At 71.2% G+C, this 42,337-nt stretch carries 33 protein-coding genes and 1 pseudogene; 25 read left to right on the top strand and 9 right to left on the bottom strand.

Annotated elements, in window-relative coordinates:
* Positions 1-97 precede the first annotated feature (97 nt).
* Positions 98-997 (bottom strand): hypothetical protein, encoded by a 900-nt coding sequence (locus ACFWU3_RS31870; RefSeq protein WP_384444514.1) that lies wholly within the window; start codon positions 995-997, stop codon positions 98-100.
* 336 nt (positions 998-1,333) lie between these two features.
* Here ACFWU3_RS31870 and ACFWU3_RS31865 point away from each other — a divergent pair, with 336 nt between their 5' ends.
* The 7 genes from ACFWU3_RS31865 to ACFWU3_RS31835 all read left to right on the top strand — a co-directional run bounded on the left by ACFWU3_RS31865 (position 1,334) and on the right by ACFWU3_RS31835 (position 11,531).
* A complete protein-coding gene (locus ACFWU3_RS31865) occupies positions 1,334-3,439 on the top strand; it encodes a phosphocholine-specific phospholipase C (RefSeq protein ID WP_384444513.1) in 2,106 nt (701 codons plus the stop codon).
* A 136-nt stretch (positions 3,440-3,575) separates the two neighbouring features.
* Complete coding sequence (locus ACFWU3_RS31860; RefSeq protein WP_384444512.1) at positions 3,576-5,783, top strand: MMPL family transporter; 2,208 nt, start codon at positions 3,576-3,578, stop codon at positions 5,781-5,783.
* An 18-nt stretch (positions 5,784-5,801) separates the two neighbouring features.
* Positions 5,802-6,359: a GNAT family N-acetyltransferase gene (locus tag ACFWU3_RS31855; protein WP_384444511.1), complete on the top strand. Its 558-nt coding sequence runs from the start codon at positions 5,802-5,804 to the stop codon at positions 6,357-6,359.
* A 128-nt stretch (positions 6,360-6,487) separates the two neighbouring features.
* A complete protein-coding gene (locus ACFWU3_RS31850) occupies positions 6,488-7,102 on the top strand; it encodes a hypothetical protein (RefSeq protein ID WP_384444510.1) in 615 nt (204 codons plus the stop codon).
* 99 nt (positions 7,103-7,201) lie between these two features.
* Positions 7,202-8,005: a GNAT family N-acetyltransferase gene (locus ACFWU3_RS31845; RefSeq protein ID WP_384444509.1), complete on the top strand. Its 804-nt coding sequence runs from the start codon at positions 7,202-7,204 to the stop codon at positions 8,003-8,005.
* Positions 8,006-8,202: 197 nt separating this feature from the next.
* Positions 8,203-8,373 carry a hypothetical protein gene (locus tag ACFWU3_RS31840; protein ID WP_384444508.1) on the top strand — a complete coding sequence of 57 codons (171 nt, stop codon included), beginning with the start codon at positions 8,203-8,205 and terminating at the stop codon, positions 8,371-8,373.
* A gap of 95 nt (positions 8,374-8,468) precedes the next feature.
* The gene (locus ACFWU3_RS31835; protein ID WP_384444518.1) at positions 8,469-11,531 is read left to right on the top strand and encodes an AAA family ATPase; all 3,063 of its coding nucleotides are present in this window, start codon (positions 8,469-8,471) and stop codon (positions 11,529-11,531) included.
* A gap of 167 nt (positions 11,532-11,698) precedes the next feature.
* On the opposite strand, the gene ACFWU3_RS31830 is transcribed toward ACFWU3_RS31835, so the two are convergent.
* A complete protein-coding gene (locus ACFWU3_RS31830; RefSeq protein ID WP_384444517.1) occupies positions 11,699-12,847 on the bottom strand; it encodes a PQQ-dependent sugar dehydrogenase in 1,149 nt (382 codons plus the stop codon).
* Between the two features lie 120 nt (positions 12,848-12,967).
* Entirely contained in the window at positions 12,968-13,966 is a 999-nt protein-coding gene (locus ACFWU3_RS31825) for an aldo/keto reductase (RefSeq protein ID WP_384444507.1), read from the bottom strand.
* A gap of 89 nt (positions 13,967-14,055) precedes the next feature.
* Between ACFWU3_RS31825 and ACFWU3_RS31820 the strand changes: the two genes are divergently transcribed.
* The 6 genes from ACFWU3_RS31820 (at position 14,056) to serA (ending at position 23,767) form a co-directional block, all read left to right on the top strand.
* A complete protein-coding gene (locus tag ACFWU3_RS31820; RefSeq protein ID WP_384444506.1) occupies positions 14,056-15,006 on the top strand; it encodes a 2-hydroxyacid dehydrogenase in 951 nt (316 codons plus the stop codon).
* 316 nt (positions 15,007-15,322) lie between these two features.
* Positions 15,323-18,133, top strand: coding sequence for a putative bifunctional diguanylate cyclase/phosphodiesterase (locus tag ACFWU3_RS31815; protein WP_384444505.1), 2,811 nt, complete (start codon positions 15,323-15,325; stop codon positions 18,131-18,133).
* A 219-nt stretch (positions 18,134-18,352) separates the two neighbouring features.
* The gene (locus ACFWU3_RS31810; protein ID WP_384444504.1) at positions 18,353-20,221 is read left to right on the top strand and encodes an acetolactate synthase large subunit; all 1,869 of its coding nucleotides are present in this window, start codon (positions 18,353-18,355) and stop codon (positions 20,219-20,221) included.
* Between the two features lie 35 nt (positions 20,222-20,256).
* Entirely contained in the window at positions 20,257-20,781 is a 525-nt protein-coding gene (gene ilvN, locus ACFWU3_RS31805) for an acetolactate synthase small subunit (protein ID WP_005311534.1), read from the top strand.
* Positions 20,782-20,885: 104 nt separating this feature from the next.
* On the top strand, positions 20,886-21,887 hold the full coding sequence (ilvC, locus tag ACFWU3_RS31800; protein ID WP_313943920.1) for a ketol-acid reductoisomerase: 1,002 nt from the start codon (positions 20,886-20,888) through the stop codon (positions 21,885-21,887).
* Between the two features lie 287 nt (positions 21,888-22,174).
* Positions 22,175-23,767: a phosphoglycerate dehydrogenase gene (gene serA / locus ACFWU3_RS31795; RefSeq protein WP_384444503.1), complete on the top strand. Its 1,593-nt coding sequence runs from the start codon at positions 22,175-22,177 to the stop codon at positions 23,765-23,767.
* Positions 23,768-23,834: 67 nt separating this feature from the next.
* On the opposite strand, the gene ACFWU3_RS31790 is transcribed toward serA, so the two are convergent.
* Positions 23,835-25,421 (bottom strand): MFS transporter, encoded by a 1,587-nt coding sequence (locus ACFWU3_RS31790; protein WP_384444502.1) that lies wholly within the window; start codon positions 25,419-25,421, stop codon positions 23,835-23,837.
* A 96-nt stretch (positions 25,422-25,517) separates the two neighbouring features.
* Here ACFWU3_RS31790 and ACFWU3_RS31785 point away from each other — a divergent pair, with 96 nt between their 5' ends.
* The gene (locus tag ACFWU3_RS31785) at positions 25,518-26,093 is read left to right on the top strand and encodes a TetR/AcrR family transcriptional regulator (RefSeq protein ID WP_384444501.1); all 576 of its coding nucleotides are present in this window, start codon (positions 25,518-25,520) and stop codon (positions 26,091-26,093) included.
* Positions 26,094-26,100: 7 nt separating this feature from the next.
* Here the strand turns inward: ACFWU3_RS31785 and ACFWU3_RS31780 are convergent, their stop codons facing one another.
* A complete protein-coding gene (locus tag ACFWU3_RS31780) occupies positions 26,101-27,312 on the bottom strand; it encodes a PucR family transcriptional regulator (protein WP_384444500.1) in 1,212 nt (403 codons plus the stop codon).
* Positions 27,313-27,491: 179 nt separating this feature from the next.
* Between ACFWU3_RS31780 and ACFWU3_RS31775 the strand changes: the two genes are divergently transcribed.
* Together ACFWU3_RS31775 and pruA are read left to right on the top strand one after the other, a co-directional pair.
* Positions 27,492-28,418, top strand: coding sequence for a proline dehydrogenase family protein (locus tag ACFWU3_RS31775; protein WP_384444516.1), 927 nt, complete (start codon positions 27,492-27,494; stop codon positions 28,416-28,418).
* Positions 28,419-28,458: 40 nt separating this feature from the next.
* The gene (gene pruA, locus ACFWU3_RS31770; RefSeq protein WP_313943914.1) at positions 28,459-30,090 is read left to right on the top strand and encodes an L-glutamate gamma-semialdehyde dehydrogenase; all 1,632 of its coding nucleotides are present in this window, start codon (positions 28,459-28,461) and stop codon (positions 30,088-30,090) included.
* Between the two features lie 179 nt (positions 30,091-30,269).
* On the opposite strand, the gene ACFWU3_RS31765 is transcribed toward pruA, so the two are convergent.
* From ACFWU3_RS31765 to ACFWU3_RS31755, 3 genes are all read right to left on the bottom strand, one after another.
* The gene (locus tag ACFWU3_RS31765; protein ID WP_327679880.1) at positions 30,270-31,115 is read right to left on the bottom strand and encodes a DUF1206 domain-containing protein; all 846 of its coding nucleotides are present in this window, start codon (positions 31,113-31,115) and stop codon (positions 30,270-30,272) included.
* Positions 31,116-31,315: 200 nt separating this feature from the next.
* Positions 31,316-31,669, bottom strand: coding sequence for an ArsR/SmtB family transcription factor (locus tag ACFWU3_RS31760; protein WP_384444499.1), 354 nt, complete (start codon positions 31,667-31,669; stop codon positions 31,316-31,318).
* Positions 31,666-32,121: an SRPBCC family protein gene (locus ACFWU3_RS31755; RefSeq protein WP_384444498.1), complete on the bottom strand. Its 456-nt coding sequence runs from the start codon at positions 32,119-32,121 to the stop codon at positions 31,666-31,668. Before ACFWU3_RS31755 ends, ACFWU3_RS31760 begins: the two co-directional genes overlap by 4 nt.
* Before the next feature lie 502 nt (positions 32,122-32,623).
* On the opposite strand from ACFWU3_RS31755, the gene ACFWU3_RS31750 reads away from it, so the two are divergent.
* The 4 genes from ACFWU3_RS31750 to ACFWU3_RS31735 all read left to right on the top strand — a co-directional run bounded on the left by ACFWU3_RS31750 (position 32,624) and on the right by ACFWU3_RS31735 (position 35,811).
* Complete coding sequence (locus ACFWU3_RS31750; RefSeq protein WP_313943907.1) at positions 32,624-32,752, top strand: hypothetical protein; 129 nt, start codon at positions 32,624-32,626, stop codon at positions 32,750-32,752.
* An 84-nt stretch (positions 32,753-32,836) separates the two neighbouring features.
* Positions 32,837-33,877 (top strand): 3-isopropylmalate dehydrogenase, encoded by a 1,041-nt coding sequence (locus tag ACFWU3_RS31745; RefSeq protein ID WP_384444497.1) that lies wholly within the window; start codon positions 32,837-32,839, stop codon positions 33,875-33,877.
* A 274-nt stretch (positions 33,878-34,151) separates the two neighbouring features.
* Positions 34,152-35,240 carry a branched-chain amino acid aminotransferase gene (locus tag ACFWU3_RS31740; protein WP_384444496.1) on the top strand — a complete coding sequence of 363 codons (1,089 nt, stop codon included), beginning with the start codon at positions 34,152-34,154 and terminating at the stop codon, positions 35,238-35,240.
* A 67-nt stretch (positions 35,241-35,307) separates the two neighbouring features.
* Positions 35,308-35,811, top strand: a complete 504-nt coding sequence (locus ACFWU3_RS31735) for a tetratricopeptide repeat protein (protein WP_384444495.1) — start codon at positions 35,308-35,310, stop codon at positions 35,809-35,811.
* Here ACFWU3_RS31735 and ACFWU3_RS31730 read toward each other — a convergent pair.
* Positions 35,778-37,184, bottom strand: a complete 1,407-nt coding sequence (locus ACFWU3_RS31730) for a cytosine permease (protein ID WP_384444494.1) — start codon at positions 37,182-37,184, stop codon at positions 35,778-35,780. The genes ACFWU3_RS31735 and ACFWU3_RS31730 overlap by 34 nt on opposite strands.
* A 127-nt stretch (positions 37,185-37,311) precedes the next feature.
* Here ACFWU3_RS31730 and ureA point away from each other — a divergent pair, with 127 nt between their 5' ends.
* The 5 genes and pseudogenes from ureA to ACFWU3_RS31705 all read left to right on the top strand — a co-directional run.
* Complete coding sequence (gene ureA, locus ACFWU3_RS31725; RefSeq protein WP_384444493.1) at positions 37,312-38,136, top strand: urease subunit gamma; 825 nt, start codon at positions 37,312-37,314, stop codon at positions 38,134-38,136.
* Positions 38,137-38,141: 5 nt separating this feature from the next.
* Complete coding sequence (locus tag ACFWU3_RS31720; protein ID WP_384444515.1) at positions 38,142-39,824, top strand: urease subunit alpha; 1,683 nt, start codon at positions 38,142-38,144, stop codon at positions 39,822-39,824.
* A gap of 10 nt (positions 39,825-39,834) precedes the next feature.
* On the top strand, positions 39,835-40,893 hold the full coding sequence (locus tag ACFWU3_RS31715; protein WP_384444492.1) for an agmatine/peptidylarginine deiminase: 1,059 nt from the start codon (positions 39,835-39,837) through the stop codon (positions 40,891-40,893).
* Between the two features lie 64 nt (positions 40,894-40,957).
* Positions 40,958-41,569: a TetR/AcrR family transcriptional regulator gene (locus tag ACFWU3_RS31710; RefSeq protein WP_327679858.1), complete on the top strand. Its 612-nt coding sequence runs from the start codon at positions 40,958-40,960 to the stop codon at positions 41,567-41,569.
* A gap of 337 nt (positions 41,570-41,906) precedes the next feature.
* A pseudogene (locus ACFWU3_RS31705) lies at positions 41,907-42,337 on the top strand (citramalate synthase); the annotation flags it as partial.

Raw genomic sequence — 42,337 nt, 5'->3', positions numbered from 1 at the left:
CTCCCGCACGGTCCGAGGCGGGCCGCACCGAACGGTGCGGGCCGCCTCGGCGTATCCGCCGCCGGCGCGGAGCACCGCGGTCGTCAGCTGCCCCGGGTCAGTTGCGTATGCCCAGGCCCGGCAGCAGCAGCTCGCCGCGGTCCTTGCAACTGGCGTCCCGGGCCCGCAGTTCGTTCGGCCGCTGTGTGCCCCGGGCCCGCAGCTCCGCGAGCGCGAGCCGCGCGGCCTCCGCCGCCTCGGGCCGCTCGGGCTGCGGGAACTCCGCCTGCCACCAGCCGCGGTCGCGGGAGTGCCAGCCACGGGAGAACATCAGCCGGGCCCGCTCCGGGCTGTCCTCCCCGTCCCGGTCGTCGACCGAGACATGCAGCCCGTCCGGCAGCGAGTAGGAGATCTGGAGCTGGCGGCCGCGGTCGGCGCCGCTGGTCAGGGAGAACCCCGCCCAGTCACCGCCGACCTGTACGGAGAGCTGCTCGATCCAGGCGGTCAGCAGCAGTCCCAGGGCACTCTCGAAGTGTTCGAGGCTGGAGGCCATCCGCCCGCCGGGCCGCTCCACCGGACGCTCGCCGGGTCCACTGCGGTCCAGCTGCCAGATGTACGGCAGCAGGTCGAAGTCGTGCTGCTCGCCGGCCGACCAGGCGCCGCCCCACTCGAAGGTGCGGCGCTCCTCGCTCTCCAGGTATTCCGTGGGGTGGACCGACAGCTCGGCGTGGTGCCGGGTCGCCGAGAGGAGGACCGTCCTCGCGGCGTCCCGCCAGCGGATGTTGGGTCCGTCGGCCGAGCCGCCGTAGAGCGTGGGCTCCCCGATCCGGGCCACGATCGTGTCGTACACCTCCCGGAACGTCTCCCGCCGCTCCCGCAGCGAGGCGCTCGGGTGGTGGGCGAGCACGGGCACGGGAACGCGGCCGATGTGCCCCGCGGGCGCGTCGTGCAGCGCCAGCGCGAAGTCCGCGGCTTCGCAGGGCGTCAGGATCGGCTGATTGGTCCCCGTGGTCTCCATGCCGTCCATCGTGCCAGTCGCCGCCGACAACACCGGGGGTGCGCGGGGGGATTTACGGTTTCCGGACGGCGCGGATTCGCCCCCGGGACACCGGCCGGACGCAGGCGTACAGGTCACGGCCGTGTCCCGCCCGGCCGGGAAGGGCCGCAGAGCCCGGCGCAGCCGGATCGCGGTCCCGCGTACCTGGCGAGAATTCGTGGTGCCGAGCGGGCGGGCGCGGCCCGTCGGCAGAGGGAGGGCCGGCTCGGGACCGTTCACCACGGCGCCGTCCGCGGGTCTTCCCCAGGTCATCCGACCCGATTACGGTCCCCGCAGCACCGGAATCAGGAGGATCACTTGACCACGGACATGTCACGGCGGCGTCTGCTCGCACTCGGCGGGGGCGCCATCGGCGCCGCGGCGGCCGGGTCGTTGCTGCCTCCGTCCTTGCAGGCGGCGCTGGCCGCCGAGCCCCCCTCCGGCGGGATGCGGGCGATCAGGCATGTCGTCGTGCTGATGCAGGAGAACCGGTCCTTCGACCACTACTTCGGCGCGCTCCGCGGCGTCCGCGGCTTCGGCGACCGCAACGCCGTCGAGCTGCCCACCGGCGGGTCCGTCTTCGAGCAGCCGGGACCGGACGGCAGCGCCGTGCTGCCCTTCCCGGTGCGCGACGCCGCCGAGGCGCAGCAGAAGGACCTCCAGTACATCGGCGCGCTCGACCACTCCTGGAGCGGCGGCGCCAGGGCCTGGGGCGGCGGCTGGATGAACAACTGGGTCTCCGCCAAGTCGGCCGCCACGATGGCCTACTACGACCGGCGCGACATCCCGCTGCACTACGAGCTCGCCGACACCTTCACCATCTGCGACGCCTACCACTCCTCCATCCACACCTCCACGAGCCCCAACCGCAACCACCTGTGGAGCGGGAAGACCGGCTTCGAGGGGGACGGCACGCGGGCCGTCGACAACGACGCCTACGACGAGGGCACCCACCCCGGATACGACTGGGGCACGTACGCCGAACGTCTGGAACGGGCCGGGCGCAGCTGGAAGACGTACACCGAGTGGGAGAACTTCACCGACAACCAGCTGGAGTTCTTCACCACCTTCAAGGCCGTGGCCCGCAAGGCGCTCGCCCGGACCGGCGGCCACACCTTCATGGAGTCGTTCTACGCGGCCGTCCGCGAGACCGAGAACACCGACGACACCGCCGAACGCGAACGGCTGCTGGGCCTGCTGGAGGAAGGCGTCGCCACGCTCTCCCGCACCGAGCGCCGGCTCTTCGAGCGCGGGCTGCGGCGCGTGCCGACGGGCACCCTCGCCGAGGAGTTCGCACGAGACGTCGCCGCGGGCACACTGCCCGAAGTGTCCTACCTCGTCCCCTCCGCGGTCGACTCCGAGCATCCGAGCGTCTCCTCGCCCATCCACAGCGCCACGATCGTCTACAAGATCCTGGACGCCCTCGGCAGGCATCCCGAGGTGTGGCGGCACACCGCCCTGCTCATCAACTACGACGAGAACGACGGCTTCTTCGACCATGTGCCGCCGCCCGTCGCGCCCCCCGAGGTCGCCGAGGAGCAGTGGCAGGGCAAGCCCACCGGCCTCGGCATCCGGGTGCCGATGCTCGTCGTCTCGCCGTGGTCCGTCGGCGGCTACGTCTGCTCCGAGGTCTTCGACCACACCTCCGTGATCCGTTTCCTGGAGGAGTGGACGGGCGTACGGGAGCCCAACATCGGCGCCTGGCGCCGCACGGTCACCGGCGACCTCACCTCCGCGTTCGACTTCCGCCGGGGCAGGCCGCAGCCGGACGTCGAACAGCCCGGGGCCATTCCGGCGTTCAGCGGCCGCTGGCAGCCGAAGCCGCCGCAGGTCCAGCGGATGCCGGAGCAGGAGCCGGGCAGCCGGCCCGCACGGCCGCTGCCCTACCAGCCCGATGCCCACGGCCGGGTCACCGGGAGCTCGTTCACGGTCGCGCTCGGCAACAGCGGCCGGTCGAGCGCGCACTTCGCGCTGTATCCGTACGCCGGCGAGTTCCCCGTCCCGCAGCACAAGGACGTTCGGGGCAGGGCGCACTGGACGGTCCCTCTCGCCGGGGACACCTACCGCTTCACGATCACCGGACCCAACGGCTTCCGCCGTGAGTTCGCCGGCACCGCCAGGGGCTCCGCCGCGCTCACCACACGGGTCGACCACCATGACCGAGACCTCCATCTCGTGCTGCGCAACGAGGGCCTCAGGACCGTCACGTTCACCGTCCGGCCGCTGGCCTATGTCGACGAGGCCGACCTCGACGACTGGACCCGCTCCATCACGGTGAAGCCCGGACGCAGCCGCACCGTCGTCCACTCGGCGGCCGACGCGCACGGCTGGTACGACGTCGAGGTGACGGCCGACCGCGAGCCCGCGTTCCGCCGCCGGTTGACCGGTCATGTCGAGAACGGCCGTGCGAGCGTGTCGGGGTGAGCGCACGCACCTGTGAGTAAGCCCACGAAAGGGGCAAAGGATCACGATCGGCTGTCAGAGTGTTGCCTTGTAGGTCATGAGTTCTTTGCGGGCTGTTCCCGGACAAAGATCCACGAACCATCCGGGGAGCAGTTCGTTGGCAGCCATTGCCCGTTGGTGCGTCACGCACCGGCTCGTCGCCGTGCTCCTGTGGCTGTTCACCCTCGGAGGCGTCGCCGCAGCCGCGGGCTTCGCGGGGTCCGCGTACTCCAACGACTACGACGTCCCCGGCACCGAGTCGGGCCGCGCCACGGCCCTGCTCGACGCCGGCTTCCCCGGCCGGGGCGGCGACTCCGACACCATCGTCTGGCACACCGAGGACGGCAGCGTCCGGGCCGCCGAGGTCCGGCAGCGCATGTCCCGGATGCTCGGTGAGGTCGCCGGACTCGACGGAGTCGCCACCGTCACCGGCCCGTACGGACCCGAGGGCGTCGGGCAGACCAGCGAGGACGGACGCACCGCCTTCGCCACCGTCACCTTCACGCAGAAGGCGGACGACATCCCGCTGCCGCAGATCGAAGCGGTCGTCGCCGCCGCCGAAGCCGCCGAGACGGACACGGTCCGGGTCGCGCTCGGCGGCAGCGCGGTCGTGCTGACGGAGTCGGCGTCCCCGGGGCATGTCGCCGAGGCCGTCGGGGTGGCCGTCGCGGCCGTCGTCCTGTTCCTCGCCTTCGGCTCGTTCGCCGCCTGCCTGCTGCCGATCGCCACCGCGCTGGTCTCCGTCGGCACGGCGTACGCGGGCATCGTCCTGCTCGGGCATGTGATGACGGTCGCCGACTTCGCGCCCATGCTCGGTCTGCTCATCGGGCTGGGCGTCGGCATCGACTACGCGCTGTTCATCGTCACCAGACACCGCACGGGCCTGCGCCGCGGGCTGCCCGTCGCGGAGGCCGCCGGTAACGCCGTCGCCACCACCGGCCGGGCCGTCGTCTTCGCCGGCGCCACCGTCTGCATCGCCCTGCTCGGCATGCTCATCCTGCGGCTCGACTTCCTCAACGGCGTGGCGATCGCCGCATGCCTCACGGTCGTGCTGACCGTCGCCGCCTCGGTGACCCTGCTGCCCGCCCTGCTGTCCTTCATCGGCATGCGCGCGCTCGGCGCAAGCGAGCGGCGCCGACTGGCCAGGCGCGGCCCCCGGCGAGAACGGCCCTCCGGGTTCGCCGCCCGCTGGTCCGCGTTCGTGGAACGCCGGCCCAAGCTGCTGGGAGGCATCGCGGCCGTCGTCATGCTGGTCCTCGCCGTGCCGACGCTCTCGCTCCATCTCGGCACCTCGGACCAGGGCAACAACGCCTCCACCGCGACCACCCGGCAGGCGTACGACCTGCTGGCCGACGGGTTCGGGGCAGGCGTCAACGGACCCCTCACCCTCGTCGCCCGACTCGACAGCGCCGACGACCGGCTCGCGATGAACACCCTGGCCGGCACCCTGCGGGGTACGGAGGGCGTCGCGTCGGCCGGTCCCGTGACGTACAACGGCAGCGGCGACACGGCCCTGCTCCCCGTCGTACCGGAGTCCGCGCCCCAGTCGAAGGCCACCAGCGAACTCGTGGACCGGCTGCGCGACGACGTCCTGCCGGCCGCCACCGAGGGCACGTCGCTGGACGTGTACGTCGGCGGAGTCACCGCGAGCTACGACGACTTCGCCGACATCATCGTCGGCAAACTGCCCCTCTTCGTGGGCGTGGTCATCGCACTCGGCTGTCTGCTTCTGCTGCTGGCGTTCCGCTCGGTCGGCATCCCGCTGAAGGCCGCGGTGATGAACGTGGCAGCCGTCGCCTCGTCCTTCGGCATCGTCGTCGCCGTCTTCCAGTGGGGCTGGGGCAGCGAGCTCCTGGGGCTCGGCCGAGCGGGCCCGATCGAGCCGTTCCTGCCGGTCATCATGGTCTCGGTGCTCTTCGGACTCTCGATGGACTACCAGGTCTTCCTGGTCAGCCGGATGTACGAGGAGTGGCTGGAGACCGGCGACAACTGCCGGGCCGTGCGCGTCGGGCTCGCCGAGACCAGCCGGGTGATCAACTCCGCGGCCGTCATCATGATCTCCGTCTTCCTCGCGTTCGTCCTCAGCGGGGACCGGGTCATCGCGATGTTCGGCATCGCACTCGCGGCGGCCGTCGCCCTGGACGCCTTCGTCCTGCGCACCCTGCTGGTGCCCGCCCTGATGCACCTGCTCGGCGGCGCCAACTGGTGGCTGCCCGGCTGGCTCGACCGCCGGCTGCCGAGGATCAGCATCGAAGCCCCCGACATCCGTTCGCATGCGAGGATCCCAGGGCAGCGCACGAGCCAGGACGGGCAGCTCGTGCCATGACGGGCCGAAGGAGCTCCGATGTTCGCGATACCCCTGGGCGACGAGACGGCGGAGTTGCGCCCCCTGGAGCCGTGGCAGGCCGAGGAGTTCCTCGCGCACATGGACCGCGGGCGTGAGTTCATCGGTGAGTTCATCGCCCTCGCCGACGCGGCGAAGGACCTCGATTCGGCCCGGGCCTTCCTGCACTCCTACGCGGAGAAGCAGGCGGCCGGCGGCGGGCGGATCTACGGCATCTGGATGGACGGGACGCTGGTCGGCGGGGTGCTCTTCCGGGTCTTCGACGCCGCACTGGAGTACTGCGAGGTCGGCTGCTGGCTCGAACCGGCCGCCGTGGGCAAGGGGCTCGTCACCCGTGCGGTCCGGGTACTGATCGACTGGGCCGTGATCGACCGGGGAATCCACCGCGTCGAGTGGATGGCGGCCTCGGGGAACACCGCGAGCCTCAATGTCGCCAAGCGGATCGGGATGACGCGGGAGGGCGTGCTGCGGGACGCGTTCCCCTACCGGGGAGTACGCCACGACATGGAGGTCTGGTCGGTCCTGGCGCCGGAGTGGCGGGAGCTGCGGAACCGCTGAGCGGCCGTGCCGCGTGGGGCGGCCGCGCCGGGCCGAGGGGACTCGCCGTGCTCGTTACCGCGCCGGGCCGAGAGGACTCGCCGTGCTCGTTAAGGGGACTCTCAGACAAGCCGCCTAGCGTGCGCCCCATGAACCCCACCGAAACCGACAAGACCACCGACAAGACGACGCAGCCGGCGGCGGCCGGCACCGGCGCTGTCGACACGAAGGCCGAGGACACGGCCGTCGCGGCCCCCGGGACGTCGGAGAAGACCGCAGGCACGACCGCGGAGACCGTGGGGGACGAGCACGACACCGCGGTCTCCGACGACATCGACGCCGACGACCGGCCGGCTGCGGACGACGACGGACGGACGCCCCGTGCCTCCTCCGGCCTCGCCGCGTCCGCCGGAGCCGTCTTCGCGGCGGGACTGGGCGTCGTCGGCCTCAGCGGCAGCTGGATCGGCCGGGTCGCCGCCGAGCGGCAGACCCTCATCGGCCAGATCAAGACGTCCCAGGGCGGCTCCCCGGCCGACCAGATCTCCGCGATCTACGGCGACGCCTGGCACACCACCGCCCTCAGCAACGGCGTCTTCGCGCTGCTCGCGCTGATCATCGGGCTCGTCGTCCTCACCCGGCCCCGGAAGTCCGGCTGGGTACCCGCCGTCGCCGTGGCCGGAGCGGCACTCGGCGCACTCGGGCTGATCGTGTCCATCGGCATGTACTTCGACATCATCCTGGCTCTGCCCAGCGCCGGGTCCTGAGCACTGGGCACCCGTCCGTGAGCACCGGCACCCGTCCGTGAGCACCGGGCGCCGGTAAATCCGGTGCCCCGAGCCCCTGCCGGGTGTTCCCCTGTGCGGATGGACCATGAGGAAGCACTCCGGCTGTTCGACCGCAGGCTCCGTCGGCGCACCGGCGCCGACGGGCCACAGGCCCGGCTGCGGCGGGCCGGCGACGTGATCCGGGAGAGCGGCTCCGACGACGACTGGCACGGCGTCGTCTGGTCGGGCCTCGACGCCGCCACCGCCGACGCGGCCATCGCCGCACAGATCGCGTACTTCACCGCGCTCGGACGCGACTTCGAGTGGAAGCTGTACGCCTACGACCGACCCGACGACCTGGGCGCACGGCTGCGGGCCGCGGGCTTCACGCCCGAGCCCGAGGAGACGCTGATGGTCGCCGAGACCGCTGCTCTGCCCGCTCCCACCACGCTCCCCGAGGGCATCCGGCTCGTGGAGGTCACCGACCCCGCGGGTGTGGAGCTGATGGCCGAGGTGCACGAGCAGGCTTTCGGCACCAGTGCGGCGAAACTGCGCGACCAGCTCCTCGCCCAGCTCTCGCGGACACCGGACACCGTGCCGATGACCCTGGCCATGGCCGGCGACGTGCCGGTCTGCGCGGCCCGGATGGAACTGCACCCCGGCACCGGGTTCGCGAGCCTGTGGGGCGGCGGCACCCTCGAGGCATGGCGGGGCCGCGGCATCTACCGTGCGCTGGTCGCCCACCGCGCCCGCCTCGCCGCGGCGAAGGGCTACCGCTACCTCCAGGTCGACGCCTCGGACCAGAGCCGCCCGATCCTCGAGCGGCTCGGATTCGCCGTCCTCACCACCACGACGCCCTACCTCTACGAGCAGCGCGTCCGCCCGTCGCGACCGACCGTCTGAGGCCCCTCGCAGCGCACGCTGAGGCGTTACGTGACCGGGCCTTAGGCGGTACTCCGCGGTCGTACGGTCCGTCTAAGGACCCCGCCCCCGCGAAGATGCGGCACTCTCCCGATGTGAGCGACCCCCCTGGGGGACGAGATTGGTGGCACGGCAGAAAGCCGGCAGGACCACCGAGGAATCCGACCAGGGAGTACGAGATGTTCGAGTACGAGATCGCTTCGATCCGCCGGGCCGAGCTGATCCAGGAGGCCGAGACCGAGCGCCTGGTGCGCCAGGTCCGCCGGGCCCGCCGTGCCGCGAGGCGGTCGGCCAAGGACGGGGAGGGGCCGGTGAGCCGGCTCAGCGAACGCTTCGTCCGGGCCGCCTGAACCAGCCGGGCCGTCCGACCGTGACCGTCGTACCGATCAGGGCCGAGGGCAGGACCGCGGGCACCGACCCCGCCGCGTTGTCGGAGCCCTGTGCGATGCTCGGCACCGTGGAGAACATGTCCGTGAGTCCGGTGTTCGTGGGGCGGGCGGGGGAGTTGTCGGTGCTCACCGACGCGCTCGCCCGCGCGGCCGGCGGGGGTGCCTCGGGGAGCCCCGCGGGCGAGCCGCAGGCGCTGCTCGTCGGCGGTGAGGCCGGTGTGGGCAAGACCCGCCTCGTCGAGGAAGCGCTCGCCGAGGCGTGCCGTCGCGACGCTGTCGTGGCGGTCGGGGGATGCGTCGAGATCGGCGCGGACGGACTGCCGTTCGCGCCGTTCTCGACGGCGCTGCGCGCCCTGCACCGACAGCTGCCGGCCGAACTGGCCGCGGCCGCCGCAGGCCAGGAACACGAACTGGCCCGGCTGCTGCCCGAGTTGGGGGAGCGCCACGAGCGGAGCCGGCACGACGAGGAGGGCATGGCGCGCCTCTTCGAGCTGACCGCCCGGCTGCTGGAACGGATCGCCACGGACCGCACGGTGGTGCTGGTGCTGGAGGACATGCACTGGGCCGACGCATCGACCCGACATCTGCTCGCCTACCTCTTCCGCACGCTGCGACGCGGCCGGCTGGTCGTGATCGCGACCTATCGCTCCGACGATGTGCACCGCCGCCATCCGCTGCGGCCCTTCCTCGCCGAGCTCGACCGCATGCGGACCGTGCAGCGCATCGAGCTGACCCGGTTCAACCGCGGTGAGGTGCACCGCCAGCTCGCCGGCATCCTCGCGGCGGAGCCCGAACCGGCCATGGTGGAGCGGGTGTTCGAGCGCTCCGACGGCAACGCGTTCTTCGTCGAGGAACTGGCGCGCAGCATGGCCGACCGCTGCCCGAGTCTGCCCGACTCGCTGCGGGACATCCTGCTGGTGCGCATCGAAGCCCTGCCCGAGGACGCCCAGCGGGTCGCGCGCATCGTCGCCGAGGGCGGCTCGACCGTGGAGTACGGGCTGCTGTTCGCCGTCGCCCGGCTGTCCGAGGACGACCTGATCGAAGCCCTGCGGGCCGCCGTCGGCGCCAACATCCTGCTGGCCACGCCGGACGGCGACGGATACCGCTTCCGGCACTCCCTGGCCCGCGAGGCCGTCAGCGACGACCTGCTGCCCGGCGAGCGCTCCCGGCTCAACCGGCGCTACGCCGAAGCGCTGGAGGCCGACCCCACGCTCGTCCGGGACGAGGAGCGGGTCATGCGGCTGGCCAGCTACTGGTACCACGCGCACGACGCCGCCAAGGCCCTGCCCGCGGTGCTCGCCGCCTCGGTCGAGGCCCGCCGCCGCCACGCCTACTCCGAGCAACTGCGGCTGCTGGAAAGGGCGATGGAGCTGTGGGACAGCGCCCCCGCCGATGTACGGGCCGCGCTGCGGCCCCTGGACTACGCGGAGGCCTACCCTCCGTGCGGCTGCGACCCCCGGACCACACCGCTGCGCTTCCTCGATCTGATGGCGGAGGCCGCGGTCGCGGGGCGCCTGTGCGGCGAGCGGGAGCGGGCCCTGAAGATCACCAAGCGGGGGCAGCGGCTCGCGGAGGCGGACGACGACGCCCTGCGCGGTGCCTGGTTCTCCCTCCAGCGCTCCCTGCTGGTCTCCTCGCTGGGCCGCGGTGACGGCTGGGCCGAACTCGCCGACGCCCAGGAACTGGTGCGCGGACTGCCGCCGTCCCCGGTGCACGCCGAGGTGCTCGCCGAGGCGGCCAGCTGGGGCATGGTGCACGCCCCCGGCCCGGGGAGTCTGGCGACCGCCGAGCGCGCCGTCGAGTACGCCCGCATGGTCGGGGAGGAGGACAACGAACTCCGGGCCCGGCTGACCCACGGCAGCCTGCTGGTGGACGCCGGTCATGTCGACGACGGCCTGGCGGAGATGTACCTCGTCAAGGAGCGTGCCGTGCTCCTCGACCTGCCCTCACTCATCGGCCGCACCCATGTGAACCTCCCGTCCGTGCTGGAGGGCATCGGCCGCTCGGCGGAGGCGGTGGACGTCCTCGCCGAGGGCGTCACGCTCTCGCGCAAGTACGGCCTGTGCGACACCGAGGCCTGGATGCTCGGCAACCTCGCCGAGTCGTACCACTCGCTCGGCCGCTGGGACGAGACGCTGGAGTCGGCGGAACGGGCCCTGCGGATCGGGCTCAGTCCCAAGCCCCGTGGATACGCGGCCACCCGGCTCGCGACCCTGGCGCTGGCCCGCGGCGACACGGCGAGGGCCACGGAGCATCTGGAGGCGGCCCGCGCCCACTTCGGCCCGAACGACCCCATGCCGCAGAGCTCCCTCCCGCTGGACGTGATCGCGCTGGGCATCGCGGCGGCGCAGGGACGGGTCGCGGAGGCGCGGGCGGAGTTCGAGCGGGCGGCCAGGGACGGCTTCCCGCCGGGCACCCAGCGGTACGCGTGGCCGCTGCTGCGCGCCGCGGCCACGCTGGAGGCCGACACCCGTGGCCTCCCCGCGGCGGAACCGGGCCGCGCCGAAGCGCTGGACCGCATCCGCAAGGCAGCGCGCACACTGGTCACCGCGGTCCCCGTCTGGACCGCCCACGAGCGGTGGGTACGGGCCGAACTGCTGCGCGCGGGCGGCCAGGACACGGCCGCCGACTGGGAAGAGGCCGGTGTGGCCTTCGAGGCGGTGGACTTCCCCTACGACCTGGCACGCGTCCGCGTGCGCTGGGCGGAGTCCCTGCTGCTCTCGGACCGTACCCACGCGGCGACGCTGTTGCGCGAGGCGGCCGAGACGGCACGGGGGTTGTGCGCCCGCCCGCTCTCCGAGGACATCGCACTGCTCGCCCAGCGCGCCCGGATCTCGCTGACCGACGCTCCGCCCACCACCCCGGCCGCGACGCCGGCGGCCCCTGGCCCGGTGTTCGGTCTCACCCGCCGCGAGGAGGACGTCCTGCGGCTGGTGGCGGCGGGCCGGAGCAATCGCCAGATCGCGGAGGAGCTCTACATCTCCCCGAAGACGGCGAGCGTGCACGTCTCCAACATCCTGGCCAAACTGGGCGTCTCGGGCCGCGGCGAGGCGGCGGCGACGGCGCACCGCCTGCGCCTGTTCCCTGCGTCGGACGAGGACCAGCCGGCTTCGGCGTGAACGGGGCGTCGGAGCGGGGCCGGGGCTTGGACGGGCGATCAGGCTCGGTCTGAACGGGGGCCGGTTCGAGGCGCCGGGCGGGCGCCCCGCCGGGGGGCCCGCGCCCGGGGCGGGTGGTGGGCACGGGTGGTGGGCACCCGCCCCAGGCGCCAGCCCTTGCGGGGCGCCTACGTGACCTTCAGCTTGAGGATCTTGTCGTCGCCCGCCGCAGGCGTGCCCCTGTTGTCCGTCTCGCTCGTCACCAGCCAGAGTTCGGAGCCGCCCACCGCGAGCACGGTGCGCAGCCGGCCGTGCTCCTCCGCCAGGAACGACTGCGGGTCCGCCGAGGCTTTCGTGCCCGCCAGCGGGATCCGCCAGAGCCGCTCGCCCCGCAGCCCCGCCATCCAGATCGAGCCCTCCGCGTACGCGATACCGCTCGGCGACGCCTCGGAGGTCTTCCATACCGCCACCGGCTGCACGAAGCCGGACCCGCCGCCCTTGCCCTCGACCTCCGGCCAGCCGTAGTTCTTTCCCGGCTCGATCAGATTCAGCTCGTCCCAGGTGTTCTGCCCGAACTCCGATGCCCACAGCCGCTTCTCGGAGTCCCAGGCCAGCCCTTGCACATTGCGGTGCCCCCACGAGTAGACGACCGAGTCGGCGTCGGGATTGCCGTGCACCGGCTGCCCGTCCGGAGTCATCCGCAGGATCTTGCCGCCCAGCGACTTCTTGTCCTGCGCGAGCCCCGTCTCACCCGTCTCGCCCGTGCCCGCGTAGAGCATCTTGTCGGGGCCGAAAGCGATCCGTCCGCCGTTGTGGATGGAGCCCTTGGGGATGTCGCGCAGGACCGTGTCCGGGGCCCCGAGCTGCTGGCCGGGCGGCTTCCGCTCGTCGTACAGCATGCGGGCGATGCGGTTGTCCGACTCGGTGGTGAAGTACGCGTACACCTGGTGGTCGGAGGCGAAGTTCGGGGAGACGGCGAGGCCCAGCAGCCCGCCCTCGCCCTCCGGGGAGACGCCCGGCACCGAGCCGATCTCCGTCTGCTTACCGGTCTCCACGTCGACGCGGGTGACCGTCCCCTCGTCGCGCGAGCCCACCAGCAGGTCGCCGTCCGCCAGCGCGGCCACGCCCCAGGGCGACTTGAGGTTCTCGGTGAGCGTGGACACCACCTTCACGGAGCCCTTCGCCGGAGGCGCGGAAGGACTTGCCGCACCACTGGACGCGGACCCGGTCGGGGCCGGTTTCGCGGTCGACCCCGCCAGGTCGCCCGGGGACGCGCCGCCATCGGACGAGCATCCGGCGGTGAAGACCAGGAGGGCAGCGGCCAGCACGGCCGTCACTGCGGGACGTGGCACAGGACTGATCCTTTCGACGGCTGCGGAAGCTGCCTGACTACCCTTCCTACACCGCCCGGGCCCCGGAGGTTCCCGATCTTCCCGACCGGATCCGAAGAGTTGCCGTCAGTCCCAAGATCCGCGTGCCGGCGGCAGTCCCGCAACCTCCGCCACGTCCCTGGCCGACAGCGCCAGCCGCACCGCGTCCGCGTTCTCCACCGCCCACCGCTCCCGCTTCGCCCCGGGCACGGCCACCACATGCCGGCCCCGGCCCAGCACCCAGGCCAGTGCGACCTGCGCGGGAGTGGTGTCCGGGCCGTGCCGTTCCGCGATCCGCCGCAGGCCCGCGACGACGGCCTGGTTCGCCGCCATCATCTCGGCCGTGAACCGCGGATGGCGTGCCCGTACGTCGTCCGGCTCGAAGCCCTGCCCCGGGGTGAGCGTCCCGCTCAGAAACCCGTTCCCGAGCGGCATGGCCGCCAGGAAACCCACTCCTCGCGCCGTGCACCACGGCAGCAGCCGCTCCAGCGCCTCCGGCGACCACACCGACAGTTCCGCCTGGACGGCGCTGACCGGGAAGACCTGTTGGACGCGTTCCAGCTGGCGGATCGTTCCCTCGTACAGATGCGCGCCGGAGCGCCGCGACGCACGGGCCCCGACCGCGCACAGTCCCAGTGCGCGCACCTTCCCGGCGCCCACCAGTTCCGCCATCGCTCCCCAGGTCTCCTCGACGGGGACCTCGGGGTCGGCGCGGTGCAGTTGGTAGAGGTCGATCACATCGGTCTGGAGCCGGCGCAGCGACGCGTCGCAGGCCCGCTTCACATAGCCCGGGCGGCCGTTGGCGACCACGTGCTGATCACCGACGAGCAGGCCGACCTTGGTCGAGACGAACGCGTCGCGGCGGCGTTCCCTCAGCACCCGGCCGACCAGGAGTTCGTTGGTGAACGGCCCGTACATGTCGGCCGTGTCCAGCAGCGTGCAACCGGCGTCCAGCGCGGCGTGCACCGTCCGCAGTGAGCGGTCGCCGCGCTGCTGGGAGGCGCTGTACGCCCAGCTCATCGGCATACAGCCGAGTCCGACAGCGCCCGTCTCGAGAGCCGCCGCACCGATTGTCCTGCGCTCCAACTGCCCGTATCCCTCCGTCGGCCGACCCCAAACTAACCAATGCACCACGCCGCCCTGCGCGCAGCCTCACGACCATTAGCCTCCTGACCATGACTTCAGACGTGTGGCTCCCCATTCCGGCCGACGAGATCGACGGTCTCCCCGACTCCGCCGCGTCGGGTCTGAACTACCGTTTCTGGGACGGAGGTCCGGACTTCCCCGCCGACCCGGCGGACTGCGTCTTCTACGCGGTCCCCTACATGAAGGGCATGGAGGTCGCGGTGCGTCCGCTGTCCGCCATGACCTCCCTACGGGTCGTGCAGACGCTCTCCGCCGGTATCGACCATGTGGAGCCGGGTGTGGGCTCGCTGCCCCCGGGTGTGCGGCTGTGCAATGCCAAGGGTGTCCACGAGGCCTCGACCGCCGAGCTCACGCTCGCCCTGATCCTCGCCTCCCTGCGAGGCTTCCCCGGTTTCGTCCACGGTCAGGACAAGGAGGAATGGCGGGCGGGCTTCTATCCGGCGCTGGCCGACAAGTCGGTGCTCATCGTCGGGTACGGCTCGATCGGAGCGGCGATCGAGGACCGGCTCGTGCCCTTCGAATGTGCGCGGGTGGCGCGCGTCGCGCGCTCCGCACGCGCTTCGGAGCGCGGCGAGGTGCACGCGCTGAGCGATCTGTCGGCCCTGCTGCCGCAAGCGGACGTGGTCATTCTGTCCACGCCGCTGACCGAACTGACGAAGGGCCTGGTGAACGAGGGCTTCCTCGCGCAGATGGAGGACGGCGCCCTTCTGGTGAATGTCTCGCGCGGCCCGGTCGTCGACACCGAGGCCCTCCTCGCGGAGGTCGGCAGCGGCCGGCTGACGGCCGCCCTGGACGTCACCGACCCGGAGCCGCTGCCTTCGGGGCATCCGCTGTGGCACGCTCCCGGCGTACTCATCAGCCCCCATGTCGGCGGCTCCACTTCGGCGTTCATGCCGCGTGCCAAGCGGCTGCTGGCCGGACAAGTCACCCGATTCGCGGCAGGTGACCCCGTACGCAACGTCGTGCTCACAACTGAATGAACGAACACCCCGCCACATGCGGAAACTCTGTGAAGTCACTCGGTTGCACCGCGTGCCGGTGACACGAGCGACGGTCACGGAGAGTAGAGGGGCTATATCCCAGAGTGACGATCCTGGTGTATCGTCCGGACTCGGGGGCTGTGCCGGGCAAGGGGCGGTGCAGTGACGCGACCTGACTGCCGATCAGACTTCGAGGGGGGCGACGGGCGATGTACGGCCAATGGACGAACGATCCGACGCGGCAGGGCCGCCGACGACCACCCTCGCACCCTCCGCCGGGCGGCGGTGCGACGGCGGCTCCGCGAGGAGTGGCGCGGTGAGCGCGCCGGGAGCGCTCATGGCCCGCCGGGCGGTCCCCGGCAAGGGCTCGGGGCTGGTCCCGCAACTGGTGCTGGCCGGCGTCTGCGCGGGATACGGCGTGGGTGCGGCCTTCGGCTGGGGCTCCCGCGAACTGGCGCTGATCATGGGCGACTTCGGCCTCAGCGCCGCCGCCCTGATCGCCGCGGTCTCCTGCTTCCTCTACGCGCGCAGCGGGCAGAGCCGTTTTCGTCCCGCCTGGGTGCTGTTCGCCGTCTCCTCCGCCATGGCCTCCGCGGGGAACGCCGTGTGGGGCTGGTACGAGGTGGTGCTCGACCGTGAGGTGCCGAGCCCGTCCATCGCCGATCTGTTCTTCCTCTGCTTCGCGCCGCCCGCCATCGTCGGGCTCCTGGTCCTCGCCAAGCGCCCGGTCACCCGGGCCGGCTGGGTCTGCCTCGCCCTCGACGCCTGGCTGATCGGCGGCTCGCTGCTGACCCTCTCCTGGAGCCTCGCGCTCGCCCACTCCACCCATGTCCAGGAGTCGAGCGTGGCGCCCGCCGCGCTCTCCCTGGCGTATCCGCTGCTGGACATCGTGCTGGTCAGCATGGTGCTCGCGCTGCACTTCCGCCGCTCGGCCACCAACCGCTCCGCCGTCAACACCGCCATCGCCGCACTCGCCCTGACCGTCCTGTGCGACGCGCTGTTCACCTCGCCGCTGCTGCGCGAGAGCTACCGCTCGGGCCAGATCCTCGACGCCGGCTGGTTCGCCGGCTCACTGCTGCTGGCGTACGCGCCCTGGGGCGCCCGGCGCACGGTCGATGGGCCCGGAGGGCCACGAGGCCCCCGGCTGCCCAGCCGCCCGGTCGCGGGCTCCCTGGCCGCCCTGACGCCCTACCTCGCCGCCGCGGTCTGCACCCTGGGCATCCTCTACAACGTTGTCGAGGGCCGCCGGGTCGACCGTGTCGTCGTCCTGACCGGCTGCACGGTGGTGCTCGCCCTGGTGGTCCGGCAGGGCATCATGCTCCTCGACAACATCGCGCTCACCCATGAACTGGCGCAGAAGGAGAACCACTTCCGCTCCCTCGTGCAGGGCTCCAGCGACGTCATCATGATCGCGGCCTCCACCGGGATCCTGCGCTATGTGAGCCCGGCCGCGGCGGGTGTCTACGGCCGGGAGGCGGACGAGCTCATCGGTTCGGAGCTGGCCTCGCTCATCCACCCCGAGGACTTCGGACGCGTCGTCCACGAAGTGCGCCGGTTCCTCGCCGCTCCTCCGGCGGAGGAGCCCACCACCCGGATCGAGTGCCGCTTCCGCTCCGGCACCGGCGACTGGCTCAACGTCGAGTCCACGGTCAACCGGCACCAGGGCGGCCTGATCTTCAACAGCCGCGATGTCACCGAACGGGTGAGACTCCAGGCCCAGTTGCAGCACAACGCCGAACACGACCCGCTCACCGACCTGCCGAACCGGGCGCTGTTCACCGAGCGCGTCCGCCAGTCCCTCACCGGCCGGCGGTCCGGGGACCCCGGCACCGCGGTGCTCTTCATCGACCTCGACGGCTTCAAGGGGGTCAACGACCGCCTCGGCCACCAGGCGGGCGACGAGCTGCTGATCCAGGCGGCCCGCCGACTGGCCGAGTCCGTCCGCGCGGGGGACACCGCGGCCCGCCTCGGCGGTGACGAGTTCGCCGCCCTGATCCTCGGCGACGGCACTCGCGACGAATCGGCCCGGGAGTCCCAGGTCCGGGAGATCGCGGACCGGCTGCGGCTCACGCTCTCGCAGCCGTACCGCATCGACGGCAGCGAGGTGCGGGTGGCCGCCTCCATCGGGGTGGCCTTCGCCGAGCCCTCGATCACCCCCACCGACCTGATGCGCAACGCCGACCTCGCCATGTACCGCGCCAAGGCCGGCGGCAAGGACCGCGTCGAGCTGTACGCACCGCAGATGCAGGCCGAGGTCGTCCGTCGCTCCGAACTCGCCGCCCGACTGCGCAGCGCGCTGCACGACGGCGAGTTCGCGCTGCTGCACCAGCCGGTGGTGAGCCTGGCCACCGGCCGGATCGAGACCGTCGCGGCACAGGCCCGCTGGCGTTCCACCCAGGGCATCCTGTTCACGCCCGCGGAGTTCCTGCGCGTCGCCGACGACGGCGACCGCACCGCGGAGCTCGGCCGCTGGCTGCTGGAGGAGGCGGTGGAGCAGGCCGCCGAGCGCAGCAGACTCGGCCACCGGGTGCCGGTCTCCGTCCGTATCTCCGCGCGGGGACTGCTGGACAGATCGATGCCGCTCGGCTCCATCGAGGCGCTGCTGACCCGGCACGGACTGGCGTCCGGTGCGCTGATCATCGAACTGGCGGACAGCGATCCGCGGATCTCGTTCGACGAGCTGGAGCAGCGCCTCGTCTCGCTGCGCCGGCTGGGCGTACGGATCGCCCTCGACGGCTTCGGCAGCGGCTATGCGGCCATCAACGCGCTTCGCAGACTGCCGGTGGACGTCTTGAAGCTGGACAGAGGACTGGTCGAGGGCGTCGTTGAGTCCGCGCGTCTGCACAAGATCACCAGTGGACTGCTGCGCATCGCCTGCGACCTCGGGATGCAGTCCGTGGCGGACGGGGTGGACGTGCCGGAGCAGGTGCTCGCCCTGCGCGCCATGGGGTGTACGCACGGGCAGGGCATGGCTTTCTCCGGCGCGCTGGACGAGTATCGGCTGCGCAGGGCGCTGGTCCGCGAGGAGTTCCCGGTGCCCGGCGGCATCGCTCTGCCGGTGCTGACGGGTGGCGCGTTTCCGGCCCAGAGCGGATCACATGCTGAGACGCGCGTCCCACCCACTTGACACTCCCCCCGCGTCGGGGGGAGGGTCTGTGCCATGCGCACCCGAATTCTCGTACTTGGAAAGCGCGTCGGCTGAGTGGGCCATGACGGCCCGCAGACCCCTCCCGACGCGCTCCCCTCGCTTGCCTCATGGCACGAGGGGTTTTTTGTTGCACCGGCACCACCGTCATACCGCACAAAACGAGCAGTCCTCGCATAAACCCTCAGCTTCGAGAAGAGAATGCCGATGACCGAGCAGGCCACCGGGGCCCACCATCCGCAGCCGCGGGCCCGTACCGGCGGACACCAGACCGCTGCAGTTGAGCACGTCACGGGCGCGCAGTCCCTCATCCGCTCTCTCGAGGAAGTGGGGGCCGACACGGTGTTCGGCATCCCCGGCGGCGCCATCCTCCCCGCGTACGACCCGATGATGGACTCGCAGCGGGTGCGCCACGTCCTGGTCCGCCACGAGCAGGGCGCGGGGCACGCCGCCACCGGATACGCGCAGGCCACCGGCAAGGTCGGCGTCTGCATGGCCACCTCGGGCCCCGGCGCCACCAACCTGGTCACCCCGATCGCCGACGCGCACATGGACTCCGTCCCCATGGTCGCGATCACCGGCCAGGTCGCCTCCAAGGCCATCGGCACGGACGCCTTCCAGGAGGCGGACATCTGCGGCATCACGATGCCGATCACCAAGCACAACTTCCTGGTCACCAACGCCGACGACATCCCGCGCACCATCGCCGAGGCCTTCCACATCGCCTCCACCGGCCGCCCGGGTCCCGTCCTCGTCGACATCGCCAAGGACGCCCTCCAGGCGCGGACCACCTTCACCTGGCCGCCGCAGACCGACCTGCCCGGCTACCGCCCGGTGACCAAGCCGCACGCCAAGCAGATCCGTGAGGCCGCCAAGCTCATCACCCAGGCCAAGCGGCCCGTCCTGTACGTCGGCGGCGGCGTTCTGAAGGCCAACGCCACCGCCGAGCTGAAGGTTCTCGCCGAGCTCACCGGAGCCCCCGTCACCACCACCCTGATGGCGCTGGGCGCGTTCCCCGACAGCCACCCGCTGCACGTGGGAATGCCGGGCATGCACGGAGCGGTCACCGCCGTCACCGCGCTGCAGAAGGCCGACCTGATCGTCGCCCTCGGAGCCCGTTTCGACGACCGTGTCACCGGCAAGCTGGACAGCTTCGCCCCGTTCGCCAAGATCGTTCACGCGGACATCGACCCGGCCGAGATCGGCAAGAACCGCACAGCCGACGTCCCGATCGTCGGCGACGCCCGCGAGGTCATCGCCGACCTGGTGCTGGCCGTCCAGGCCGAGCACAGCGAGGGCCGCACCGGCGACTACAGCGCCTGGTGGAAGGACCTCAGCCGCTGGCGCGACACCTACCCGCTCGGCTACGACCAGCCGGACGACGGCAGTCTGTCCCCGCAGCAGGTCATCCAGCGCGTCGGACAACTCGCGCCCGAGGGCACGATCTTCGCCGCCGGTGTCGGCCAGCACCAGATGTGGGCCGCGCACTTCATCGACTACGAGAAGCCCGCCACCTGGCTCAACTCCGGCGGCGCCGGAACCATGGGGTACGCGGTCCCCGCCGCGATGGGCGCCAAGGCCGGCATGCCGGACCGGGCGGTCTGGGCGATCGACGGCGACGGCTGCTTCCAGATGACCAATCAGGAACTGACCACCTGCGCGCTCAACAACATCCCGATCAAGGTCGCCATCATCAACAACGGCGCCCTGGGGATGGTCCGCCAGTGGCAGACCCTGTTCTACAACCAGCGCTACTCCAACACCGTGCTGCACTCGGGCCCCGAGAACGGCATCGCCGTCGCGGGCCAGTCCAGCGGCGGCACCCGCGTCCCGGACTTCGTCAAGCTGTCCGAGGCCATGGGCTGTCACGCGATCCGCTGCGAGTCCCCCGACGATCTGGACAAGGTCATCGCCGAGGCGAACGCGATCAACGACCGCCCCGTCGTGATCGACTTCATCGTCCACGAGGACGCCATGGTGTGGCCGATGGTCGCCGCCGGCACCTCCAACGACGAGGTCATGGCCGCCCGCGGGGTCCGCCCCGACTTCGGCGACAACGAAGACGACTGAGCGCGCCCAGAGAACGAGTAGAGAGAAACCGACCCATGTCCAAGCACACGCTCTCCGTTCTGGTCGAGAACACGCCCGGCATCCTCGCCCGGATCGCCGCCCTGTTCTCCCGTCGCGGCTTCAACATCGACTCGCTCGCCGTGGGCGTCACCGAGCACCCCGACATCTCCCGCATCACCATCGTGGTCAATGTCGAGGACCTGCCGCTGGAGCAGGTGACCAAGCAGCTCAACAAGCTGGTCAACGTTCTGAAGATCGTCGAGCTCGAACCGGGCGGTGCGATCCAGCGCGAACTCGTGCTGGTGAAGGTCCGCGCCGACAACGAGACGCGCTCGCAGATCGTCGAGATCGTCCAGCTGTTCCGTGCCAAGACCGTGGACGTCTCACCCGAGGCGGTCACCATCGAGGCCACCGGTTCGAGTGACAAGCTCGAGGCGATGCTGAAGATGCTGGAGCAGTTCGGCATCAAGGAGCTCGTCCAGTCCGGCACGATCGCCATAGGGCGCGGTGCCCGGTCCATCACCGACCGGTCCCTGCGTGCTCTGGACCGCAGCGCCTGACAGCGCCCGCCCCGCGCTCTGCTCGCATCGCGAGACCGTCGCACTTCCGCCCCCGACCCCGCCGTACGGTGGGACGCACACCTGCACACCAAGGAGATATTCCAGTGGCCGAGCTGTTCTACGACGACGATGCCGACCTGTCCATCATCCAGAACCGCAAGGTCGCGGTCATCGGCTACGGCAGCCAGGGCCACGCCCACGCGCTGTCGCTCCGTGACTCGGGCGTCGATGTCCGCGTCGGTCTCCACGAGGGCTCCAAGTCCAAGGCCAAGGCCGAGGAGCAGGGCCTGCGCGTGGTGACGCCGGCCGAGGCCGCGGCCGAGGCCGACGTCATCATGATCCTCGTCCCGGACCCGATCCAGGCCCAGGTCTACGAGGAGTCCATCAAGGACAACCTGAAGGACGGCGACGCGCTCTTCTTCGGCCACGGCCTCAACATCCGCTACGGCTTCATCAAGCCGCCGGCCGGTGTCGACGTCGCCATGGTCGCCCCGAAGGGCCCGGGCCACCTGGTCCGCCGTCAGTACGAGGAGGGCCGCGGCGTTCCGTGTATCGCCGCCGTCGAGCAGGACGCCACGGGCAAGGGCTTCGAGCTGGCGCTGTCGTACGCCAAGGGCATCGGCGGCACCCGCGCCGGTGTCATCAAGACGACCTTCACCGAGGAGACCGAGACCGACCTCTTCGGCGAGCAGGCCGTGCTCTGCGGCGGTGCGTCCGCACTCGTCAAGGCGGGCTTCGAGACCCTGACCGAGGCGGGTTACCAGCCGGAGATCGCGTACTTCGAGTGCCTCCACGAGCTGAAGCTGATCGTGGACCTCATGTACGAGGGCGGCCTGGAGAAGATGCGCTGGTCGGTCTCCGAGACCGCCGAGTGGGGCGACTACATCACCGGCCCGCGGATCATCAACGACCAGACCAAGGCCGAGATGAAGAAGGTTCTCGCCGAGATCCAGGACGGCACCTTCGCCAAGAACTGGATGGACGAGTACCACGGCGGTCTGAAGAAGTACAACGAGTACAAGAAGGCCGACAGCGAGTCGCTGCTGGAGACCACCGGCAAGGAGCTGCGCAAGCTCATGAGCTGGGTCGACAACGACGAGGCGTGAGCCGCGGACGGGGGCCGGGACAACAGAGTCCCGGCCCCCGTCGCACACCGCGCCGCGGTCCGGCCGCTGCTCCATTGTGGCTGACCACGGACGGGTGATCCTGCCTCGGAGGCGTAAGACCTGCGCCGAAGCACCACTACACTTCTCAACACATACGCGTCAGGCCCACAGTGTCGTGCGTCTTCCACGCGGCTTGCCCCTCCACCGCCTGCGGCCGTCGGGACGGCCGCTCTCCCCCGTAGCGCGTGGCGCACGGGCGGGGGCCCCATGGACTTGTGAGGACACACGTGAGCTCGAAACCTGTCGTACTCATCGCTGAAGAGCTGTCGCCCGCCACCGTCGACGCGCTGGGCCCGGACTTCGAGATCCGGCACTGCAACGGCGCCGACCGCGCGGAGCTGATCCCCGCCATCGCCGATGTGGACGCGATCCTCGTCCGTTCCGCCACCAAGGTGGACGCCGAGGCCATCGCCGCGGCCCGGAAGCTGCGCGTCGTCGCGCGCGCCGGCGTCGGACTGGACAACGTCGACGTCTCCGCCGCCACCAAGGCCGGCGTGATGGTCGTCAACGCGCCGACGTCCAACATCGTCACCGCGGCCGAGCTCGCCTGCGGTCTGCTGGTCGCCACGGCCCGCAACATCCCCCAGGCCAACACCGCCCTGAAGAACGGCGAGTGGAAGCGGTCCAAGTACACGGGTGTCGAGCTCAGCGAGAAGACCCTCGGCGTCGTCGGTCTCGGCCGCATCGGCGTGCTGGTCGCCCAGCGGATGTCCGCCTTCGGCATGAAGATCGTCGCGTACGACCCCTACGTCCAGCCCGCGCGGGCCGCGCAGATGGGCGTCAAGCTCCTCTCCCTCGACGAGCTGCTCGAGGTCTCGGACTTCATCACCGTCCACCTGCCGAAGACCCCCGAGACCCTCGGGCTCATCGGTGACGAGGCGCTGCACAAGGTCAAGCCGACCGTCCGCGTCGTCAACGCCGCGCGCGGCGGGATCGTCGACGAGGAGGCGCTGTACTCGGCGCTCAAGGAGGGCCGCGTCGCCGGCGCCGGCCTCGATGTGTACGCCAAGGAGCCCTGCACCGACTCCCCGCTCTTCGAGCTGGACGAGGTCGTCTGCACCCCGCACCTCGGCGCCTCCACCGACGAGGCGCAGGAGAAGGCCGGCGTCTCGGTCGCCCGCTCCGTGCGTCTCGCGCTCGCCGGTGAGCTCGTCCCGGACGCGGTGAACGTCCAGGGCGGCGTGATCGCCGAGGACGTCAAGCCCGGTCTGCCGCTGGCCGAGCGCCTCGGCCGGATCTTCACCGCGCTCGCGGGCGAGGTCGCGGTCCGTCTCGACGTCGAGGTCTACGGCGAGATCACCCAGCACGACGTCAAGGTGCTGGAGCTGTCCGCGCTCAAGGGTGTCTTCGAGGACGTCGTCGACGAGACCGTCAGCTACGTCAACGCCCCGCTGTTCGCGCAGGAGCGCGGTGTCGAGGTGCGTCTGACGACCAGCTCCGAGTCGCCGGACCACCGCAACGTCGTCACCGTCCGCGGCACCCTGTCGGGCGGCGAGGAGGTCGCGGTCTCCGGCACGCTGGCCGGCCCCAAGCACCTCCAGAAGATCGTCGCGATCGGTGACCACGACATCGACCTGGCGCTCGCCGACCACATGGTCGTCCTGCGGTACGACGACCGCCCCGGTGTCGTCGGCACCGTCGGCCGGATCCTCGGCGAGGCCGGACTGAACATCGCGGGCATGCAGGTGTCGCGTGCGGAGGAGGGCGGCGAGGCGCTCGTCGTGCTCACCGTGGACGACACCGTGCCGCAGCAGGTGCTGACCGAGATCGCGGACGAGATCGGCGCTGTCTCGGCCCGTTCGGTGAACCTCACCGACTGACCGTCCGCCGTCGTACGCCGAAGGGCCCGGCTCACCGGAGTGAGCCGGGCCCTTCGCGCTGCCCGTGTCAGCGGGCGCCGGCCGGTTCGGCCGCCCCGTCCACGGCCGGGTCGTGTGCGGCCCGCGGCGTAGGCGGGGGAGTGGCGTTCCGCAGCAGGACGGCGGCCAGGACCGCGGCCGCGACCAGCACGACGGCCGCGCCGACGGCCGCGAGCTGCATGCCGTGGACGAAGGCGTCGCGGGCCACCGCCAGCACCGACTCGCCCAGCCTGCCAGGCAGTCGACCGGCGACGGCGGCCGCCCCGCCCAGCGTCTCGCGGACCGCGTCCAGCGCGTCCGCCGGTACGCCCTTCGGCGCCGAGTCCGCGATGTCCTGCCGGTAGACGGCCGTGCCGATGGAGCCGAGGAGCGCCATGCCGAGCGCGCCGCCGAACTCCTGTCCCGTCTCCAGGAGGGACGCGGCCGAACCAGCCTTCTCCGGCGGCGCCCCGGCCAGTGCCAGATCGCTGACCAGCGCCATCACGGTGACGATGCCGCAGCCGATGACCGCTGCCCCGGCCAGCAGCAGCCAGACGGAGTCCGTACCGGAGCAGGCCAGGACGGCGAATCCGGCGGCCGCGACGACGAACCCGCCGGCGATGACGTGGGCCCGGTCGGTCCGCTGTCCGAGCGCGGTGGCGAGGGGAGCGGCGACGCCGATCGCCAGCGAGGGCGCCAGACTCCACAGCGCGGCCTCCAACGTGCCCATACCGAGCACGGACTGCAGATACTGCGTGGTGAAGTAGGCGGAGCCCATCACCGCGAAGGCGGCGACGGTGTTCAGGGCGATACCCGTGCCGAAGACACGGTGCGTGAAGAGGTCCTTGCTGATCATCGCGCCCGAGCGGGTGCGCTGCCGGTGGACGAAGACCGCGCCGACCGCGAGTCCGGCCACGACGCACAGCGCCGCGGCGGTATCCGGGCCCTCGGCCGCGAACTCCTTCAGCCCGTAGACCACCGGCAGGACGGCTCCCATCGACAGCGGCACGCTCAGCAGGTCGAACCGTCCGGGTGCCGGGTCCTTGAACTCCGGGACCAGCAGGGGCACCAGGACGAGCAGGAGCAGCATCGCCGGCACGTTGACCAGGAAGACGGAACCCCACCAGAAGTGGTTCAGCATCACGCCGCTCATCACCGAGCCGAGCGCGATCCCGCCCGCCATGGCTCCCGACCAGATGCCGATCGCCCGGCTGCGCTGCCGGTCGTCGCGGAACATGTTGCGGACCAGCGCCATGGTCGTGGGCATCAGCGTCGCGCCGCCGATGCCGAGCAACGCCCGTGCGGCGATGAGCATTTCGGCGCTCTGGGCGTAGGCGGCTCCGATCGAGGCGATGCCGAAGGCGGTGGCGCCGACGAGCAGAAGCCGGCGCCGGCCGATGCGGTCGCCGAGCGAACCCATGGTGATGAGGAGTCCCGCGAGGGCGAAGGCGTAGATGTCGAAGATCCAGAGCTGTTGCGTGCTGCTCGGGTCCAGTTCGCGGCTGATGGCCGGGACGGCGAAGTAGAGGACGGAGACGTCCATCGAGACCAGCAGAAGAGGCAGCAGGAGGACCACGAAGGCGGTCCATTCCCGGCGGCCGGCGCGAGATGCGGCGAAGTGGCGGAGTTCGGTCATGCCTTGTAATGTACGAGCGTATAAAACATCTGTCTAGAACGTTTGTGTAAAACAAGCGTATAGGACGGCTGTATGGCTCCGCGCTAGGCTGCTGACATGGGACATCGTGAGGATCTGCTCGAAGGCGCGAAGCGCTGCCTCCTGGAGAAGGGCTACGCCCGCACGACGGCGCGGGACATCGTCGCCGCGTCCGGCACCAACCTCGCCTCCATCGGCTACCACTACGGCTCCAAGGACGCCCTGCTCCATCAGGCGTTCCTCGCGGTGACGGAGGAGTGGGGGGACGCTGTGGGCCCGGCGGGCCGCGAGGAGTTCGACGCTCCGAAGGACGCGATGGAGCGCTTCCGCAAGACCTGGGAAGAGGTCCTGGCCACCTTCGACAGGAGCCGGCCCGTGTGGAAGCTCCAACTGGAGGTCGTCTCCCGCCTCGACGACGACGAGAAGCTGCGGGACGCGATCCGCGATCCGCAGGCGGAGGGCCGCCTCGGTCTCGCCGAGGCGTTCGCCGGCACGGACCCGGTGGCGGATCCCGAAAAGGCCCGGGTGGCGGGCCTGTTCTACCAGGCGCTGCTGGCCGGCGTGATGATCCAGTGGCTGGTCGACCCGGACACCGCTCCGTCCGCCGACGACCTGACGAACGGCCTGCGCGCCGTACTGGAGGACCGCGGCTGACGGTCTGTCACCGCCGGTCGGACGGCGGTGGGCCGGGCACTGTCCGCAGCCGCGCCGCCTTGAGAGCCATGTGGAGCAGCAGGCGGTCCTCGCCCTGCGAGAAGTCGAGGCCGGTGAGCTGTTCGACGCGGGAGAGGCGGTAGTAGAGCGTCTGCCGGTGGATGCCGAGGGCGGACGCCGTGCGGCTCGCCTGGCCCGCGCAGTCGAGGAACTCCTCGGCGGTACGGGCCAGTTCGGTGTGCGAGCCGGCCAACAGTGGGGCGACCACCGGGTCGTGGGCCGTCTCCGCGGGCAGCGCCGTCAGCATGCGGTACGGGCCGATCTCCGACCACTGCGCGACCGGCCCGAGCCGGGGCTGTGCCCAGGCGGCGCGGGCGGCCGAAGTCGCCTCCTGCCAGGCCGCGTTGAGACCGGTCAGCCCCTGACGGGCGCGGGCGATCCCGACGGTCGCGGCACCGGCTGCCGCGAGCAGCCGGTCGGCGACGGCGAGCGCGGGGGCAGTCGACTCGGCGGTCCGCAGCCGCACCAGGGCGGCGAGCCGGGCGCCCGCGTCGGCGGACTCGGGGGCCCCGTCCGGGAGTCCGCCGGACCGGGGCACTGTCGACACGGCCGCCACCCCCGGCAGGGAGCGCGGCGCCGGCGCGTCCTCGGCCGGCCAGGGCGACACGCACACCACCGCGTGCGGGCCCTCCGGACCCGGACCGCCGCCGAGCGCCGTACGCAGCGCCGCGACCGCCATGTCGTAGTGCCAGTCGCGCTCCGCCGTCAGTACCGCACGGAACTCCCGGGACAGATCCGCGCCGGCACGCTCCTCGTCCGCCAGCAGGGTGCCGATGCGTTCGGTGACCTCCATGGCCGCCGACAACTGCGCGGGGGTCGGGCCCGGCGTCGTGTCGAGCAGCCAGACGTAACCCAGCACGATGCCCCGATGGCGTACGGGCAGGCAGATCCTGTCGCGGAACACCCCCGCGTCGGGGGAGGCCGGGATGCGCACCGGCCCCGTCGCACGGGTGATGCCGAAGCCCTCGAACCAGGCGCGGACGGCCGGCGTCGACTTGCGGGTGAGGATCGAGCGGGTCCGGACCGGGTCCATCGCGGTGTCGTCGTCGCTGTCGTGCGCACCGAAGGCGATCAGCCCGAAATCGCGGTTCTCCAGCGTCGCCGGAACGGCGAGCAGCGCCGAGATCTCGTCCACGAGTTCCTGGTAGTCGCCCTTCATGCAGATATTCTGGCACGGCCTTCAGACATATGTATGAGATCGCGGACACGGATGCGTGACAGCTGTCGATGGCAGACGATCGGAGCGATCCTTAGGTTTCACGGTGGTTCTTCGTGCCGTTCCGGATCCGTTCACCGCGGGCCGAGCCGGCCCTGTCCGTACTCTCCGTGGAGGTCCCCGTGCTGGGTCCCGTGATCCTCGCCGCGTCGCGCAGCGACAAGATGCGCCGCGTCGTTTCGGCCGCCCCGGTCACCAAGCCCGTGGTGAACCGCTTCATCGCCGGCGAGTCGGTCCGCGAGACGATCCCCGTCGTCCAGGACACGGCCGACCGCGGTCTCGAGGTCACGCTGGACGTCCTCGGCGAGGACATCACCGACCCGACCGAGGCGCTGCGCGCCCGGGACGCCTACCTGGAGCTCATCGAGGCGCTGAAGCCGCTCGGCCTCGGCACCCGTGCCGAGATGTCGGTGAAGCTGTCCTCCTTCGGCCAGGCGCTCCCCGGGGGCCACGACCTCGCCCTGAAGAACGTCACCCCCGTCGTCGAGGCCGCCGCCGAGATCGGCACCACGGTGACGCTCGACATGGAGGACCACACCACCGTCGACTCGACCCTGGCCATCCACGCAGATCTGCGGGAGCGCTTCCCGGGAACCGGCGCGGTCGTCCAGTCGTACCTCTTCCGTACGGAGGACGACTGCCGGGCCCTCGCCGAGGCGGGCTCGCGCGTGCGTCTGGTCAAGGGCGCCTACAAGGAGCCCGCGTCCGTCGCGTACCAGGACAAGGCCGAGGTCGACAAGGCGTACATCCGCTGCCTGAAGATCCTGATGGAGGGTGAGGGCTATCCGATGGTCGGGTCCCACGACCCGCGGATCATCTCCATCAGCCAGGAGCTCGCCCGCCGGGCCGGCCGCAAGCTCGACGACTACGAGTTCCAGATGCTGTTCGGCATCCGGGAGGCGGAGCAGCACCGGCTGGCCGCCGAGGGCCACCGGATGCGTGTCTACATCGCCTACGGCACCGACTGGTACGGATACTTCATGCGCCGCCTCGCGGAGCGCCCCGCCAACCTGGCGTTCTTCCTGCGTTCGCTGGTCAGCCGCGGCTGAACCCCCCAACTGACCTACTGATTAAGGAGATTCGGCACCCATGGACGCTGTGACCAAGGTCCCCGCGCCGGTCAACGAGCCGGTCCACTCCTATGCGCCGGGCACCCCCGAGCGCTCCCGCCTGGAGGCCAAGCTCAAGGAGCTGGCCGAGAACCCGATCGACCTGCCGATGACCATCGGCGGTGTGCGTCGGATGGGCGGCGGCGAGCGGGTCGACGTCGTCCAGCCGCACAACCACAAGGCGGTCATCGGCACCTTCGCCGCCGCCACCCAGCAGGACGCGCAGGACGCCGTGGACGCCGCGCTCGCCGCCGCGCCCGCGTGGCGCGCGATGTCCTTCGACGACCGTGCCGCGATCATCCTGCGCGCCGCCGAGCTGCTGGCCGGCCCGTGGCGCGAGACGCTCGCCGCCTCCACGATGCTGGGCCAGTCCAAGACGGCGCAGCAGGCGGAGATCGACACCCCCTGCGAGCTCGTCGACTTCTGGCGCTTCAACGTCTCCTACGCCCGTGACCTGCTGGCGGAGCAGCCGCCGGCCAACTCCCCGGGTGTGTGGAACCGGCTGGACCACCGGCCGCTCGAGGGCTTCGTCTACGCGATCACGCCCTTCAACTTCACCGCGATCGCCGGCAACCTCCCCACCGCCCCCGCCCTGATGGGCAACGTGGTCGTGTGGAAGCCGTCCCCGACGCAGACCCATGCCGCCGTGCTGCTCATGCAGCTGCTGGAGGAGGCGGGCCTGCCCAAGGGCGTCATCAACCTGGTGACCGGCGACGGCATCGCCGTCTCCGAGGTGGCGCTGAACCACCCCGAGCTGGCGGGTATCCACTTCACCGGCTCGACCAAGACCTTCCAGCACCTGTGGAAGACGGTCGGCAACAACATCGAGAAGTACCGCTCCTACCCGCGCATCGTCGGTGAGACCGGCGGCAAGGACTTCGTCGTCGCCCACCCGAGCGCCGACCGCGCCGTGCTGAAGACCGCGCTGACCCGTGGCTCCTTCGAGTTCCAGGGCCAGAAGTGCTCGGCCTCCTCGCGTGCGTACATCCCCGCCTCCATCTGGAACTCCGGTTTCAAGGAGGAGTTCGCGGCCGAGGTCGACGGCATCAAGATGGGGGACGTCACCGATCTGACGAACTTCATCGGCGCCGTCATCGACGAGCGGGCCTTCGCCAAGAACAAGGCCGCGATCGACCGGGCCAAGGCAGACGACAGCTGCACCATCGTCGCCGGCGGCACCTACGACGACTCGGTGGGCTACTTCGTCCGCCCGACCGTCGTCGAGTGCTCGGACCCCGCGAGCGAGGTCTTCACCACCGAGTACTTCGGTCCCTTCCTCGCGGTCCACGTCTACGAGGACGACCAGTACGAGGCCATGCTGGAGCAGATGGAGTCGGTGTCGGCCTACGCGCTGACGGGTGCGGTCATCGCCAACGACCGCGCGGCCGCCGCGCACGCGATGGAGAAGCTGCGGTACGCCGCGGGCAACTTCTACATCAACGACAAGTCGACCGGCGCCGTCGTCGGCCAGCAGCCCTTCGGCGGCGGCCGGGCCTCCGGCACCAACGACAAGGCCGGTGCCCCGCAGAACCTGATGCGCTGGACGCTGACCCGCGCCATCAAGGAGACGCTGGTCGCGCCGACCGAGTACGGCTACCCGCACATGGGCTGACGGTTTCCGTCGCCCCCAGCACTCCGCCCCCGTCCCGGCCCCCACGCCGGCACGGGGGCGGCTTCCATCGCGCCCTCGGTTCTGGGACTTGCTCGAAGACCCGGTCCGCGGACCGGGTCCGCGGACCGATCTCGCAGACCGGGTCCGAAGACCCGGTCCACGCCTGGATTCGGCGAACCTCAGACCTTCCGCCAGCGGGCCATCGCGAACGAGAAGACGCCGAACAGCGCCAGCCCGATGGCGATCACGGCCAGCAGCCACGGCCCCACCGGGGTGTCGGCGAAGGAGCGGAGGGCGTCGTCGAACCCCTTGGCCTTGTCCGGCTCGTAGTCGACGGCGGCCCGTACGACGAACACCCCGATCGCCGTGAAGAGGGCGCCGCGCGCGGCGCCGCCGCCCACGCCGGTGACATCGACGAGCTGACGGGTCCTGCGGGACATCTCGCCGAGCTTCAGATGCTTGTGGTACTTCCGCATGGCGGCCCGGGCGCCGACCCAGAGGCCGGCGACGGCTATGCCGACTCCGGCGATGCCCACGAGCCACTGGCCCGCGGGCAGTTCGAGCGCCCGCGCGGTGATGTCCTGCGACTGCTGGTCCGAGGACCCGCCGCCCCCGCCGCTGCTGCGGTCACCCGCGGCGAACGCCAGTACCGAGTAGGCGACGAAGCCGTAGAAGAGGAAGCGGCCCGCCGACAGCAGCCGCTTGTGCGTCTTGTGGCCGTCGGGCCCGGCGGCCCCGAACAGCGCCTCCGACAGACGCCACAGCGCCATCCCGACCAGCCCGATCCCCACGGCCCACAGCATCACGGACCCCATGGGCTTCTCCGACAACTCGGCGAGCGCGCCGCCCCGGTCGGCCTGCTTCCCCCCGTCGCCGAAGGCGATCTGCAGGGCGAGAATGCCCACGAGCAGATAGATCACCCCGCGGGCGACGAAACCCCAGCGGGCCGCCACGTCCATGGCAGAGCTGTTCGCCGCCCGACGGGCCGTCATATGTCCACGAAGCGTCAACGCACGTGCGTTCATCAGTGAACCTCCCGTACGCGGGTGCCCTGCGGACTTCCGCGAAAACCGGGAGGCCGCAAGCGGCCCGCCGGAAGGGGGTGCCGACGTGACACGAGGGAGCGCCGTGCACGCGCGGGGCGTGCCGGCGCGTCGGTGTTCCGCGACCGGTCCGGCCTGTCCGGTGAACCCACCGCACGGGGCGGTGGGTTCACCGGAGCCGGTCATGCGTCCGGGCCGGTGTTCCCGCCGGCGTCCTCCGCCAGCCGCTTGATCGCCGCCAGCCGGGAGTCCCACTCGGACGCCACCCGGTCCATCCAGCGGGCCGTGACGTTCAGCCGCGCCGGCAGGACCGTGTAGCGCGCCTCGCGGCCCTCCCGGTGGCCGGCGACGAGGCCGGCCCGGGTGAGGACCGCGAGGTGCTTGACGATCGCCTGCCGGCTGACCGGCAGCTCCCGGGCCAGGACGGTGGCGGTCGCCTCGCCGTGGGCGGCGATCGCGTCGAGTATCCGGCGGCGCGTCGGGTCCGCCAGTGCGGACAGGACCTCCGTCACGGCATCCTGGTCGGCCTCCGTCATGCCGCGAGCTGCTCCGCGTACTTCTGGACGTTCACGACCTGCTCGCTCCAGCCCTGCGAGTGGCTCTCGTACGACGCCCCTGCCTTCCTGTCCTCGGGGACGACCAGTTCGGCGAAGCCGGTCTCCACCACGCGCAGATGGGTGCCGTCTCCCTCGGGGGTGAGGGTGAACTCGACGAGTGTGGAGTTGCCCTCCACCGCCTGCTCGCCCGGGTACGCACTCGCCCACCGGTAGGAGAAGTGGTTCGGCGGGTCGACCGTGACGATGGTGGTCGGGAACTGTCCGTATTCGCCGTGGTCCAGGTGCATGGTGCCGCCCGGCCGCAGGTCGACGGGCGTCGGACTGCCCTGCCCGAACCAGCTGCCGACGTGCTCCGGCTCCGTGAGTACTGCCCACACCCGCTCGACGGGCGCCGCGATGCTGATCTCTCGCTCGATCCGGTTCTCGGTCATGGCTTCCACCTCCGGTTCATCCATGACGTGCTACTCAATGGTTGCACGTCATGGAGAATGGTGCAACCCATCGGTTGCGCGTCAGCTCGAGCGATCGCGGGTCCGCGCCGATGCGGAGCGGGACGGCGGCCGTCCCCGCCGGCCCCGCGAAAGTGCCGCCGACGAACCGGCGCGCGCCTGCCCGCCGCGACGACCGCGTCGCTCCCCGGTGACCCCGTCAGTAGTCGGCCTCGCGCTCTTGACCAGGTGAAACGTCGTCCGGGGCCACCGTGCGGCGACGCTCCCGGAGGACTCGTTCCATGATCGCCGTCTCATATAGTAGGAAGTCCGACTACTTGTAGAGACAGGAGCGCGTACCTGTCCTAGCTTTGTAGGAGCCGAACGTCTCGCTCGATCCAGCGAATGGCGGCAGTGAGCTCGTGCCCCCGGCAGGTAACCCCTGCGGCACGCTCCCCGCCCTCCGGCGCCTCGAAATCTTTCCGATCTCAAGGAGTCGATCATCATGCGCGCTGCGACCGCCCGCCGAGTCCGTCACACCTCCCGCACCAGCGAGTCCGACCGCAAGAACGCGGCCGCCGCGCTCCAGCGGGCCCTGGACCGCCGCGACAACGGTGGCTCCACCGGCCACTGACCTCTCCCGCTCGCCATGACTCCACCATCGTCCAGATGGTGGACGTCATGTGTCATGTGCTGGGACGGCGAGTAGGGTGCCGACATGTCTCGCAGCATCAATCTCGCAGTGATCCCCGGTGACGGCATCGGCCAGGAAGTCGTGGCCCAGGGCCTGAAAGTCCTGTCCGCCGTCCTTCCCCAGGACGTGAAGCTGGAGACCAAGGCGTACGACCTCGGCGCCCAGCGATGGCACCGCACCGGGGAGACCCTCCCCGACGCGGAGTTGGAGTCCCTCAAGAGCCACGACGCGATCCTGCTGGGAGCCATCGGCGACCCGTCGGTGCCGTCCGGTGTGCTCGAGCGCGGTCTCCTGCTCAAGCTGCGTTTCGCCTTCGACCACTTCGTCAACCTGCGGCCGTCGAAGCTCTTCCCGAACACGGCGACGCCGCTGGCCGGCCGGCCGGACATCGACTTCGTCGTCGTCCGCGAGGGCACCGAGGGTCCGTACACCGGCAACGGCGGTTCCCTGCGCACCGGTACGCCCGCCGAGGTCGCCACCGAGGTCAGCCTGAACACCGCGTACGGCGTGGAGCGCGTCGTCCGCGACGCCTTCGCGCGGGCCGCCGCCCGCCCCCGCAAGAAGCTGACGCTGGTCCACAAGAACAACGTCCTCGTCTACGCCGGCCACCTGTGGAAGAACATCTTCGACCGGGTCGCCCGTGAGTACCCCGACGTCACCACGGACTATCTGCACGTCGACGCCGCGACGATCTTCTTCGTCACCCAGCCGGAGCGCTTCGACGTCATCGTCACCGACAACCTCTTCGGCGACATCCTCACCGACCTCGCCGCCGCCGTGACCGGTGGCATCGGCCTGGCCGCCTCCGGCAACATCAATCCGACGGGTGATTTCCCGTCGATGTTCGAGCCCGTCCACGGCTCGGCGCCCGACATCGCGGGCACCGGCAAGGCCGACCCGACGGCCACGATCCTCTCCGTCGCCCTTCTGTTGCGTCACCTCGGTTTCGAGCCGGAGGCCGGGCGCATCGAGGAGGCCGTCTCCGCCGACCTCGCGGGACGCGACGGCACGTTCCGCACGACGGACGAGATCGGCGACACGCTCGCGGTACGCGTAGCGGGCTGACCCGAAGCTTCCAGGTCTGTCGTTGGGATCGAGCCCAGCACGATCACAACGACAGGGCCTCCAGCCGCCGGGTCGCACACGCACCCGGCGGCTTCTCCTGTGCGGCTCCCGGATGCCACCATCAACCCCGGACCGCTTTCACCCCGTTTCATGCACGCGCCCGCCCGAGCCATAATCGAACCGGGCCGGCGCATGCGGGAATGCTCGGACGTCCTAGCAGCTGTAGCGACGTGAGCGCGGTCCGTCACAACCAACGGTGAAGGACACTGCACTCATGACGACGCCCACGATCGAGCTCAAGCCCTCCTCGCACCCCCTGTCCGACGCGGAGCGCAAGGCGATCCTGGCCAACCCCGGTTTCGGCCGCCACTTCACCGATCACATGGTGACGATCAAGTGGACGGAGGGCCGTGGCTGGCACGACGCGCAGCTCACCCCCTACGCGCCGCTGTCGATCGACCCGGCCAACATGACGCTGCACTACGCGCAGGAGATCTTCGAGGGCCTGAAGGCCTACCGCCGCCCCGACGGTTCGGTCGCCACGTTCCGCCCGGACGCCAACGCCCGGCGCTTCCAGAGCTCGGCCCGCCGTCTCGCCATGCCCGAACTGCCGGTCGAGACGTTCATCGAGGCCTGTGACGTCCTGGTCCAGCAGGACAACGCATGGGTCCCGGAGCACGGCGGCGAGGCATCGCTCTACCTGCGGCCCTTCATGATCGCCACCGAGGTCGGTCTGGGCGTGAAGCCCGCCAACGAGTACCTCTTCCTCGTGATCGCCTCCCCGGCCGGCGCCTACTTCCCCGGGGGCGTCAAGCCGGTCTCCGTCTGGCTCTCCGAGAACTACGTCCGCGCCGTCCCCGGCGGCATGGGCTTCGCGAAGACCGGCGGCAACTACGCCGCCTCGCTGCTCGCCCAGGCCGAAGCCGCCGCCAAGGGCTGCGACCAGGTCGTGTGGCTCGACGCCGTCGAGCACAAGTGGGTCGAGGAGATGGGCGGCATGAACCTGTACTTCGTGTACGGGAACAAGATCGTCACGCCCGAGCTCAACGGTTCGCTCCTCGCCGGCGTGACCCGCGACACGCTGCTCACCCTCGCCAAGGACCTCGGATACGAGTCCGTGGAGGGCCGTATCTCGACCGAGCAGTGGCGGCGCGACACCGAGAACGGCACGCTGACCGAGGTCTTCGCGTGCGGCACCGCAGCGGTGATCACCCCGGTCGGCACCGTCAAGTGCGAGAGCGGCGAGTGGACGCAGGCGGGCGGTGAGCCGGGCGAGCTGACGATGAAGCTGCGCGGGGCGCTGCTGGACATCCAGCGCGGCATCACGCCCGACGAGCACGGCTGGATGCACGAACTGGCCTGACCCGCTCAGTACTTCATCGGCGACCCTGCCCCCGTTCCCGCCGCCCGGCATCGGCGAGGATGGGGGCATGGGTGCACCGGAGCGGGATCGTGAACTGGCCGAAGCCGTACGACTGCGTGAGCAGGGGAGCGCCGAGGAGGCCCGGCTGATACTGCTCCGCCTCGCCGAACAGCTGCCCGACGACGTGGAGATCGCCTACCAGACCGCGTGGGTGCACGATGTGCTCGGCCTGGAGGCGGACGCGGTTCCGCACTACGAGCGCGCCCTCGCCGGCGACGGCCTGCCGGACAGCGACCGCTGCGACGCCCTGCTGGGCCTCGGCAGCACCTACCGGGTGCTCGGCCGGTACGAGGACGCGGAGCGGACCCTGCGGCGCGGGACCGAGGAGTTCCCCGCGCACGGCGGTCTGCGGGCCTTTCTGGCCATGGCGCTGTTCAACACCGGCAGCCACGAGGAGTCCGTGCGGCTGCTGCTGGAACTGCTCGCCGCCACCAGCGAGGACCCCTCGGTGCGCAGGTTCCGGCGGGCGATCGACGCCTACGCCAAGGACTTGACCGGCACCGTCCCGTAGGACCGCAGCGTCAGCGCGGTGTACGTCAGCCCGCCCACCACGCCCGACAGCACGAAGCTGCAGTCCACGCCGCCGGTCAGGGCGAGCAGCGGGCCCTCGTAGAGCGGGGTGGACACCGCGCACAGCCCGACGGCGGCGCCGACCGCCCAGCTCGCGGTGGCACGCGGGTGCCAGCCGGCCCGGAACCAGTAGATCCCGCCGCGGGCCCGCCGGTTGTAGACCTGGAGGGCCTCCGGGTCGTAGGCACCGCCGCAGCGCAGGTGCGCGATCATCGTGATCACCGCCCAGGGTGTGCCGATCGCCGTGAGCAGCAGCACGAACGAGGTCATCGCCGACTGGGCGTTCCAGGCGAAGTGGCCGACGAAGACGAAGCCGGTCGCGACCACGGCGACCACCAGCGTGGCCCGCGTCCGGGTGGCACGCGGCAGGATCGCGTCCAGGTCGAGGCCCATGGAGTAGAGCATCAGTCCCGCGTTGCCGACCGATCCCGCGGTGGCGGCGAGCAGCAGCGGGATCAGGTACCAGGCGGGTGACGCGGTGACCAGCGGCCCGGCGTAGTCCAGCGCGGCGCGGGCGGCGAGCGCGGTGTACGTGCCGAACAGCTGCGGGATCAGCAGTCCGGCGAACAGCCCGAGGCAGGTGGCGCGCAGCACGCGGCGCGGGCTGTGCCGCTGCGGCGAGATGTAGCGGGTGTAGTCGCCGAGCAGGGTGATGAACGCGATCGGGCCGCTCAACCCCGCCGCCACCGCGGACAGCAGCCACGTCGGCCAGAACGAGCCGAGCAGATACGGGGTGCCGGGCGGGGCGACGGTGGTCGCGTCGGGTGCGTACGCGAGCAGGCCGAGCAGCAGGAGCGCCGTCATGCCGACGGCGAGGATCCGGCTCATGCGCAGCAGCAGCCGGTAGCCGTACACCGCGCCGACGACCGTACAGCCGGCGAGCAGCGCGTACACCAGGGCGTGGGCCGCTGCGCCCGTCGGCACTCCGGCGATCCGGGACAGCGTGCCCAGCATCACGTCGCCGCCGATCCACAGGGTAAGGGCGGTGTAGCCGAGCGAGAGCAGCAGTCCGACGACCGAGCCGACGAGCCGGCCGCGCACCCCGAAGGCCGCGCCGCTGGACGTCGACAGATTGGTGGCGGTGCGCAGCGAGACGAGGGCGAGCGGGGCGGTGACCGCCACACCGACGGCCGTGCCCGCCACGACCGAGGTGACGGCCGGCCAGAGGCCGAGGCCGAAGGAGACCGGCAGCCAGCCGAAGACGATCACGCCCAGGCAGAGGTTCGACCCCAGCAGGATCGAGACGAGGTCGCGCGGGGTGCTGGTGCGCTCCTGCTCCGGGATGGTGTCGACCCCGCGTTGTTCCATCGGCATACGGCTGCCCCTGACGCTCGACTGTTTGAATGCCGCTCAATGTGGCCCAGGGGATGCGGACCCGTCAATGCTTCCCAGAAAAGAAACTCATGATTAGAGTGTCGTTCAAACAGGAGGTGTTCCAGACGTGCGACTGACCCCCACGGAGCGCGACCGGCTGCTGCTCTTCGGCGCCGCCGAGCTGGCTCGGGCCCGCCGGGCCCGCGGCCTGAGGCTCAATGTCCCCGAAGCCACCGCGCTGATCGCCGACACGGTCTGCGAGGCCGCCCGGGACGGACGGCGGCTGGCGGAGGCGATCGAGGCGGCGCGCGCGGTGCTCGGTCCGGGCGATGTGCTGCCCGGGGTGGCGGACGTCGTGACCGAGGTGCACGTCGAGGCGGTCTTCGACGATGGCTCGCGACTCGCGGTCGTCTCCGACCCGATCGGAGGCGGCTCCCTGGGCGGTGCCGCGCCCGGCGCGGTCGTGCCGGGGCCCGCCGACGTCGAGCCGGAGCCGGTGGTGCGGCTCACGGTGATCAACACCGCGACCGTGCCGGTCAGTGTCACCTCCCACTTCCACTTCTTCGAGGCGAACCCGCGCCTCGACTTCGACCGGGCCTCGGCCTACGGCATGCGGCTGTGCGTGCCCGCGGGGTCCTCGGTCCGCTTCGGCGCGGGCGAGCAGTCCGAGGTCGGGCTGCTCCCGATCGGCGGCGCGCGCGTGGCCATCGGGTTCGCCGGCCTGGTGGACGGTCCGCTGGACGCGCCGGGCGCGAGAGAGGAGGCGCTGCGCCGGGCGGCGGCATGCGGCTATCTGGGCGCGACGCCGGCCGAAACGTCCGGGGCCGCACGGGACAGCCGGCCCGCACAGGACCCGCGGCCCAGGCAGCAGGCACCGCAGGACACCCCGCAGGACGACCAGGCACCACAGGACGACCAGGCACCACAGGACATCCCGGAGGAGGACCGGTGACCGGCATGGATCCCCACGAGTACGCGGCCGTGCACGGCCCGCGGGCCGGCGACCGCGTGGTCCTCGGCGACTCCGGACTCGTCGTACGTGTCGAGGACGACTCCCAGAAGCCCGGCGACGAGTTCCTCGCCGGCTTCGGCAAGACCGCCCGCGACGGACTGCATCTCAAGGCCGCCGCCGTCCGCGAGACCTGTGACGTGGTGATCAGCAACGTCCTGGTGATCGACGCCGTCCAGGGCATCCGCAAGGTCTCCATCGGCATCCGCGAGGGGCGCATCTGCTCGATCGGACGCGCCGGGAACCCCGACACCCTCGACGGGGTGGACGTCGTGGTCGGCACGGGGACCTCCATCGTCTCCGGCGAGGGCATGATCGCCACCGCCGGAGCCGTCGACACCCATGTCCATCTGCTCTCGCCGCGGATCATGGAGGCGTCGCTGGCCTCTGGCGTCACCACCGTCATCGGCCAGGAGTTCGGCCCGGTGTGGGGCGTCGGCGTCAACTCGCCCTGGGCGCTGAAGCACGCCTTCAACGCCTTCGACGCCTGGCCCGTCAACATCGGCTTCCTCGCCCGCGGTTCGTCCTCCGACCCGGCCCCGCTCGTCGAGGCGCTCGCCGAGGGCGGCGCGTCCGGGTTCAAGGTCCACGAGGACATGGGCGCGCACACCCGCGCGCTCGACACCGCGCTGCGGGTCGCCGAGGAGCACGACGTCCAGGTCGCCCTGCACAGCGACGGGCTGAACGAGTGCCTGTCGGTGGAGGACACCCTCCGCGTCCTCGACGGCCGCACCATCCACGCCTTCCACATCGAGGGCTGCGGCGGCGGTCACGTCCCGAACGTCCTCAAGATGGCGGGCGTGCCGAACGTGATCGGCTCCTCCACCAACCCGACCCTGCCCTTCGGCCGGGACGCCGTCGCCGAGCACTACGGGATGATCGTCTCCGTCCACGATCTGAAGACCGACCTGCCCGGCGACGCCGCGATGGCCCGGGACCGCATCCGGGCCGGGACGATGGGCGCGGAGGACGTGCTCCACGACCTCGGCGCGATCGGCATCACCTCCTCCGACGCCCAGGGCATGGGCCGCGCGGGCGAGACGGTGCGCCGGACGTTCGCGATGGCCGGGAAGATGAAGGCCGAGCTCGGCCCGATGGCGGGCGACGGCGCGCACGACGACAACGCCCGAGTCCTGCGCTACGTCGCCAAGCTGACGATCAACCCCGCCATCGCCCACGGCCTCGCGCACGAGATCGGCTCCATCGAGGTCGGCAAGCTCGCCGACATCGTGCTGTGGCGTCCGCAGTTCTTCGGCGCGAAGCCGCAGCTCGTCCTGAAGTCGGGCTTCCCCGCGTACGGAGTGACGGGCGACCCGAACGCGGCGACGGACACCTGTGAACCACTGGTCCTCGGACCGCAGTTCGGGGCGTACGGTGCGACGCCGGCGGACATCTCCGTCGCCTTCGTGGCACGCGCGGCGACCGAACTTGGCTCCGACCACATGCCCACCCGCCGCCGCAGGGTCGCGGTCCGCGGCACCCGCGGCATCGGCCCCGCCGACCTCCGGCTCAACTCCCGCATCGGCGACGTGGGGGTCGACGGCCGCACCGGCCTCGTGACCCTCGACGGCGACCCGATCCGCTCCGAACCCGCCGACGCGATCTCCCTCAACCGCCTCTACTTCCTCTAGGACGTCACCCATGTTCCGCATGCCGCCCGAATGGGCCGCCCACGAGCGCACCTGGATGGCCTGGCCCGGCCCCAACCCCACCTTCACCGACGCCGAGGAACTCGCCGAGGCCCGCAGCGCGTGGGCCTTTGTGGCCCATGCCGTACGCCGCTTCGAACCGGTGACCATGGTGGTGGGCACCGGGCAGTCGGCGTCCGCGCGCGAACTGCTCGGGCCCGACATCGAGCTGGTCGAACGCGACCTGGACGACGCCTGGATGCGGGACATCGGTCCCACCTTCACCACGGACGGCTCCCGACTGGCCGCCGTGGACTGGGTGTTCAACGGCTGGGGGGCCGCCGACTGGGCGCGCTGGGACCACGACAAGAAGATCGCCCGCCACGTCGCCGACATCGCGGGCGTCGAGGTCCACCCCTCACCGCTGGTCAACGAGGGCGGCGCGATCCACGTCGACGGCGAGGGCACGGTTCTGCTCACCGACACGGTCCAGCTCGGCCCGGAGCGCAACCCCGGCTGGACGCGCCCGCAGGTCGAGGCCGAGATCCACGCCCGGCTCGGCACGACCAAGGCCATCTGGCTGCCGCGCGGCCTCAGCGGCGACTACGGCATGTACGGCACCCGCGGCCATGTCGACATCGTCGCCGCCTTCGCCGGGCCCGGCGTCGTCGTCGCCCACACCCAGCCCGATCCCACGCACCCGGACCACGAACTGTGCAAGGCGAACGTGGCGCTGCTGCGCTCGCAGACCGATGCGAAGGGCCGCCGTATCGAGGTGGTGGAGGTCCCCGCCCCGACCGTGCTCCGGGAGGACGGCGAGTGGGTCGACTACTCGTACATCAACCACTACGTGTGCAACGGCGGTGTGGTCCTGTGCGCCTTCGACGACCCCCGCGACGAACTGGCGGCGGGCATCTTCCGGCGGCTGTACCCGGGCCGGACGGTCACGCTGGTGGACGCGCGCGCGATCTTCGCGGGCGGGGGAGGCATCCACTGCATCACCCAGCAGCAGCCGAAGGTCTTCAGGACGGCCCACGGCGAGCGCCGACGATCAGGTAGAACATACGCGTGAATGAGTCGCACACCTCCCCGGCTGCCCGCGGGGCCGCCTTCGGCGCCGCTTCCGGAGCCGCCGTATGACCCCCGCCGCCCGGCGGCGCAACATCGCGCCGCCCCGTGAGTCCGTCCTCGCCGCCGCCATGGCCACCATCGCCGAGCGCGGTCTCGACGGGCTGACCATGGCGGGGCTCGGCCGGGAGGTCGGCATGAGCAGCGGCCATCTCCTCTACTACTTCCGCACCAAGGACGAGCTCCTGCTGCGGACCCTGGAGTGGAGCGAGGGCCGGCTGGGGGCCGAGCGCAGCGCACTGCTGTCCCGGCAGGCGCCCACCGCCGAGCGGCTCGACGCGTATGTCGATCTCTATGTGCCCGACGGCCCGCGCGATCCGCACTGGACGCTGTGGCTGGAGGTCTGGAACCGCTCGCAGAACGCCGACGACGAGGCCCGCGCCCGCCAGGCCGCCATCGAGGGGGCCTGGCACCGGGATCTCGTCGCCCTGCTGGCGGAGGGGATCTCCCGCGGCGAGTTCCGACCCGTCGACCCCGACCGCTTCGCCGCCCGCCTCCGTGCGCTGCTCGACGGCTTCAGCGTCCACGTCGCCGTCGGCATCCCCGGCACCGGACGCGAGCACGTCCTGACCCATGTCAGGGAGTTCCTCCGCGACGCGCTGCTGCGGGAAAGCGCCTGATCATCGGGGGTGCCGGCCGGGCGCGGGTTCCGGGGCGGGACGGACCGCCCGCATACTGAGACCACCGTCCACGGAACGGGTGCGATGTGGCAGACTGCCAGCGTGCTTTCGTTCGCCATGATTATCGGCAGCAGGCGCGCCGGTCCGCAGTGATCGCCTCATACCACCATGTATGACGCGGCCACCGTGCCCCAGACCCGCGCGCAGACCTCTCGCACCCGCGAGGGGTTTTTTCGTTTTACGGCCTCACCCGGCCGGAAGCGAGCCGCACGCGGAGACGGGGGCAAGTGGAGCCAGTATTTCCGGAGCCACTCATCCGACAGGAGTCAGGACAGCCATGACCACACAGGCCACGGACACGGATACCGACGACGCCTTCCATGTCTTCGACACGACCCTGCGCGACGGCGCGCAGCGTGAGGGCATCAACCTCACCGTCGCGGACAAGCTGACGATCGCCCGGCACCTGGACGAGTTCGGCGTGGGGTTCATCGAGGGCGGCTGGCCGGGTGCCAACCCCCGTGACACCGAGTTCTTCGCCCGCGCGCAGCAGGAGATCACCTTCCGGCACGCGCAGCTGGTGGCGTTCGGCGCCACCCGTCGCCCGGGAGCGAAGGCGGCGGACGATCCGCAGGTGCGGGCGTTGCTGGAGTCGGGCGCGCCGGTGGTCTGCCTGGTCGCCAAGTCGCACGACCGGCATGTGGAACTGGCCCTGCGCACCACTTTGGAGGAGAACCTGGAGATGGTCCGCGACACCGTCTCCTTCCT

Origin of the sequence: Streptomyces sp. NPDC058685 (assembly GCF_042714725.1) — a bacterium.
Lineage (GTDB): Bacteria > Actinomycetota > Actinomycetes > Streptomycetales > Streptomycetaceae > Streptomyces.
Note: the sequence above shows the minus strand (reverse complement) of the source record. Positions and strands in the feature narration are given on the sequence as shown.

Coding starts and splice junctions, on each gene's coding strand:
- ACFWU3_RS31870 (WP_384444514.1), bottom strand. CDS start 997: ATGGAGACCACGGGGACCAATCAGCCGATCCTGACGCCCTGCGAAGCC.
- ACFWU3_RS31855 (WP_384444511.1), top strand. CDS start 5,802: ATGTTCGCGATACCCCTGGGCGACGAGACGGCGGAGTTGCGCCCCCTG.
- ACFWU3_RS31850 (WP_384444510.1), top strand. CDS start 6,488: ATGAACCCCACCGAAACCGACAAGACCACCGACAAGACGACGCAGCCG.
- ACFWU3_RS31845 (WP_384444509.1), top strand. CDS start 7,202: ATGGACCATGAGGAAGCACTCCGGCTGTTCGACCGCAGGCTCCGTCGG.
- ACFWU3_RS31840 (WP_384444508.1), top strand. CDS start 8,203: ATGTTCGAGTACGAGATCGCTTCGATCCGCCGGGCCGAGCTGATCCAG.
- ACFWU3_RS31835 (WP_384444518.1), top strand. CDS start 8,469: ATGCTCGGCACCGTGGAGAACATGTCCGTGAGTCCGGTGTTCGTGGGG.
- ACFWU3_RS31820 (WP_384444506.1), top strand. CDS start 14,056: ATGACTTCAGACGTGTGGCTCCCCATTCCGGCCGACGAGATCGACGGT.
- ACFWU3_RS31810 (WP_384444504.1), top strand. CDS start 18,353: ATGCCGATGACCGAGCAGGCCACCGGGGCCCACCATCCGCAGCCGCGG.
- ilvN (WP_005311534.1), top strand. CDS start 20,257: ATGTCCAAGCACACGCTCTCCGTTCTGGTCGAGAACACGCCCGGCATC.
- ACFWU3_RS31790 (WP_384444502.1), bottom strand. CDS start 25,421: ATGACCGAACTCCGCCACTTCGCCGCATCTCGCGCCGGCCGCCGGGAA.
- ACFWU3_RS31785 (WP_384444501.1), top strand. CDS start 25,518: ATGGGACATCGTGAGGATCTGCTCGAAGGCGCGAAGCGCTGCCTCCTG.
- ACFWU3_RS31780 (WP_384444500.1), bottom strand. CDS start 27,312: ATGAAGGGCGACTACCAGGAACTCGTGGACGAGATCTCGGCGCTGCTC.
- pruA (WP_313943914.1), top strand. CDS start 28,459: ATGGACGCTGTGACCAAGGTCCCCGCGCCGGTCAACGAGCCGGTCCAC.
- ACFWU3_RS31765 (WP_327679880.1), bottom strand. CDS start 31,115: ATGAACGCACGTGCGTTGACGCTTCGTGGACATATGACGGCCCGTCGG.
- ACFWU3_RS31760 (WP_384444499.1), bottom strand. CDS start 31,669: ATGACGGAGGCCGACCAGGATGCCGTGACGGAGGTCCTGTCCGCACTG.
- ACFWU3_RS31755 (WP_384444498.1), bottom strand. CDS start 32,121: ATGACCGAGAACCGGATCGAGCGAGAGATCAGCATCGCGGCGCCCGTC.
- ACFWU3_RS31750 (WP_313943907.1), top strand. CDS start 32,624: ATGCGCGCTGCGACCGCCCGCCGAGTCCGTCACACCTCCCGCACCAGC.
- ACFWU3_RS31745 (WP_384444497.1), top strand. CDS start 32,837: ATGTCTCGCAGCATCAATCTCGCAGTGATCCCCGGTGACGGCATCGGC.
- ACFWU3_RS31740 (WP_384444496.1), top strand. CDS start 34,152: ATGACGACGCCCACGATCGAGCTCAAGCCCTCCTCGCACCCCCTGTCC.
- ACFWU3_RS31735 (WP_384444495.1), top strand. CDS start 35,308: ATGGGTGCACCGGAGCGGGATCGTGAACTGGCCGAAGCCGTACGACTG.
- ACFWU3_RS31730 (WP_384444494.1), bottom strand. CDS start 37,184: ATGCCGATGGAACAACGCGGGGTCGACACCATCCCGGAGCAGGAGCGC.
- ACFWU3_RS31720 (WP_384444515.1), top strand. CDS start 38,142: ATGGATCCCCACGAGTACGCGGCCGTGCACGGCCCGCGGGCCGGCGAC.
- ACFWU3_RS31715 (WP_384444492.1), top strand. CDS start 39,835: ATGTTCCGCATGCCGCCCGAATGGGCCGCCCACGAGCGCACCTGGATG.
- ACFWU3_RS31710 (WP_327679858.1), top strand. CDS start 40,958: ATGACCCCCGCCGCCCGGCGGCGCAACATCGCGCCGCCCCGTGAGTCC.